43 protein-coding genes (2 of these 43 running past the window's edge) are annotated in these 57,186 nt (G+C 67.7%); 16 read left to right on the top strand and 27 right to left on the bottom strand.

Annotated features, from left to right (window positions below):
• A protein-coding gene (locus ACSQ8Y_RS28785) for an enolase C-terminal domain-like protein (protein WP_436270005.1) crosses the window boundary here: on the bottom strand, positions 1-1,275 show its 5' portion. 129 nt of this gene lie to the left of the window's left edge; 1,275 of the gene's 1,404 nt are visible here — the first part of the coding sequence; the start codon lies at positions 1,273-1,275; its stop codon lies off the left edge, out of view.
• Positions 1,276-1,462: 187 nt separating this feature from the next.
• On the opposite strand from ACSQ8Y_RS28785, the gene ACSQ8Y_RS28780 reads away from it, so the two are divergent.
• Positions 1,463-2,602: an SGNH/GDSL hydrolase family protein gene (locus ACSQ8Y_RS28780; RefSeq protein WP_436270004.1), complete on the top strand. Its 1,140-nt coding sequence runs from the start codon at positions 1,463-1,465 to the stop codon at positions 2,600-2,602.
• 48 nt (positions 2,603-2,650) lie between these two features.
• Positions 2,651-5,620, top strand: a complete 2,970-nt coding sequence (locus tag ACSQ8Y_RS28775) for a glycosyl hydrolase 115 family protein (RefSeq protein WP_436270114.1) — start codon at positions 2,651-2,653, stop codon at positions 5,618-5,620.
• Between the two features lie 289 nt (positions 5,621-5,909).
• Here the strand turns inward: ACSQ8Y_RS28775 and ACSQ8Y_RS28770 are convergent, their stop codons facing one another.
• Entirely contained in the window at positions 5,910-7,040 is a 1,131-nt protein-coding gene (locus ACSQ8Y_RS28770; protein ID WP_436270003.1) for an endo-1,4-beta-xylanase, read from the bottom strand.
• Positions 7,041-7,152: 112 nt separating this feature from the next.
• Here ACSQ8Y_RS28770 and ACSQ8Y_RS28765 point away from each other — a divergent pair, with 112 nt between their 5' ends.
• The gene (locus tag ACSQ8Y_RS28765) at positions 7,153-9,459 is read left to right on the top strand and encodes an alpha-glucuronidase family glycosyl hydrolase (RefSeq protein ID WP_436270002.1); all 2,307 of its coding nucleotides are present in this window, start codon (positions 7,153-7,155) and stop codon (positions 9,457-9,459) included.
• A 91-nt stretch (positions 9,460-9,550) separates the two neighbouring features.
• On the top strand, positions 9,551-10,651 hold the full coding sequence (locus ACSQ8Y_RS28760; RefSeq protein WP_436270001.1) for a LacI family DNA-binding transcriptional regulator: 1,101 nt from the start codon (positions 9,551-9,553) through the stop codon (positions 10,649-10,651).
• A 270-nt stretch (positions 10,652-10,921) separates the two neighbouring features.
• Here ACSQ8Y_RS28760 and ACSQ8Y_RS28755 read toward each other — a convergent pair whose 3' ends face one another.
• From ACSQ8Y_RS28755 to ACSQ8Y_RS28730, 6 genes are all read right to left on the bottom strand, one after another.
• On the bottom strand, positions 10,922-11,890 hold the full coding sequence (locus ACSQ8Y_RS28755) for a PfkB family carbohydrate kinase (protein WP_436270000.1): 969 nt from the start codon (positions 11,888-11,890) through the stop codon (positions 10,922-10,924).
• Positions 11,891-11,941: 51 nt separating this feature from the next.
• Positions 11,942-13,174 carry an ROK family transcriptional regulator gene (locus ACSQ8Y_RS28750; RefSeq protein WP_436269999.1) on the bottom strand — a complete coding sequence of 411 codons (1,233 nt, stop codon included), beginning with the start codon at positions 13,172-13,174 and terminating at the stop codon, positions 11,942-11,944.
• On the bottom strand, positions 13,171-13,626 hold the full coding sequence (locus tag ACSQ8Y_RS28745; protein WP_436269998.1) for an RbsD/FucU family protein: 456 nt from the start codon (positions 13,624-13,626) through the stop codon (positions 13,171-13,173). The genes ACSQ8Y_RS28750 and ACSQ8Y_RS28745 overlap by 4 nt, the downstream gene beginning before the upstream one ends.
• Positions 13,619-14,407, bottom strand: coding sequence for an ATP-binding cassette domain-containing protein (locus ACSQ8Y_RS28740; RefSeq protein ID WP_436269997.1), 789 nt, complete (start codon positions 14,405-14,407; stop codon positions 13,619-13,621). The genes ACSQ8Y_RS28745 and ACSQ8Y_RS28740 overlap by 8 nt, the downstream gene beginning before the upstream one ends.
• A 5-nt stretch (positions 14,408-14,412) precedes the next feature.
• On the bottom strand, positions 14,413-15,456 hold the full coding sequence (locus ACSQ8Y_RS28735) for an ABC transporter permease (protein WP_436269996.1): 1,044 nt from the start codon (positions 15,454-15,456) through the stop codon (positions 14,413-14,415).
• Positions 15,457-15,540: 84 nt separating this feature from the next.
• A complete protein-coding gene (locus ACSQ8Y_RS28730; RefSeq protein WP_436269995.1) occupies positions 15,541-16,533 on the bottom strand; it encodes a sugar ABC transporter substrate-binding protein in 993 nt (330 codons plus the stop codon).
• 288 nt (positions 16,534-16,821) lie between these two features.
• Here ACSQ8Y_RS28730 and ACSQ8Y_RS28725 point away from each other — a divergent pair, with 288 nt between their 5' ends.
• Entirely contained in the window at positions 16,822-18,066 is a 1,245-nt protein-coding gene (locus ACSQ8Y_RS28725) for an ROK family transcriptional regulator (protein ID WP_436269994.1), read from the top strand.
• A gap of 86 nt (positions 18,067-18,152) precedes the next feature.
• Here ACSQ8Y_RS28725 and ACSQ8Y_RS28720 read toward each other — a convergent pair whose 3' ends face one another.
• Complete coding sequence (locus tag ACSQ8Y_RS28720; protein WP_436269993.1) at positions 18,153-19,445, bottom strand: maltoporin; 1,293 nt, start codon at positions 19,443-19,445, stop codon at positions 18,153-18,155.
• Positions 19,446-19,601: 156 nt separating this feature from the next.
• Between ACSQ8Y_RS28720 and ACSQ8Y_RS28715 the strand changes: the two genes are divergently transcribed.
• The 4 genes from ACSQ8Y_RS28715 to ACSQ8Y_RS28700 all read left to right on the top strand — a co-directional run bounded on the left by ACSQ8Y_RS28715 (position 19,602) and on the right by ACSQ8Y_RS28700 (position 24,052).
• Positions 19,602-19,910 (top strand): alpha/beta fold hydrolase, encoded by a 309-nt coding sequence (locus ACSQ8Y_RS28715; protein ID WP_436269992.1) that lies wholly within the window; start codon positions 19,602-19,604, stop codon positions 19,908-19,910.
• Positions 19,911-19,984: 74 nt separating this feature from the next.
• Positions 19,985-20,425 (top strand): hypothetical protein, encoded by a 441-nt coding sequence (locus ACSQ8Y_RS28710; protein WP_436269991.1) that lies wholly within the window; start codon positions 19,985-19,987, stop codon positions 20,423-20,425.
• 218 nt (positions 20,426-20,643) lie between these two features.
• Positions 20,644-21,630, top strand: a complete 987-nt coding sequence (locus tag ACSQ8Y_RS28705; protein WP_436269990.1) for a hypothetical protein — start codon at positions 20,644-20,646, stop codon at positions 21,628-21,630.
• A gap of 118 nt (positions 21,631-21,748) precedes the next feature.
• The gene (locus ACSQ8Y_RS28700) at positions 21,749-24,052 is read left to right on the top strand and encodes a catalase (RefSeq protein WP_436269989.1); all 2,304 of its coding nucleotides are present in this window, start codon (positions 21,749-21,751) and stop codon (positions 24,050-24,052) included.
• Positions 24,053-24,252: 200 nt separating this feature from the next.
• Here the strand turns inward: ACSQ8Y_RS28700 and ACSQ8Y_RS28695 are convergent, their stop codons facing one another.
• From ACSQ8Y_RS28695 to ACSQ8Y_RS28675, 5 genes are all read right to left on the bottom strand, one after another.
• Positions 24,253-24,717: an AraC family transcriptional regulator gene (locus ACSQ8Y_RS28695; RefSeq protein WP_436269988.1), complete on the bottom strand. Its 465-nt coding sequence runs from the start codon at positions 24,715-24,717 to the stop codon at positions 24,253-24,255.
• Positions 24,718-24,727: 10 nt separating this feature from the next.
• Entirely contained in the window at positions 24,728-27,853 is a 3,126-nt protein-coding gene (locus ACSQ8Y_RS28690; RefSeq protein ID WP_436269987.1) for an efflux RND transporter permease subunit, read from the bottom strand.
• Positions 27,854-27,862: 9 nt separating this feature from the next.
• A complete protein-coding gene (locus tag ACSQ8Y_RS28685) occupies positions 27,863-29,041 on the bottom strand; it encodes an efflux RND transporter periplasmic adaptor subunit (protein ID WP_436269986.1) in 1,179 nt (392 codons plus the stop codon).
• A gap of 13 nt (positions 29,042-29,054) precedes the next feature.
• The gene (locus ACSQ8Y_RS28680) at positions 29,055-30,680 is read right to left on the bottom strand and encodes a TolC family protein (protein WP_436270113.1); all 1,626 of its coding nucleotides are present in this window, start codon (positions 30,678-30,680) and stop codon (positions 29,055-29,057) included.
• A gap of 116 nt (positions 30,681-30,796) precedes the next feature.
• A complete protein-coding gene (locus ACSQ8Y_RS28675) occupies positions 30,797-31,480 on the bottom strand; it encodes a CerR family C-terminal domain-containing protein (protein WP_436269985.1) in 684 nt (227 codons plus the stop codon).
• A 198-nt stretch (positions 31,481-31,678) separates the two neighbouring features.
• Here ACSQ8Y_RS28675 and ACSQ8Y_RS28670 point away from each other — a divergent pair, with 198 nt between their 5' ends.
• Both ACSQ8Y_RS28670 and ACSQ8Y_RS28665 read left to right on the top strand, forming a co-directional pair.
• Positions 31,679-33,049 carry a DUF1800 domain-containing protein gene (locus ACSQ8Y_RS28670; RefSeq protein WP_436269984.1) on the top strand — a complete coding sequence of 457 codons (1,371 nt, stop codon included), beginning with the start codon at positions 31,679-31,681 and terminating at the stop codon, positions 33,047-33,049.
• A 20-nt stretch (positions 33,050-33,069) separates the two neighbouring features.
• Positions 33,070-34,383, top strand: a complete 1,314-nt coding sequence (locus tag ACSQ8Y_RS28665) for a DUF1501 domain-containing protein (protein WP_436269983.1) — start codon at positions 33,070-33,072, stop codon at positions 34,381-34,383.
• A 109-nt stretch (positions 34,384-34,492) separates the two neighbouring features.
• On the opposite strand, the gene ACSQ8Y_RS28660 is transcribed toward ACSQ8Y_RS28665, so the two are convergent.
• The 8 genes from ACSQ8Y_RS28660 to ACSQ8Y_RS28625 all read right to left on the bottom strand — a co-directional run bounded on the left by ACSQ8Y_RS28660 (position 34,493) and on the right by ACSQ8Y_RS28625 (position 43,908).
• The gene (locus tag ACSQ8Y_RS28660; protein ID WP_436269982.1) at positions 34,493-36,538 is read right to left on the bottom strand and encodes a patatin-like phospholipase family protein; all 2,046 of its coding nucleotides are present in this window, start codon (positions 36,536-36,538) and stop codon (positions 34,493-34,495) included.
• Between the two features lie 240 nt (positions 36,539-36,778).
• Entirely contained in the window at positions 36,779-37,759 is a 981-nt protein-coding gene (locus tag ACSQ8Y_RS28655; protein WP_436269981.1) for a response regulator, read from the bottom strand.
• A gap of 27 nt (positions 37,760-37,786) precedes the next feature.
• A complete protein-coding gene (locus ACSQ8Y_RS28650) occupies positions 37,787-39,139 on the bottom strand; it encodes a hybrid sensor histidine kinase/response regulator (RefSeq protein WP_436269980.1) in 1,353 nt (450 codons plus the stop codon).
• Positions 39,140-39,265: 126 nt separating this feature from the next.
• Complete coding sequence (locus ACSQ8Y_RS28645) at positions 39,266-40,006, bottom strand: 2OG-Fe dioxygenase family protein (RefSeq protein ID WP_436269979.1); 741 nt, start codon at positions 40,004-40,006, stop codon at positions 39,266-39,268.
• A gap of 118 nt (positions 40,007-40,124) precedes the next feature.
• Complete coding sequence (locus ACSQ8Y_RS28640; protein WP_436269978.1) at positions 40,125-40,352, bottom strand: hypothetical protein; 228 nt, start codon at positions 40,350-40,352, stop codon at positions 40,125-40,127.
• Positions 40,353-40,427: 75 nt separating this feature from the next.
• Complete coding sequence (locus ACSQ8Y_RS28635; RefSeq protein ID WP_436269977.1) at positions 40,428-40,931, bottom strand: DUF6702 family protein; 504 nt, start codon at positions 40,929-40,931, stop codon at positions 40,428-40,430.
• Positions 40,928-43,312 carry a M1 family metallopeptidase gene (locus tag ACSQ8Y_RS28630; RefSeq protein ID WP_436269976.1) on the bottom strand — a complete coding sequence of 795 codons (2,385 nt, stop codon included), beginning with the start codon at positions 43,310-43,312 and terminating at the stop codon, positions 40,928-40,930. Before ACSQ8Y_RS28630 ends, ACSQ8Y_RS28635 begins: the two co-directional genes overlap by 4 nt.
• A gap of 119 nt (positions 43,313-43,431) precedes the next feature.
• Positions 43,432-43,908: a MarR family winged helix-turn-helix transcriptional regulator gene (locus ACSQ8Y_RS28625; protein WP_436269975.1), complete on the bottom strand. Its 477-nt coding sequence runs from the start codon at positions 43,906-43,908 to the stop codon at positions 43,432-43,434.
• A 136-nt stretch (positions 43,909-44,044) separates the two neighbouring features.
• Between ACSQ8Y_RS28625 and ACSQ8Y_RS28620 the strand changes: the two genes are divergently transcribed.
• From ACSQ8Y_RS28620 to ACSQ8Y_RS28610, 3 genes are all read left to right on the top strand, one after another.
• Positions 44,045-44,326 carry a hypothetical protein gene (locus ACSQ8Y_RS28620; protein WP_436269974.1) on the top strand — a complete coding sequence of 94 codons (282 nt, stop codon included), beginning with the start codon at positions 44,045-44,047 and terminating at the stop codon, positions 44,324-44,326.
• A 72-nt stretch (positions 44,327-44,398) separates the two neighbouring features.
• Positions 44,399-45,496: an HD-GYP domain-containing protein gene (locus ACSQ8Y_RS28615; protein WP_436269973.1), complete on the top strand. Its 1,098-nt coding sequence runs from the start codon at positions 44,399-44,401 to the stop codon at positions 45,494-45,496.
• Positions 45,497-45,590: 94 nt separating this feature from the next.
• Positions 45,591-47,615, top strand: coding sequence for a CHASE domain-containing protein (locus ACSQ8Y_RS28610; RefSeq protein ID WP_436269972.1), 2,025 nt, complete (start codon positions 45,591-45,593; stop codon positions 47,613-47,615).
• A gap of 104 nt (positions 47,616-47,719) precedes the next feature.
• On the opposite strand, the gene ACSQ8Y_RS28605 is transcribed toward ACSQ8Y_RS28610, so the two are convergent.
• Together ACSQ8Y_RS28605 and ACSQ8Y_RS28600 are read right to left on the bottom strand one after the other, a co-directional pair.
• Positions 47,720-48,535, bottom strand: coding sequence for a sugar phosphate isomerase/epimerase (locus tag ACSQ8Y_RS28605; protein ID WP_436269971.1), 816 nt, complete (start codon positions 48,533-48,535; stop codon positions 47,720-47,722).
• 1 nt (position 48,536) lies between these two features.
• Positions 48,537-49,376 carry a phytanoyl-CoA dioxygenase family protein gene (locus tag ACSQ8Y_RS28600; RefSeq protein WP_436269970.1) on the bottom strand — a complete coding sequence of 280 codons (840 nt, stop codon included), beginning with the start codon at positions 49,374-49,376 and terminating at the stop codon, positions 48,537-48,539.
• Between the two features lie 107 nt (positions 49,377-49,483).
• On the opposite strand from ACSQ8Y_RS28600, the gene ACSQ8Y_RS28595 reads away from it, so the two are divergent.
• Positions 49,484-50,389, top strand: a complete 906-nt coding sequence (locus ACSQ8Y_RS28595; RefSeq protein ID WP_436269969.1) for a LysR substrate-binding domain-containing protein — start codon at positions 49,484-49,486, stop codon at positions 50,387-50,389.
• Between the two features lie 232 nt (positions 50,390-50,621).
• On the opposite strand, the gene ACSQ8Y_RS28590 is transcribed toward ACSQ8Y_RS28595, so the two are convergent.
• Together ACSQ8Y_RS28590 and ACSQ8Y_RS28585 are read right to left on the bottom strand one after the other, a co-directional pair.
• The gene (locus ACSQ8Y_RS28590; RefSeq protein WP_436269968.1) at positions 50,622-54,221 is read right to left on the bottom strand and encodes an ATP-binding protein; all 3,600 of its coding nucleotides are present in this window, start codon (positions 54,219-54,221) and stop codon (positions 50,622-50,624) included.
• Positions 54,222-54,261: 40 nt separating this feature from the next.
• A complete protein-coding gene (locus ACSQ8Y_RS28585; RefSeq protein WP_436269967.1) occupies positions 54,262-55,290 on the bottom strand; it encodes a hypothetical protein in 1,029 nt (342 codons plus the stop codon).
• 151 nt (positions 55,291-55,441) lie between these two features.
• Here ACSQ8Y_RS28585 and ACSQ8Y_RS28580 point away from each other — a divergent pair, with 151 nt between their 5' ends.
• A complete protein-coding gene (locus tag ACSQ8Y_RS28580) occupies positions 55,442-55,897 on the top strand; it encodes a hypothetical protein (RefSeq protein ID WP_436269966.1) in 456 nt (151 codons plus the stop codon).
• A 21-nt stretch (positions 55,898-55,918) separates the two neighbouring features.
• Here ACSQ8Y_RS28580 and ACSQ8Y_RS28575 read toward each other — a convergent pair whose 3' ends face one another.
• A protein-coding gene (locus ACSQ8Y_RS28575) for a choice-of-anchor X domain-containing protein (protein WP_436269965.1) crosses the window boundary here: on the bottom strand, positions 55,919-57,186 show its 3' portion. 235 nt of this gene lie beyond the right edge of the window; only the last 1,268 of its 1,503 coding nucleotides appear in the window; the start codon falls outside the window, past its right edge; the stop codon is at positions 55,919-55,921.

Genomic DNA, 57,186 nt, shown 5'->3' with positions numbered 1-57,186 from the left:
GCGGTCCATGTCCGGTTCGATGCCGAGGCCGGGCGCTTGTGGCACCTGTACCTCGCCGCCGATGATCTGCAGCGGATTGCGCGTCAGGCGCTCCTGGCCTTCCTGCCAGATCCAGTGCGTATCGATGGCCGTGATGCGGCCCGGCGCGGCGGCGGCGGCATGGGTGAACATGGCCAGCGACACGTCGAAGTGGTTGTTCGAGTGCGAACCCCAGGTCAGGCCCCAGTCGTGGCACAGCTGCGCCAGACGCACGGAGCCCTGCATGGTCCAGAAGTGCGGGTCGGCCAGCGGAATGTCGACCGCGCCGAGCAGGTGCGAATGGGCCATCTGGCGCCAGTCGGTGGCCACCATATTGGTGGCGGTCGGGATGCCGGTGGCGCGGCGGAATTCGGCCATGATTTCGCGGCCGGAGTAGCCGTTCTCCGGGCCGCACGGGTCTTCCGCGTAGGCCAGGACGTGGCCCTGGCCCTTGCACAGGGCGATGGCTTCGTCCAGCGACCAGGCGCCGTTCGGGTCCAGTGTCACGCGCGCGTCGGGGAAGCGCGCCTTGACCGCGGCGATCGCTTCCATTTCCTCGGCGCCGTGCATCACGCCGCCTTTCAGCTTGAAATCGCGGAATCCATAGCGCTCCACGGTGGCCGCCGCCTGGTCGGCGATGGCCTGCGGCGTCAGCGCCTCCTGGTGGCGCATGTGGTACCAGCTGTCCTTGCCCCCGCTGCCGGAGTTCGCCAGATAGGGCAGGTCGGTGCGGCTGCGGTCGCCGATGTAGAACAGGTAGGCCAGCATGGGCACGCTGTCGCGCTGCTGGCCGGAACCGAGCAGTTCGCACACCGGCACGCCCAGGTGCTGGCCCATCAGGTCCAGCAGCGCCGCCTCAATCGCCGTCACCACATTTTCGAGGCGCAGGTTGATTTCGTGCGGTTGCTTCAGCACTGCCGCTTCGGCGGCGGACGTCACCTGGTGCTGGTGGCCGCCGCTTTTGCCGGCAATGGACTCCCGCACCGCGTTCAGCGTACGGTTGTAGCGGCCGATTTCGGTGCCGACCACGCGTGGGATGGCGTTTTCCAGCGCCTGCAGGATGCCCGCGCCGCCCGGCACTTCACCCATGCCCGTGTGGCCGGCGCTATCCTTGAGCAGCACCAGCGTGCGGGTGAAGTAGGGCGCGTGCGCGCCGCACAGGTTGAGCAGCATGCTGTCGTAGCCGGCGACCGGAATCACCTGCATTTCGACGACCTTGGGACTGCCCGGAATACCTTGATTTGTTGCGTGTACCATCAGTTTGTCCTAAAATGAATAGCGCTAACATAACCAGTGTGAGGGATTTATGCGGTCAAGTCAACACAAGATGTGTGCCTGGATTTCAGGCATGGTGTTCGCAGCGGGAGCATTCGCTGCGGCTGCCGAAGTGGCAGCGAAGGACAAGACCGCGGAAGGGCATTGGGTGGCATCCTGGGGCACGGCCATGATGGTTCCGGAACCTCACAACGAGCTGGCCGCCGAATTGTGGCGCGAAGCTAGCCTGCGGCAGATCGTCCACCTGTCGCTGGGTGGCGCCAGGCTGCGGGTACGCGTCAGCAACGCCTTCGGCACCACGCCGCTGTTCCTGGAAGGGGCCAGCGTGGCGCTGGCGAAGGCGCCCGGCAGGCCCGATATCGATGGCGGCAGCGCCCGGGCGCTGACCTTCGGCGGCCGTGCCGGCGTTATGATCCCGGCCGGCGCCGAGTATTACAGCGATCCGGTCGCGCTGGAACACAAGGCGGGCGCCGACCTGGCCGTGTCCATGTACTTCAAGGGCGAACCCGCCCGCCAGACCGGGCACCCCGGCTCGCGCGCCAACAGTTTTGTCACCAGGGGCAACCGTTTGATGGACGCGGCCTGGCCGGAAGCGGCCAAGGTGGAGCACTGGTACATGCTGGCGGACGTGGAAGTGCAGGCGCCGCCCAGCGTGGGCGCAGTGGTCGCGATAGGCGACTCCATCACCGACGGCAACGGCTCCACCACCGACGGCAACGACCGCTGGCCAGATCTGCTGGCCGCGCGATTCGGGCGCGAAGGGCAGGCCATGGGCGTGCTCAACGCAGGCATAGGAGGCGGACGCATGCTGCGAGACGGGCTGGGCCCCAATCTGGCGTCCCGCTTCGACCGTGACGTGATCGCGCGCAGCGGCGTCACCCATGCCATCGTGATGATAGGCGTGAACGATCTGGGCGGGCAGCACCGCAACGGCGACGACACGCGGGACAACCGCAAGAAAATCCTGGACGACCTGATGATGGCGCACCGCCAACTGGTCGAGCGCGCGCACGCGCAAGGCATCTGCGTCATCGGCGGCACGATATCCCCGTATATGGGCTCCGACTATTACCGGCCCAACGTGGACAACGAGGCGGACCGCCAGGCCGTCAACGACTGGATACGCAATTCGGGCGTGTTCGACGGCGTGGCCGACTTCGACGCCGCCCTGCGCGACCCGGCGCAGCCGCAGCGGCTGCTGAAAGAGCGCGACAAGGGCGACGGCCTGCATCCGTCGCCGGCGGGTTTCCGCGCCATGGCGGACGCCGTGCCGCTGGCCGCGCTGCGCCAGTGCAGCGCGGCGCGATAAGGCCACCATAAGGGCAAAGCCCACACCTGCGGAGACGTTACAGTGAAAATGATGACCAGGATGGCCTGCGCGGCCATCATGCTGACGTGCGCGTTGCCGGCGCTTGCGCTCGGCCAGAAGCCGTTCGTGACCTTCGAGCGGCCCGGCGGAGCCGCTGGCGCCTACGTTGCCGGCGCCTACTCTGCCAGAGCAGCCGGTACCGTCGCTTCCGGCGCCGCCGCTGGGGCCAGCGCCGATACCGATGCTGATGCCGACGCCGATGCCAGTGCCGTGGCGCTGGTGCAGGCGGGACAAGCCGCCAAGTTGTATGTGGACGCCGCCGACCATGCCGGTGTGCTGCGTGCGGCAGGCGACCTCCAGGCCGATATCCAGCGCGTGGCTGCGGTCCGCCCGGTCTTGCTGAAGGACGGGGCGGTGGCCGGGGCCGACGTCGTCATCATCGGCACGGTCGGCAAGAGCGCCCTGATAGACAAGCTGGTGCAATCGGGTGCGCTCGACGTCTCCGGCATCAAAGGAAAGTGGGAAGCGTGGCAGGTGCAAACGCTCAAGAACCCCTTGCCGGGCGTGGAGCGCGCGCTGGTGATTGCAGGCAGCGACAAACGCGGCACCATTTACGGCATCTACGAGTTGTCCGAGCAGATCGGCGTCTCGCCGTGGTACTGGTGGGCGGACGTGACGCCGCGCCAGCGCAATAGCATCTATGTCAGCGCTGCCGCGAGCATCAGCGACGCGCCCGTGGTGCAGTATCGCGGCATCTTCCTCAACGATGAGGCGCCCGCGCTGACCGGCTGGGTCAAGCAGCGCTACGGCGGCTACAACCACGAGTTTTATGAAAAGGTGTTCGAGCTGATACTGCGCCTGCGCGGCAACTACCTTTGGCCCGCCATGTGGGACGCCGCCTTCTTCGACGACGACAAGCTCAATGGCCGGCGCGCCGAGGAATACGGCGTGGTGATGGGTACGTCGCACCACGAGCCGATGTCGCGCGCGCACAAGGAATGGAGCCGCTACGGCAAGGGTGCCTGGGATTACGGCAAGAACGCCGGCGTACTGAAGGAATTCTGGCGCGGCGGCGTGAGCGCGTCCAAGGGCACGGAGCAGATCATCACGCTGGGGATGCGCGGCGACGGCGACGAGCCCATGTCCGAGGATTCCAACGTCGCGCTGCTCGAGCGCATCGTGAAGGACCAGCGCGAGATCATCGCGCAGCAGATCAATCCGGACGTGAGCAAAGTGCCGCAGGTGTGGGCGCTGTACAAGGAAGTGCAGGAATACTACGAGAAAGGCATGCGCGTGCCGGACGACGTGCTGCTGTTATGGTGCGACGACAACTGGGGCAATATCCGCCGTCTGCCGACGCCTGCGGAGCGCAAACGGTCCGGCGGCGCTGGCGTGTACTACCATTTCGACTACGTCGGCGGTCCGCGTTCCTACAAGTGGCTGAACGTGACGCCGATTCCGAAGATCTGGGAGCAGATGCGGCTGGCCTGGCAGTACGAAGCGCACCGCATGTGGATCGTCAACGTCGGCGATTTGAAGCCGATGGAAGTGCCGATCGAATTCTTCCTGAGTTACGCCTGGAACCCCGCTGCGTGGCCGGCGGAGCGGCTGCCGGAATACCTGAAGTTATGGGCCGCGCGCGAATTCGGGGTGCAGCATGCGGACGGGATTGCGGACATCGTGGCCAGGTACACCAAGTACAACGGACGCCGCAAGCCCGAACAGCTGGAGCCGGGCACCTACAGCCAGGTTAACTACGACGAGTCTGCGCATATCGTGGCCGAATACAAGGACATCGCGGCGCGCGCCGAGAAAATTGGAGCTGCGCTGCCGGCAAACCAGCGCGACGCCTTCTTCCAGCTGGTGCTGTATCCGGTGAAGGCCGGTGCAGTGGTCAACGAGCTGTATGCCGTGGCTGCGCGCAACCAGCTTTACGGCAAGCAGGGAAGGGCGTCGGCCAACGACCTGGCGGCGCGGGCGCGCGAGCTGTTCGCGCAGGATGCGGAACTGGCGCGGCAGTACCAGGAGGATATCAGCGGCGGAAAATGGAAGCACATGATGTCGCAGACGCACCTGGGCTACACCTACTGGAACCAGCCGCCGCGCAACGTGATGCCGCCGGTGGCGGAAGTCCAGGTTTCGGAGGCGGGCGAGATGGGCGTGGCGGTGGAAGGCAGCGAGTTCGCGTGGCCTGGGCAGAACGGCGACAATCTCGCGGTGCCGGCGCTTGACGCGTCCAGCAGGCAGGCGCGCTTTGTGGACATATTCAATCGCGGCCGGCAGCCTTTCGAGTACAGCATCAAGGCCAGCGAGCCGTGGGTGGTACTGAGCAGGACTGGGGGCATGGTCGAGCGCGAGCAGCGCGTGAAGGTCGATGCGCGCTGGTCCGATGTTCCGGCGGAAGCGACCGGCGCCACGCTGACTGTGGAAGGTCCCGGCGGCAAAGCCACGATACGCGTTCCGTTTCGCGCATCCGTGCGGGCGTCGCCGGGCAGCTACATCGAAACGCAGGGCGTGATCTCGTTGGAGGCCGAGCACTATGCGAATGCGGTTGGCAAAGAGGGCTGGCAATGGCTGCGGATACCGGACCACGGCCGCACGCTGTCCGCCATGACGACCCTGCCTGCAAGTGCCGCACTGGCTGTAGCAGGTGGTGCCGAGGGTATGCGGCTCGAATACAAGGTTCATCTGCTGAAGGCGGGAGAGGTCACCTTGCACACCACTTTGGCGCCGACGCAGAAATTCCAGCCCGGTGCGGGCTTCCGCTACGCCGTTTCGTTCGATGATGACGCGCCGCAGACCGTCAACGTGCACGCCGACGGCTCGCATGCGTTCTGGGAGCGCGCGGTATCCGACGGTGTGGTGGTCTTCAAGACCAGGCACAAATTGGCTGCCGGCGAGCACACGCTGAAGTTTTGGGCCGTCGACCCTGCGCTGGTGCTGCAAAAGCTGGTGATCGACGCCGGCGGCCTGAAGCCCAGCTACCTCGGCCCCCCCGAAAGCCCCGAAGCTCCCTAATCTTGAACCCCTGGGGTCAGGCCTGCAATCGTGCATTTTCCCTCTGGGGTCAGGCCTGCATTCGTGCGTTTTTCAGTTGAGTTTTTCCTCGATGCTTATAGTGCGGCGACGAGAAATTGATATCTGCTTCGTCGAATTTTCGTCTGAAATACTCCGGCGTGATAATCTCTTATTCGCATCCATTGTGCCGGACGAAGGGATAAACTGGCTGCGATGCCGGGGCGTGGCCGCTTGAATTATGCACGAATGCAGGCCTGACCCCAGGGCTGACCCCAGGGATTACTAGGGGCTAGGCGCGTGGGGGCATGGTCTGGAGGGCGGCGGCGATGGCTTGGCGCAGGGGCTTGGCTTGCAGCGTGGCGCTGTACGGCGTGGGGCGCATGGGGAGGTTGTCCAGGCGCGGCGCTTCGTCCCAGCTTTGCAACCAGCTCACGTGGTCGGCCATGCCCCATAGCAGGAAGTCGCGCAGGCGCGGGTAGCTGAGCGTAACATCGAGATAGTCGCGCGCGAGCGCGGCGACTCCGGCGTCGCGCGCGGGCAGGGCGGCCGGCAGCTTGCGGTCGTTCACGTCGAACTCCGTGATCAGCAGGTCGAGATCCATCGCCGTCACTTCGTCGAGGAAGCGGCGCCATTCGAGCATGGCCTCGCCATTGCTTGTGTTGGATTCGTCCCAGGAGCCGATGTGGCTTTGCAGGCCGAGCGCGTGCACCGGCGTGCCGCGCGCCTTCAAGGCGCGCAGCAGTTCCAGTACGCCCTTGCGGTGCTTGGCGCTGCCGGCGTCCCAGCGCATGTAGTCGTTGTAGACCAGCTGCGCATGCGGCGCCTGCTCGCGCGCGATGCGGAAGGCGAGGTCGATCTGCTCGACTGCGCCCAGCCGTTCAGTGAACACATTGCGCCGCAGGCCGCCAGATTCCGGTTCCACGGCTTCGTTCACCACGTCGTAACTGTAGATGTCTTTGCCGAAGTGGCCGCATACCTTGGTGATGTGCCCGCGCAGCAGGCGTTCGGCTTCGCGCACCGGCTGGCTGCCGAAGTCGTGCTCATTGACCCATTGCGGCAGCCATTTGGCGGGCTGCCAGACCAGCGTGTGGCCGCGTATCTGCATTCCTTCGGATTTGGCCCAGGCGAATACCTTGTCGGCGGCCGCGAAATTGAACTGTCCGGGCCGCGCCTGGATGGCTTGCCACTTGGTCTCGTTCTCGGCGACGATGACGCCGCATTCGCGCGCCATCAGCGCGCGGTATGCTGTGTCTTCGAACGGCCGGCCTCCGATGGCATTGCCGAAGCGCAGACCTTTGCGGCGTGCGATCGCGTTCAGTGTCTCCGGCACCGGGTCGCTGTGGGCCATGTGCAGCGGGAGCAAGCTGGCGCCCGTCGCTGCGGCAAGCAGGGCGAGCGCACTGCGGCGTGTCATGGTCATGGCGTCTCCGGTCTTTTGTTTTGTATCCGAGGTGGATTTAGCTTAAAGGTTACGCTAACATCGGCATTGTTGTAAATGGTTGCGGTATCATAATTAGATATACGGAGACAAAATGAGACGAATCTGGATGGCCTTGGCCTCCCTGCTGGCGCTGTGCGCGCTGGCCAGCCCCGCGTGGGGCGCCGAGGAGGATGGCTATGACCTGTGGCTGCGCTACCGCCCATTGGACGGGGCCGCGCGCGCGCAGCTGCAGACTATGGCCAGAACCGTTGTCCTGCTTGGCCGTGGCCCGGCCTCAGGTGCCGGGACCGCCAGCACCGGCACCGCGAGTACCGGCGCCGTCAGCACCGGCGGCGCCAGCATCGCCGTGGCGGCACAGGCGGCACAGGCGGCGCAGCCGTCGCCATCGCAAGTCGCCGTGGCCGAGCTGCGGCGCGGGCTGGGCGGTTTGCTGGGCACTGCGCCGGCACTGGCTGCGTCCGTGCAGGATGGCGCCATCGTGCTGGCGACGCCCGTTACCATGCCGTCGCTATCGGACATGGGCCTCAAGCTGGATGCGCTGGGCCCGGAGGGCTATCTGCTGCGCAGCATGCGCCTGCAGGGCCGCAAGGTGACGCTGATCGCGGCCAACTCCGAGATCGGCCTGCTGTACGGCGCCTTCGGCCTGCTGCGCAAAATAGGCCAGGGCGAGGAGGGCCGCAAGGCCTTGCCGGCGCTGGACGAGCGCTCGGTGCCCAAGCTGCAGCTGCGCGTGCTGAACCACTGGGACAACCTGGACCGCACCGTGGAGCGCGGCTACGCGGGCGAGTCGATCTGGAACTGGTGGGCACTGCCCGAGATCCGCGACCGCCGCTACGTCGACTACGCGCGCGCCAATGCGTCGCTGGGCATCAACGGCACGGTGCTGAACAACGTGAATTCGAAGCCGGACATCCTGACCGCGCCGTGGATCGCCAAGGCGGCGGCGGTGGCCGACACGCTGCGCCCTTACGGCATCAAGGTCTATCTGTCGGCGCGCTTCTCGACGCCGCTGGAACTGGGCGCGACCAAAACCGCCGATCCGCTCGATCCCGCCGTTGCCGCGTGGTGGCGTGCGAAGGCCGACGAGATCTACAAGACGATCCCGGACTTCGGCGGCTTCCTGGTGAAGGCCAATTCGGAAGGCCAGCCCGGCCCGCAGGACTATAAACGCAGCCACGCCGACGGCGCCAATATGCTGGCCCGGGCCCTTGCGCCGCACAAGGGTGTGGTGATGTGGCGCGCCTTCGTCTACGCTCACGAGAAGCCGGACGACCGCGCCAAGCAGGCGTATGACGAATTCAAGCCGCTGGACGGCGCCTTCGCGTCCAACGTGCTGGTGCAGGTGAAGAACGGTGCGATCGACTTCCAGCCGCGCGAGCCGGCCCATCCGCTGTTCGGGGCAATGCCGAAAACGCCGCTGATGATGGAGTTCCAGATCACCAAGGAGTACCTGGGCTACGCGACGCACCTGGCTTACCTGGGCACGATGTACCAGGAGACGCTGCGCACCGACATGCATACTGGCAGCGGCGGCGCCACCGTGGCGCGCATCTTGGAAGCGGGCGCGGAACAAGCCGCGCCGGGCAGTGCTTCGGCGCCGCGCCTGACCGGCATGGCCGGCGTGGCCAACATCGGCAGCGACCGCACCTGGAGCGGTTCGCATTTCGACCAGGCCAACTGGTACGCCTACGGCCGACTGGCCTGGAACCCGGAGGCCGACGCGCGCACGCTGGCGCGCGAATGGGCTGCGCAGACTTTCTCGGCCGACCCGGACGCCGTCGCGCAGATCGCGGATTTGATGATGATGTCGCGCGAAGCGGTGGTCAATTACATGACGCCGCTCGGCCTGCACCACGTGATGGGCACCGGCCACCACCACGGCCCCGCGCCATGGGTGGCGGACCTGGAACGCCCGGACTGGAACCCGGTCTACTACCACCGCGCGGACAGGGGCGGCATAGGCTTCGACCGTACCGCCAGCGGCAGCAACGCGGTGGCGCAGTACGCGCCGGAACTGGCGCGCCGGTTCTCCGATCCGCGCACCACGCCGGAGCCGCTGCTGCTGTGGTTCCACCACCTGCCGTGGGATTACAAGATGGCTTCCGGCCGTCCGCTGTGGGATGAGCTGTTGGCCAGGTACGACAGCGGCGTGGCGCAGGCCCGCGAGATGGGCGAGCGCTGGAAACGCTTGCAACCGCTGGTCGACGCGCGGCGCCACGAGGACGTCGCGGCCCTGCTGGACAAGCAGCTGCAAGAGGCCGTCTGGTGGCGCGACGCCTCGGTGGCCTACTTCCAGTCGGTGTCCGGATTGCCGCTGCCGGCCGGCGTGAAAGCGCCCGCGCTGCCGCTGGAGTACTACAAGTCGCTGCGCTTCCCTTACGCGCCGGGACGCGGATAAATGATTGCGTTACCATTGATTGTCCCGGCCGACCCTCCCGGCCGTCTATCCTTGTGGTAAAGTTCCTTTTTTATCAAGGTGTTCTGAGCAGATGGCAAGATTAAAGGTGAAAGCGGACGCGGGGCCGGAAGCGCGGTCCGGCGTGCCGACCATGTCCGACGTGGCGAAGCTGGCCGGTGTTTCGCCGATGACGGTGTCGCGCGTGATGAATGGCGACACCAAGGTGCGCCAGAATACGCGGCGCAAGGTCGACGAAGCCGTTGCCGCGCTCAATTACGTGCCCAACCAGGCTGCGCGCCGCCTTGCCGGTTCGCGGCCTATCCGCATTGGCTTCCTGTATTCCAACCCGAGCGCGGGCTACCTGAGCGAGTTCCTGGTCGGCCTGTTGAACCAGGCCAGCTTGAACAATGTGCAACTGGTGGTGGAGAAGTGCGAGGCCGGCGAGCACTGGAAGGAGCAGACCCAGCGCCTGATCGACAACGGTGTCGACGGCATCATCCTGCCGCCGCCGCTGTGCGACCTGCCGGGCTTGATCGACCTGATTGCGCAATCGGGGCTGCCGGCCGTCACGGTCGCCTGCGGCCAGCCGGACCAGCGCGTGTGCGCCGTCAGCATCGACGATTACCAGGCCGCCTACGCCATGACGGCGCACCTGATCGCGCTGGGCCACCAGCGCATCGGTTTCGTCATCGGCCATCCGAACCAGACCGCCAGCGCGCGCCGCCTGGCCGGCTTCAAGGCCGCCATCGCGGACAAGGGCGCGCAGAGCGCGGACGAGTTGATCGTGCAGGGCATGTTCACCTATCGCTCCGGCCTCGACGCGGCCGAGATTTTGCTGAGCCTGGAGCAGCGCCCGACCGCCGTGTTCGCCAGTAACGACGACATGGCTGCCGCCACCGTCGCCATCGCGCACCGCCTGGGCCTGGACGTGCCGGGCGACCTGACCGTGGCCGGTTTCGATGACACCGCGCTGGCCACCACCATCTGGCCCGAACTGACCACGGTGCGCCAGCCGATCACCGACATGGCGGAGGCGGCCGTGCAGTTCCTGGTGCGCCAGATCCGAGCCCAGCGCGACGGTGAACCCGAGGCGCCGGAGCACGTGCTGATGGACTTTTCGCTGATCCGCCGCCAGTCCGACGCGGCGCCGCGCATGCGGCCGCCGACGGCAGCGGCCATCCGCAGGGGCTGACCTTGGGCTGCTGCTTCAAGGGGCCTTGAAATACCTGTCTTTCCGCATCGGCGGGCCGCCGCGCAAGCTTGCGCCGCGTGCTCGGAGGCGTGGCATGGATTCCCGCTTGCGCGGGAATGACAGAAGGTGCGCGGGAATGACAGAAGGTGCGCGGGAATGACAGAAGGTGCGCGGAAATGACAGAAGATGCGCGGAAATAGCAGAAGGTGCGCGGGAATGACAGTAGGTACGCGGAAATGACAGAATGCGCGCGGGACTGACAAATGGCGCTTATTCGAGGCAGTCTTTATTCTCTGCCCGCTCCGCGAGGAAGGCTGCCACTTCGGCGGCGGTGGCCGGATTGCAGCCTTCGCGCATCGCATTGATGCTGGCGCTGGCCACGGCGTAGCGCACCGCCTGTTCCAGGGTGGCGTCGTCCGCCTCCGCCAGCGCCCCCTTCGACAGCCTGCCGGCCGACGCCAGGCTGGCCACCAGGCCGGCCAGGAAACTGTCGCCGCAGCCTACGGTGTCCGCCACGCGGATGCCTTCGGGCGCGCCGAGCGCGACGCAGGCCCGGCGCGACAGCAGCACCGCACCCTGCGCGCCCAGCGTCAGCGCGATCAATTTCACGTCCAGCGTCTTTTGCAGCTTGCGCGCGGCGTCCAGCGGCGTCATGCCGGTGTAGCCCAGGTGCAGCAAGTCTTCCTCGCTGACTTTGATCAGGTCGGCCAGCGCGAGCGCGCGCTGCACGCCGTCGGCGTAGGCGGCGAGGTCGCCGCACACCAGTGGGCGCACGTTGGCGTCGACCGAGATCAGCGCGCCTGCGGCGGCCGCCGCCCGGATGATGTCCAGCGTCGCGTCGATATCGTCCGGCACCAGCGCCAGGCCGCCGGTGTGGAACAGGCGCATGCCGGCCGGCAGCGCGGCGCGCGCCTGTTCGGGCCGGATGTCGCGGTCGGCTACGCCTTGACGGTGGAATACATAGCTGGGCGTGCCGTCCGCGTCCAGCGTCACGATGGCCAGCGAGGTCGGCCTGTCGCTGCGCGCCGGGCTGCCCAGGCGTACGCCGTCGCGCTCCAGCATGCGCGCGAAGCCGTCGCCGAAGCTGTCCGTCGACAGGGGATTCAAATACGTCGCGTCCATGCGCTGGCGCGCGGCGGCGATCGTGAAATTGCATACCGCCCCTCCAAGCGCGGCGGCAAAGCGGCCGTCCGGCATTTCTATCATGTCCACCAGTGCTTCGCCGAATGTCACTACCATGTTGTTCTCCTGTTGCGGTGATGTGGTTCCAGTTGCTTCATACGTGTGCCGTCAGGCGGCGTTCAATATCTTCAAAAACAGTTCGCGGTCGGGCGCGAAATTGGCGTGCAGCGGCAGCAGCGCGGCGCCCACCGCGCGCGCGTCGGCGCCGATGACGCCGCCCAGCAGCGCCGGGCGCCGCACGCCTTCCCAGCTGTATTGCGCCAGCGCGAGCGCGGTCCTTTCCAGCAGGCGCTCGAGCAGGGCGGGGTGGCCCGAGCTGTCGAGCACCGCCTGGTCCAGGTCGAGCAGGCAGTTGGCATTGCACAGCGCCAGCGCGATGGCGCGCGCGGCGCCGTCCAGCCAGGCTTGCGTGTGCGCCAGCCACGGTTCCTGCAGCGCGCGTTCGTCGTAGGCGGCGCCGTCGTCCAGGCCGGCGCCGGCGTACAGCCGCTCCAGCGTGAACAGCGAGGCGGCGCTCAGCAACTGGCCGGGCACGGCATCGCTGCCGTCGCCGCCGCGCGCCAGGGCCAGGGGCAGCGAGCCGAGCGCGCCGGCGTTGCCTTTCAGGCCGGCGTGCACGCAGCTGTTGAGCACCAGCGCGCCGCCGATGAAGGTGCCGACAAAGATGTACAGGAAGCTGCGCACGCTGCGTCCGTGCCCGGCCACCAGTTCGGCCACGCAGGCGGCCATGGTGTCCTTGGCGAAGACCACCGGCACCTCGCTGAGGGCCTGGACCTCGGCGCGGATGTCGATGTGGTCCCAGCGGCCGGCCTGCGGCGCTGCGCCGCCCAGCACCGCTTGCCAGCCGCCCAGACCCAGCGGCGCGGCGATGCCGATGCCGCTCAGGCGCGCCGCTTGCCGGGGCCGCAGCCGGTCGCGCAGCGATTGCAACTGCGCGCCGATCTGCCCGAACAGCAAGTCCGGGTCCGGATAGCGGTAGGCGACCGAGCGGCGTTCGCGCACCGCGCCGCAAAAATCGACCAGCAGCAGGTCGACGCTGCGGCGCCCGATCTTGATGCCGATGAAACAGGCGCCGTCCGGATTGAGCGTGATCGGCACCGAGGGCTGTCCGACCTTGCCGCGTTGCGGCGTGCATTTCAGCACCAGCCCCTCGTCGAGCAGGCGCTCGATGATCAGCGCGACGGTCTGCGTGCTGAGCCGGGTCAGGCGCGCCAGGTCGGCTTTGGGCATGCTGCCGTGCAGGCGGATCGCCTGCAGCAGCACGCGTTCGTTGTACTGGCTCATGCCGGCATGGTTCGAACCGCGCGGGCGCAGCCAGGACAGGTCGGCCAGCGCCGTCATCCGTTCTCCAGCGCGCCGGCGAGCACGCCTTTGCGGAACAGGAAATTGGCGTAGGGCTGCAATTCCCCGGTCTGTACGATGGCGTACGCCTGTTCGACCTGCTCATAGAAGGCAAAGCGCTCGACCGCCACGCACTGGGCCGGCGCTGCCGAGCCGGCCGACGCGCACAGGGCCACCAGCTCGCGCTGCAGTGCCGAGCGGTGGCCTGCCGGCTGTTCGGACACGGCCATGAAGGAGACCGGCTGGCCAGGCAGGTCGAGCGGGAACACGGACAGGACGGCGGCGCAGGCGCGCGGCAAGCTGGCGCCGGGCAGGCGCACGACCGGCTTGCCGCGCCCCAGCGAGGCGGCGGTGAAATTGGCATCGACCACGGCGACGGCATCCCCATGGCCCATTTCGGCCAGCGTTTTGAGCAGCTCGGGCGTGAGCAGGGGATCGATTCCTTTAAGCATGGGCCAGTTCCGGCAAGTCGCGCGGGTCCTTGGCGCCGGTCATCACGGCGACGGTGTCGGACATGCTGATGTGCTTGGGGTCGACCACGGCGACGCGTTTTCCCAGGCGCTGGATGTGGATGCGGTCGGCGATCTCGAACACGTGCGGCATGTTGTGGCTGATCAGCACCACCGGCAGGCCCTTGTCGCGCACGCGCCGTATCAGCTCGAGCACCATATTGCCTTCCTTGACGCCGAGCGCGGCGGTCGGCTCGTCGAGGATCACGACATGCTTGGCGAAGGCGGTGCTGCGCGCCACCGCCACGCCCTGGCGCTGGCCGCCGGACAGGGTGCCGACCGCCTGCTGCATGGAGCGGATGCCGATCTTCAGGTCCTGCATGTGGCCGACCGCCTCGGCCAGCATGCGTTTCTTGTCGATCAGGCGCAGCCACTTGCCGAGCACGCCGGGGCGCAGGATTTCGCGGCCCAGGAAGAGGTTTTCGGCGATGGTCATGGCCGGCGCGACGGCCAGGTCCTGGTACACCGTTTCGATGCCGTGCCGGCGCGCGTCGATCGGCGACTTGAAGTGCACCAGTTCGCCGTCCAGGCGCAGCTGCCCTTCGTCCGGCACGATGGCGCCGGACAGCGCCTTGATCAGCGAGGACTTGCCGGCGCCGTTGTCGCCGATGACGGCCAGGATTTCGCCGGCGCGCAAATCGAAGTCGGCGCCGTCGAGGGCGGTCACGCCGCCGTAGCGTTTGACCAGGCCGCGCGCCTGGAATACGTCTTGGGTGGAGCTCATGATGGTCAGCCTTTCTTGTGCGTCAGTTGGTCGGTGGCGACTGCCAGGATCACCAGCACGCCGGTGACCAGGATCTGGTAGACGGAGGGCACGCCCATCAGCGTCAGGCCGTTGCGGAACACGCCGACGATCAGCACGCCGACCAGGGTGCCGACGATGGTGCCGCGCCCGCCGAACAGGCTGGTGCCGCCCAGCACCACGGCGGTGATGCTGTCGAGGTTGTCGGTCTGGCCGCCCTGCGGATCGCCGACGCCCATGCGCGCCACCGACAGCAGCGCGGCGATGCCGTAGAACAGGCCGGCGATCATGTACACGCCGAGCAGCACGCGTCCGGTGGCGATGCCGGTCAGGCGGGCCGCCTCCGGGTTGTTGCCGACCGCGTACAGATGGCGGCCCGGCGCGGTTTCGCGCAGCACCAGCCAGGTCAGCAGATACAGCCCCAGCATCAGCGCCGTGCCGTAGGTGACGCTGGCCTGGCCGAGATGGAAGGTGTTGCCGAAGAAGGTCATCGCCTCCGGCAAGCCGGTCACGGTCTGCGCCTGCGAATAGATCTGCGTGACGGCGAAGGCGATGTTCATCGTGCCGAGCGTGACGATGAAGGGCGGCAGCTTGATCGACGTGACCAGCGCGCCGTTGATGTAGCCGATCAGCACGCAGGCGCCCATGCCGCACAGCACGGCGGCATACGGGTGCATGCCGTAGTCGACGGCGAACTTGGTCATGACGACCGAGCCGAGCGCCATCGCCATGCCGCACGAGAGATCGATGCCGGCGGTCAGGATGATCAGGGTCTGGCCGAGGGCGATCACGCCGACCACCATCACCTGCTGCAGGATCAGCGAAAAGTTCTGTCCGCTCAGGAAGCGCTCGGACTGGGTGGCGAAGAAGATGACGGAGGCCAGCAGCGCGATCAGCGGGCCGAGCACGGTGACCGGGGGCAGCCAGTCCTTCAGGCGGGCCAGGCCCTGGCTGCCGGCCGGGTTGGCGGGAATGGCCTGGGTAGCGGATGCCGCGGCGGGCGCCGGGGCTGGTTTCAATTGGGCGTTCATGGGATTCCTTTACTTAGAATGGGCGGGGCAGCGTGCCGTCAGGCAGGCGCGGCGGCCGGGCTCGACGGCACGGGACGGCGGCGCTTACTTTCCCCAGCAGGCGCCCAGGCCGAATTCGGTGTCGCGGCTGTCCACGCCGGCCATTTTCTTGTCGGTCACCAGCGCCACGCCAGTGTCGACATAGCCGTTCGCCTTCACGCCGGTCTTGGCATAGGCGACGCCCGCGTCGAGCGCCAGGCCGGCCATCTTCAGCGGGTACTGCTGGGCGGTGGCGGCGATCACGCCGGACTTGACGTCGCGCACGCCGGCGCAGCCGCCGTCGACCGACACGATCAGCACATTCTTTTCCTTGCCGGCCGCCTTCAAGGCCTTGTAGGCGCCTGCCGCCGCCGGCTCGTTGATGGTGTAGACCACGTTGATGTCCGGGTTTTTCTGCAGGCAGTTTTCCATCGCGGTCTGGCCCTTGCCCTGGTCGCCGTAGCTGTCCGCCATGCAGACCACTTCGGCGCTCTTGGCCAGGCCTATGGTCCTGGCGTCGATGCCGGCCACGCCATAGCCGGCCAGGAAACCGTTGTGCCGCGCGATGCCGACCGGATGGCCCGGGAACAGGTCGAGCGTGGCGATCTTGGCCGGTTTGCCAGCCAGGGACGCCCTGGCGTACTGGCCGATCAGCTGGCCGGCCTTGAAGTTGTCGGTGGCGAACAGCGCGTCGGTGGCGTTGACCGGGTCGGCCGGGCTGTCGAGCGCAATCACCAGCACGCCCTGTTCGCGCGCCTTCCTGATCGCCGGCACGATGGCCTTGGCGTCGCTGGGCGTGATCAGGATGGCCCTGGCGCCGGCCGACACCATGTTTTCAATCGCCGTCACCTGGCCGGCGTTGTCGCCGTCCGATTTGCCGGACGCCGTCAGCAGCTTGGCGCCCTGCAGCTTGGCGGAGCGCTGCGCGCCTTCCTTCATCTTGACAAAAAAGGGATTGGTTTCCGTCTTGGTGATCAGGCCGATGATGGCTTCGTCGGCGGCGGCGTAGCCGGTGACGGATGCGATCAAGCCCATTGCGATGCAATGCTTTGCGTTCATGCGGGTCTCCTAGTGTTTTTTGGTCGCGCTGCCGGGAGCGAGCCGGGCAGGGTGGCGCGGGAAGCGCTGATTGAAATATATGCCTGCACAATTAATAAATCAAGTTCTTTTATTTAATCGGCATGACCTTGCGCAAACTGACGCTTCGTTGCAACAACGCTAAGCTCGGCGCCCTCAGCCCTGGCGGCGCGCCCGTGCCGCGGCATTGCCAAGCAGGGCGCGATGGTGCAGACTCGCGTCTTTGCCAGACCAACCCAGACCAGGCGCGCGCGCCCAGGAGCCTCACCCATGCAGCAACACCACAGCCCGGCCGCATCCGCTCCAGAAGAGGGGGGCGCCGACAATCTGCGTCCCCGTGGATCGAACCAGACCGGCATGCGCCAGTTCAACGAACGCGTGGTGCTGCAGGCGATCCGCCTGCACGGCAGCCTGCCCAAGGCCGACCTGGCGCGGCTGACCACGCTCAGCACGCAGACCGTCGCGCTGATCATCGCGCGCCTGTCCGACGACGGCCTGGTGATGAAGCTCGAACCCCTGCGCGGAAAAATAGGCCAGCCTTCGGTGCCGATCGCGCTGAAGCCGGACGGCGCGTTCTCGATCGGCGTCAAGATCGGGCGCCGCAACCTCGATGTGCTGCTGCTCGATTTCGCCAACACCGTGCGCATGCGCCACTCGCAGGCCTACCGCTTCCCCGACCCGCAGCACGTGTTCCAGGTGATTGCCGAACAGGTGCGCGCGATGCAGGCGGCGCTGGCGCCCGAGCTGCGCGGCCGCATCCTCGGCATCGGCGTGGCGGCCCCGCTGTCGCTGGGCAGCTGGCAGGAACTGATGGGCGTGGCGGGCCAGGACGGGCGCTGGAACCGGCTCGACATCGCGCGCCAGATCGAGGCCGACACCGGCCTGCCCGTGATGTTCGCCAAAGACACGGCGGCCGCCTGCGTGGCCGAACTGGTGGCGGGCCGGGGACGCAGCGTCAAGAGCTTCCTGTATTTGTTTGTCGACACCTTCATCGGCGGCGGCCTGGTCATCGACAGCAATCTGTACGCCGGCCTGCACGGCAATGCCGGCGCGATCGGCTCGCTGCCGGTCGGCGTGGCCGAGCCGGGCGGCAAGGCGCCGGCGCAACTGCTGTCGACCGCTTCGCTGCTGGGACTGGAGCGCCTGTACGAGGAGGCAGGCCTTGAGCCGGCCGCCGCCTACGACGAGCGCGCCAGCCAGGCGCCCTGGGCCGGGCACAGCGCGCGCTGGGTGGAGCAGGCCGCCGCTGCGATCGCCATGGTGGTCAGCAGCGCCAGCTGCATGCTCGATCCGGAAGGCGTGATCGTCGACGGTTCGTGCAGCCGCGCGCTGCTCGATCAATTGATGGCGGCCATCGGCGACGCGCTGGACCGCTACAACTGGGAAGGCGTGCAGCGGCCCCCGGTGCACGCCGGCACCATCGGTTCCGATGCACGGGCGCTGGGCGGCGCGCTGCTGCCGCTGTACGCCAATTTCGCGCCCGACCGCGAACTGTTCCTCAAGCTGGAAGCCTGAGGGACCGAGGCCGCTGCGCTTGCTGCAGTTGCCGCAATTGCTGCGCCGGCTGAAGCGCATGCGTGCCGGCGCGCGCCATCAACGGCTTACCACCAGGCCTCGACCTGCAGGCCGGCCGACATGCCGCTGGTCGCATTGCCGTACACCGGGCCGCCGTTGTTGCTGGCGTTGACCAGCGGCGTGGCCGCGCCGTTCCACTTGCCGTAGCTGACGAACAGGCGCAACTCGGGGCGCGACCAGTAGCTTTCGCCCAGTGAAATGGCCGGCGCCAAGGTCAGCTTGGTCAGGCGCGCGGTCTGTCCGGTGCTGTCCTGCTTGAGCGCCGAGACGCCCAGTTCGCCCTGCAGCTTCAGGTTCGGCAGCACCGCATACACGGGGCGCACGCCCAGCGTGGTCCAGGTGTTGCGCAGCGCGGCATCGTCCGCCTTGTCCTTCTGGTACACGGCGGCGAATTCCATGCTGAACTGGCGGGTCGGCTGGATCACCAGGTCCTCGAGCACGCGCACGCGGGTCACGTCCGAGCCTAGCGCGGTGCTGCCGGCTGGTCCCATGCGCGCGCAGCACACGCCGATGCCGGTGCCCGGGCCGCTGCCGTACTGGAAGCCGAGCAAATTCGTCCCGCCGAGCACTTGCTGCCGGTGGAACAGGCCGACCGCCCAGCCGTTGTGGCCGGCGTCGCCCTGCCCCTGGGCCGCGCGGTTGCGCCCGCCGGCCGTGACGATGGTCAGCGCCGCGTCGACGGTGCCGCCTGCGTTGACGGGCAAGTCCTGGTACAGCAGGTTCTGGCGCAGCGCCGACGGCGTATTGGCGATGGCGCCGCCGGCGCCGGTCGTGTTGGTGTCGTTATCCTTGAACACCGCGTAGCTGAACTTGCCCGCGCCGAGCGGAATCTTGTCCAGGCCGCCGCCCGTGCCGTTCATATTGATGTACTGCATGTCGAGCATGTGGATGTCGGGACGGTAGTAATAGCGCTTGCCGACCCAGGCGGTGCCGCCGTTCAGGAAGGGCAGGCCCTTCGCTTCGATATAGCCCTTCAGCAGCTGCAGCTTGGCGTCGCGGAAATCCGAACCCGGCGCATAGGCGTTGACCCACAGGGTGCCGACGAAGCTGACGCCGTTGTCGGCCTTGGCCAGTTCCTTGGTGTAGCCGAATTCCGCGTTGGAGTCGCACTCGTTGCCCAGCCGGTAGTAGGCGGTCGGTCCGCCCAGCGCGTAGCAGCTGAGCGGACCGTGCTTGGAACTGCTGCCGGCGCTGGCGCGCATATAACCGTGGAAACCTTCCGTGTCGTTGGGGTAGGCGTCGGCGCGGGCCATGCCGGATGCGAGCGAGAAGGCGAATGCGAGCGCCAAAGGAAGGGCCTTGCGGGTGTAACCGTTCATATTGTCTCCGTGATTTTCTTATGGGTTCAGTCGGTGCTACGAAGGCTAGTGTGCGTTCAACGACTAATTAAATCAATAAGTTTTATTTAGTATGGCGGGATTACAACACGGGATTTTTGCGACCTGCACGCGGCCGCTTACGCCCAGCCGGGCGGCGTGCGTGGCGGATTCCAGTACTTCAAGACCTTCCCGCAGGGCGCGGTGGAATTCGCTGAACGGGGCAAGACCAAGCTGACGATACCGGTGCTGGTGCTTGCTGGCGAGAAATCCGGTGCCGACTTCCTGATCAACCAGGGCAAGCTGGTGGCCGACAACGTCGACGGCCAGATCATCAAGGGTTCCGGGCACTGGATCATGGAAGAGGCACCCGGGCAGACCGTCCCCGCGCTGCTGAAGTTTATCCAGCAGGCGCTCGTCCATTCCCCGGTGTTGGTTAGGTGCCGCACGGTGCGTGCTGTGCGATAAGCCTATCGTTACTCAGGCAATGCAGCCTGTAGTTCGAACGATTTTTAACCGACACACGACACCGAGGAACGATCATGGACAACACTACGGACAAATCGAGCAATATCGCCAGCAGCGGCAGCAACGCCAACATCGGCCGCGACAGCGTCACCCAGTTCGGCCGCGACACGCGCTCGGACCTGCACAGCGCGATCGACCGCAGCGCTGAAAAAGTGCAGCCGGCCACCGACCGGCTGGCCGCGTCGGCCCACTCCACGGTCGACAAGCTGGCGGAAAGGGCCGTCCCCGCTGCGGACCGTCTGGCCGGCGCCGCGCACGGCGCTGTCGACAAGGTCGCCGACACCGCCACCTCGGTCCGTGAGCAGGCGGCCACCCGCGCCAAACAGCTGAGCGCAGCCTACGGCCGTTTCGCCGAAACGGGCCGCAGCTATGTGCGCACCAGCCCCGCCACGTCGGTGCTGATCGCCATGGCGGCCGGTTATGCGGTGTCCAAACTGCTGGGCGGCCGCAAATAGCAGCCGCAATTAGCAACTGCAAATAGCAGCCGCAATTAGCAGCCGCAATTAGTAACTGCAAATAGCAGCCGCTAATAGCAGCCGCAAGTAGCAGCACAGGTACCGCGCAAGGACAGCGCAAGTGCAGGTCAAGTAACAGCTCTAGTGACGCAGCTGCGGCAGGGCGCGGGCAAGGCCCGCGCCGCCGCGCGCGTAAGCCACAACCAGGAGTTCCCCGCATGCAAACATCCGTTCCAATTACAGGAGGGCGGCCCCAGTCCGCCAATTCCGCCACGGCGGCCATGCAACCGGAGGCCGACAATGCGGCAGTGTCGTGGAGCGCGGTGATCGCTGGCGCGCTGGCCGCCGCCGCGCTGTCGCTCATCCTGTTGATACTCGGCGTCGGCTTGGGCCTGTCCGCCGTCTCGCCTTGGTCGTACAACGACGCGCCCATCGGCGCCGGCACCATCCTCTGGCTGGCCTTCATGCAGCTTGCCTCGGCAGGCCTGGGCGGCTACCTGGCCGGGCGCCTGCGCGTCAGATGGGCCACCGTCCACGGCGATGAAGTCTACTTCCGCGACACCGCGCACGGCCTGCTGGCCTGGGCCCTGGCCACCATACTGACGGCCGCCCTGATGGCAGGCACCGTGCGCGCGGTGCTGAGCGGCGCGATCGACGCCGGCGCCGGCGTGGCCGGCGTGGCCGGCGCCAGCGGCGCGGCAGGCGCCGGGGCGGTAGCGACGGCCGCCGCGCTGCCCGGTGCCGCCGGCACCGCGAACGAGGCGCCGTCCGGCAGCGCCTTGCCCGGCACAGCCGCACCGGGCGCCGCCGGCGCGGGCAACGGCGCCTACTACGCCGACATGCTGCTGCGCGCGGAGACGCCCGTGCCGGAAACCGACAACGGCGCGCTGCGTGCCGAAGTCGGCCGCATCCTGCTGCATCAGGGCACAGGTCCGTCGCTGGCCGTGGACGACCGCCAGTACCTGGCGCGCCTGATCGCCAGGCGCACCGGCATCGAGCAGTCGGACGCCGAGCGCCGCGTGGACGAGGTCCATGGCCGCCTGGTGAAAGCCCGCGCCGACGCCGAAAACGCCGCCAGGGCGGCAGCCGACAAGGCCCGCAAGGCCGGCGCGCATTCCGCGCTGTGGATGTTCGTCGCGCTGCTGCTGGGCGCCTTCATCGCCAGCCTGGCCGCCACCATAGGCGGCAAGCAGCGCGACCGTTAGTGACCGTTAACCAGCCCCCCAAGGAGACCGCCATGCGCTCGATCTTATTGTGGATGCTGGGCATACCGCTGCCCATCATCATCCTGCTCGCCCTGTTCCGCTAATTCTTGAGGATCCCATGCCCAACACCAAGCAAGGAAAACCCGCCAGCGCCATCGACCTGGCAGCCAGCATTGCCTACAACGCCAACAAGGCCGCCGAACACGGCGAAGCGGCGCGCACGCCGCCCGTGGGCCAGCGCGTGGATGCTGCATCGCCGGCCGCCACCGCCGGCACCGCGTCCGAACCGAACGCCTCGCCCAAGCTGGGCGACGGCGTGCCGCCGCTGGGCATCAATCCCAACGACGGCTCCCTGCAGCGCGTGCGCAGCGACGCGTCCGGCCAGCGCCTGACCACCAACCAGGGCGTGCCGGTCGGCGACAACCAGAATTCGCTCAAGTCCCATCTGCGCGGGCCGACCCTGATGGAAGACTTCATCCTGCGCGAGAAGATCACGCACTTCGACCATGAGCGCATCCCCGAGCGCGTCGTGCACGCGCGCGGCTCGGCGGCGCACGGCTACTTCGAGTCTTACCAGGACCTGAGCGACATCACGCGCGCCGCGCCGTTCGCCCAGGCGGGCAAACGCACGCCGGTGTTCGTGCGCTTCTCCACCGTGGCCGGCGAACGCGGCTCGTCCGACACCGCGCGCGACGTGCGCGGCTTCGCCGTCAAGTTCTACACCGACGAAGGCAACTGGGACCTGGTCGGCAACAACATCCCCGTGTTCTTCATCCAGGACGCGATGAAGTTCCCGGACCTGGTGCACGCGGTGAAGCCGGAGCCGCACAACGGCATCCCGCAGGCGGCCAGCGCGCACGACACCTTCTGGGACTTCACTTCGCTGATGCCGGAGTCCATGCACATGCTGATGTGGGCCATGTCCGACCGCGCCATCCCGCGCAGCTACCGCATGATGCAGGGCTTCGGCGTGCACACCTTCCGCATGGTGAATGCTGCCGGCGACAGCGTGTTCGTCAAGTTCCACTGGACGCCGCTGGCCGGCACCCACTCGCTGGTGTGGGAGGAGTCGAACAAGGTGATGGGCGCCGATCCCGATTTCCACCGGCGCGACCTGTGGGAAGCCATCGAGTCCGGCAACTACCCGCAGTGGGAACTGGGCCTGCAGGTCTTCACCGAGGAGCAGGCCGAGAGCTTCCCTTTCGACGTGCTGGACGCGACCAAGATCGTGCCCGAGGAACTGGTGCCGGTGCGCCAGGTCGGCCGCATGACCCTGAACCGCAATCCGGACAACTTCTTCGCCGAGACCGAGCAGGTGGCCTTCTGCACCGCGCACATCGTGCCCGGCATCGACTTCAGCAACGACCCGCTGCTGCAAGGGCGCATCCATTCCTATGTGGACACCCAGATCAGCCGCCTGGGCGGCGCCAACTTCCACGAGATCCCGATCAATGCGCCGGTGTGCCCGGCGCACAACAACCAGCGCGACGGCATGCACCGCCAGGCCGTCAACCGCGGCCGCGTTGCGTACGAGCCGAACTCGCTGGGCGGCGGCTGCCCCTTCCAGGCCGGCATGGCGGGCTACACCAGCATCCGCCAGCAGGCCGTCACGGAGGACAAGGTGCGCGGCAAGCCCGAGCTGTTCGCCGACCACTACTCGCAGGCGCGCCTGTTCTGGATCAGCCAGAGTCCGGCCGAGCAGGCCCATATCGTCGGCGGATTCCGCTTTGAGCTGAGCAAGGTGCAAATCCCTGCCATCCGCGAGCGCATGCTGTCGATGCTGGCCAACGTGGACGCCACGCTGGCGCACGGGGTCGCGTCCGGCCTGGGGATTCCGGTGCCGCCGCCGCAGCCGATGGCGACGGCGCTGCCGCTGCCGCAGTACGAGCCGTCGCCCGCCTTGTCGCTGCTGTCGCGGCCGGGCGAGCAGGGCATAGCGACGCGCCAGGTCGCCATCCTGATCGCACCCGGCGTCGACGGCGCCGGCGTGCAAGCGGTCAAGGCCGCGCTGCTGGCCGAGGGCGCGGTGCCGCACCTGATCGCCGGCACGCTGAGCGCGGTCTACAGCGCCAGCGGCGAGACGCTGCCGGTCGAGAAGACCTTCGAGAACGCGCCGCCGGTGCTGTTCGACGCAGTGGTGGTGCCGGACGGCGCGGTGGCCGCCGAGCAGCTCAGCCGCGACGCGCTGGCGCAGGACTTCGTACGCCAGCAATACCGGCACTGCAAGCCCATCCTCGTGGTGGGTGCCGGCACGGCGCTGCTGGCCAAGGCAGGCATCCCGCCCAAGCTGCCGGACGGCTCGCCCGACCCGGCATTGATCGGTGCCGAAGCGTCCGACCTGAAGGACGCCTTCGCGGCCTTCAAGGCCGCCCTGTCCGGCCATCGCGCCTTCCAGCGCGAAACCGATCCGCCGCAGGTGTAAGCGCCGCCTTCCTCGAAAAGGGGCCAGGGTCAAATCGTAAAAAGGGTCAGGGTTATTTATTCAGCGGCCCTGGCCTCTCGGTTTGGCGATTTTGTTCGGAGTTGTTCGAATGTAATTTTCGGTGGGAAAGTTCAAGGGGCAAGAAACACGAATTAATTATCCCTGGCCCCTTTTACGATTTGACCCTGGCCCCTTTTTGCCTAGCGGATGGGGGCGCAGAGGTCGCATTCGAAGGTGCCGGTGACGGGGTCGGCGGCGTAGTCGGCGGCGTAGCGCTCGAAGCAGGGGCCGGCGGCCACCTGCAGGCCGCTGGCGGGCAGCGCCTGGCTGTAGAACGCGCCCCAGGCGGCGCCGATGTCGCTGCCGTTGCCACGGTAGCGCGTGGCGGCGTAGCGGCCGCCGGGCAGGACGTCCGTCGCTGCGGGCGCTTCGGCCACGTAGCCTTCGTCAACTTCGACGCAGGCGTCGTAGCGGCAACGCTCGGGCGGCGTGGTGCCCGGGTCGTCCTGGGCCACGCCGTAGGTGGTGCGTCCATCCAGCCCGTGCGCTTGCTGCCACGGGTTGAACACGTCTCGCCAGAAGTCGCCGATGGCCGGGCCGAATGGTCCGGTGTAGCGCAAATAGGCTACCTTGGTCGGCGGGATGTCGATCACGTTCACTTCCATGTATGTCTCCTTATTTCGATGGCGCCGCCGCTTCGCTTGCCACGGCGGGCGCTGGGGTGTGCTTGTGGCGGCGCAGCCTGGCGCCCAGGCGCTTGAACAGGCCTTCCAGATCGTCAATGTAGGTAAACACGGCCGGTACTACAAGCAGGCTGAGTAGGGTGGACGTGATCAGCCCGCCGATCACGGCGATCGCCATCGGCGAGCGGAAGCTGGGGTCGGCGCCCCAGCCCAGGGCCAGCGGCATCATGCCGGCGCCCATCGCGATCGTGGTCATCAGGATCGGACGGCTGCGCTTGTGGCAGGCGTCGACCAGCGCGTCGTAGCGGTTCATGCCGGCCTGGCGCGCCAGGATGGCGTAGTCGACCAGCAGGATGGAGTTCTTGGTCACGATCCCCATCAGCATGATCAGGCCTATCATCGACGGCATCGACAAGGCGCTGCGCGTGATCAGCAGCGCGACGAAGGCGCCGCCTATCGACAGCGGCAGCGCCGCGAGGATCGTCACCGGCTGCATGAAGTCCTTGAACAGCAGCACCAGCACGCAGTAGATGCAGAGCACGCCGATCAGCATGGCCAGGCCGAAGCTGGCGAACAGGTTGGCCATCTCCTGCGCGTCGCCCAGCTCGGCGATCTTCACGGACGCCGGCAAATTCTTCATCGACGGCAGCGCGCGCGCTTCCTCGTTCAACTCGCCGAGCGTGCGGCGGCCCAGCTCCACGTCCAGCGTGACGTTGCGGCTGCGGTTCAGGCGGTCGATCTGCGCCGGGCCGCTTTCCATCGTGATGTCGGCCACGGTCGACAGCAGCACGGGGCCGTTCTTGCCCGGCACGGTCAGGCGGCCGATGGCGTCCAGATCGGCGCGCACGGCGTCCGGCAACTTGACGCGGATCGGCACTTGGCGCTCGGGCAGGTTCATCTTGGTCAGCTCGAAGTCATAGTCGCCGGCCGTGGCCACGCGAACCGTTTCGCCGATGGCGTTGGCGGTCACGCCCTGGTCCGCGGCGCGCGCGAAGTCGGGCCGCACGATGATCTCGGGCCGCACCAGCGAGGCGCTGGAGTTGACGTTGCCGATGCCTTTGAGGGTGCGCAGTTCGCGTTCCACTTTTTGCGCCGCTTCGGTCAGCGCGACCGGGTCTTCGCTGCGCAACACCAGCTGCATCTTGACGCCGGTGTCAGGCGGGCCGACGTTGAAGCGCGCGCCGGGGATGTTGTCGAGGCGGGCGCGGATCTGCGTTTCCAGGTCGGGCAGCGATTCCTTGCGGTCGTTGCGGTGCACCGTGGTCAGGGTCAGCACGGCCTTGCGCGCCTCTGCCGCCGCGCCGGGCACGAAGGCGTCGCCGCTGGAGCCGCCGCCGATGGAGCTGAACACGCCGGTGATGCCCTTGATGTTCATCACCGAGCTGCGCGCCTGTTCGGCCACGGCGCGCGTTTCGGCCAGCGTGGAGCCGGGCGGCAGTTCGATGTTGATCATGGTCTGCGCGCGGTCGGCCGAGGGCACGAAGCCGGTCGGCAGCAGCGGCACGAGCATGATGGAGCCGATGAAGAAGACGCCCGAGGCGATGGCGGTGATGTGGCGGTGCGTCAGGCACCAGCGCATCAACCGGATGTAGCGGCGCATGATCCAGCCGTCTTCCTCTTCCTTGTGGGCCACCGGTTTCATGATGTAGGCCGCCATCATCGGTGTCAGCAGCCGCGCCACCACCAGCGAGGCCAGCACCGCCAGCACGGCGGTCCAGCCGAACTGCTTGAAGAACAGGCCGGGCACGCCGCCCATGAAGGCGGTCGGCAGGAACACGGCCACCAGCGCGAACGTGGTGGCGATCACCGCCATGCCGATTTCGTCGGCCGCTTCCATCGCCGCCTCCATCGGGCTTTTACCCATGCGCAGGTGGCGCGAGATGTTCTCGATTTCGACGATGGCGTCGTCCACCAGCACGCCGACCACCAGGGCCAGCGACAGCAGCGTCACGGTGTTGAGCGTGTAGCCGAACCAGTACATGCCGAGAAAGGCCGGCATCACCGACAGCGGCAGCGCGGCGGCGGCCACCAGCGTGGCGCGCCAGTCGCGCAGGAACCACCACACCACCAGCACCGCCAGCAGCGCGCCCTCGTACAGCAGCTCCATCGATCCGGTGAAGTTCTCCTGCACCGGGAAGGCGTTGTCGATCGACTTTTTCAGTTCGATGTTGGGGTGGGTCTTGCGCAGTTCGGCCACCGCCAGGTTGGCGTCGGTGGCGACCTGGGTTTCGCTGGCGCCCTTGGTGCGCAGGATCTCGAAGCCGACCACGCGCTTGCCGTCCTGTTCGGCCACCGAGCGAGGCTCGGCCACCGTGTCGCTGACGGTGGCCACCTGGTCGAGGCGCACGTGGCGCCCGTCGGGCAGCGGGATGTCCATCGCGCCCAGCGCGGCGGCGGTCTGCACCGTGCCGATGGTGCGCACCGACTGCTCGGCGCCGGACACGTCGCCGCGTCCGCCGGGCGCCTCCTTCTGCACCATGCGCAGCTGGCGCGACACGTCCAGCGCGGACACCTTGAGCGCGGCCATGCGGCTGTCGTCGAGCTCGACGCGGATCTCGCGCGAGACGCCGCCGACGCGCTTGACCGCGCCCACGCCGGGCACGCTGAGCAGGCGCTTGGCGACGTCGTTGTCGACGAACCAGCTCAGCTCCTGGTCGTCCAGAGGGCGGCCGGTGTTGGGCTTGGAGGCGGCGGTGAAGGTGAGGATGGGGCGGCCGGCGGTGGTGATCTTGCTGACCACCGGGTCGCGCAGTTCGCCCGGCATGTCGGCGCGCACTTGCGCCACCGCGTCGCGCACCTCGTTGACGGCGTCGGCGATGTTCTTCTCGAGGATGAACTCCACCGTCACGGTGGCGCTGCCGTCCAGCACCGAGGTGTAGATGTTCTTGACGCCTTGCAGCGTGGCGACCGAGTCCTCGATCTTGCGCGCCACTTCGGTTTCCAGCTGGGCCGGCGCGGCGCCCGGCAGCGAGGCGCTGACGGTGACGATGGGCAGCTGGATGTCGGGGAAGTCCTGCACCGGGTTGGCGCGGTAGGCCAGCAGGCCGGCCAGCGTCAGCAGGGCGAACAGCATGATCGCCGGGATCGGATTCTTGATCGATAGGGAGGAGAAATTCACTGCGGCCCCTTACTTGGCTTTGGCGGTTTTGGCGCTGGCCTGCGCGGGCGCGGGGGCGGGCAAAATCGCGGCGGCGGTGACGTTGTTCACCAGGTCGCCGTCGTTGAGGAAGCCGGCGCCGCTGACCACCACCGGCGTGGCGTTGTCGATGCCGCCCAGGATTTCGATGCGGTCGCTCAGGCGGCGTCCGGCCTGCACCTTGACTTTGCTGACGCGCTTGTCCGCGTTCAGGCGGAACACGTAGCTGAAACCGTCGCGCACGACCACGGCCTGCTGCGGCACGGTCATCGCATCCGAGGTGCCTAGTTCGAAACGGCCGCTGGCGAACATGCCGGCCTTGAATGCGCTCGCTTCGGCACCCCTGGGCGCGGGCAGGTCGACGTACACCAGCGCGTAGCGGCTCTGCGGGTCGACGGTCGGCGCCACCGTGCGCACCTTGCCCGCCAGCTCGCTGCCGTTGGCGGCCTTGACGATGGCGCTGGCGCCGGTCCTGATCTTCGGCAGGTCGGCCGCCGTCACCTCGGCGCGCCATTCCAGGCGGCCCTGGCGGATCATGCGGAACAGTTCCGTGCCGGTGCCCACCACCGAGCCCACGCTGGCGGTGGCGCTGCGGGCGGAGATGACGCCGCTGTCCGGCGCCACCACCTGGGTGTATTTCAGGCGCAGTTCCTGCGCGGCCAGTTGCGCCCGGGCCGAGGCGATGCGGGCCTTGGCGGTCTGCTCTGCTGTCATGTACTGGCTGATCTGCTGGGCGCTCAGCGCGCCAGTGCTCTCCAGCGTGCGCGCGCGCGCGGCGTTGGCGGCCGCCTCGGCGGCATTGGCTTCGGCCTCCATGACGGCGGCGCGCGCCTGCGCCACGTCGGCGTTGACGATGTCGGCCGAGAAGGTGGCCAGCACTTCGCCCTTGCGCACCACGTCGCCGACGTTGACCTTGATGTCGGTCAGGCGCAGCCCGTTCGATTCGCTGCCGATGCTCGCCTCCTGCCAGGCGGTGACGTTGCCGTTGGCGGTCAGCGTGATGGGCAGGCGGGCGGCCGAGGGCTTGGTGGTGGTGACGGTCAGGGCGGCCTTGGGCGCGTCCTTTTTGGCATTGTCGTCGGCGGCGCCCGCCAGCGGCGCGTTGAGCGCGAAGGCGGCCAGCAGGAAGGGCATCAGCATCGCCAGGGGTTTGAGCATGGTGTTGTTCATGGTGGTCGCTTCGTTATTGATTGTTGTTGGCCAGCGTGGCTGGATGGGTCCAGCCGCCGCCGGCGGCGCGGTACAGCGCAACCCAGGCGCTGCTGCGTTCCTGCTGCAGGTTCACCACGGTGTTTTCGGCGGACAGACGGGTGCGGCGCGCGTCTTCCAGGTCCAGCAGGCTGGCCAAGCCGTTCTTGTAGCGGTCTTCGGTCGCGGTGAAGGCCACGCGGTAGCCTTGCAGCGCGGTTTCGGCGTCGGCGGCGCGTTCGCTGGTACTGTTCAGGGTGACCAGCGCCTGCTCCACTTCGCGCACCGCGTTGCGCACGCTGGCCTGGTACTGGGACACCGCCAGTTCATAGCGCGCCTGCGCGGCGTCCACGTTGGCGCGGCGGCGGCCCGCGTCGAAGAGCGGCACGCTGACCGACAGCGGGCCTATGGTCCAGGTGTCGAGCTGGGTGTTCTCGCCGCCGCTGTGGAAGTTGGCGGCGCCGACCGAGCCGGACAGCGCCAGGCGCGGATAACGCTGCGCCTGCGCGCCGCCCACTTCATAGCTGGCGGCCGCCACTTCCTGTTCCGCGCTGTAGACGTCCGGGCGCTGGCTCAGCGTCTGTGCCGGCAGGGTGGCGATGGCGATGGCGGGCGGGCGCGCCGGCGCGGCGGCCGTGGGCGTCCCCGCTGGTGCTCCGGTTGTCGGTCCCGTGGCCAGTCCTGCGGCCGGTTCCGGAGCCAATCCCGTGGCCAATCCCGTGGTCGGGCCTGTGGCCGGTCCCGTGGTCGGTCCTGTGGCTAATCCTGCGGCCGGTCCCGCTCCTCCTGCGACCGGTCCCGGTCCCGCTCCGGTTGGCGATGCCGTTGCCGGGCCGGCGGCAGCTGCCGTGCCGGCCGCATCCCCGGCTGGCGTGGCCGCCGCAGCCAGCTTGGCGCGCAGTTCGGGTTCGGGCATGGCCGTCAGCGCCACCAGAGCCTTGACGCCGATGTCGCAGGCGGCGCGCTGCGCGGTGGCGCGGCTGCGGCCGTCGGCGGCGCTGGCGCGCGCCAGCGCGGAGTCGGACGGCGACAAAAAGCCGGCCTTGCTGCTCAATTCGGACAGGCGCGCGGTGTAGGCGCGCGAGCCGGCGTCCTGCACCGCCACCAGCAGCAACTGCTGGCAGGCGCGCAGGGCGTAGTACTGGTTGGCCGTCTCGGCGGCCACCGAGACGCGCGCCTCGTGCCAACCGGCGCTGGCGCTGTCGTAGCGCGCCTGGGCGGCGTTGCGCGCGGCGCGGCCAGCGCCGAACACGTCGATCTCCCACGACGCCTGCAGCGCGATCTGGCTGGTGGTGCCGGTGGGGATGGCGGACTGCTGGTTCTGGCGCGCCACACTGCCCGCCAGGTCCAGCGTGGGCGCCAGCGCGGCGCCGGCCGCCACCCGTTCGGCGCGCGACTGGACGATGCGTGCACGGGCCGAGGCCAGCGAGGGGCTGGCCGATTGCGCGGCGGCGATCAGCTGCACCAGCAGCGGGTCGCCCTGGTTCTGCCACCAGGAATTGAGGTCGGTCAGGCTGCCGTTGTGCGGCAACGGCGCCTGCCATTGCTGGGGCGCGGCGGCCGCCACCCTGGCCGGCGGCGCGTTGAGCGCGCAGCCGCCCAGGGCCAGGGCGGCCGCCATGGCAAGCACCCGTGGCAGCGCGCGCGGCAGGGCAGGCTGCGCGGCCTGCTGCGGGGGCTGTGGCAAGCGCTGTTGCCGGGGCGCTTGCAGGGACTGGATGCGGCGGAGGTTTTTCTTCATGCTGTGTTTTCCTGGGTGCTTGCCTGGATGCGGATTTTTTCTGCGGCGACCATGGCCATGGCGTAGTCGCACATGCGTTCGTTCCAGACGGCGATGGCGTCCGGCCCTGCCAGCAGCTGGGGCTTGATGGTGGCGACCACGTCGCCGGCCATCATCAGCAGCAGCGCCATGGAGGCGATGCTGAAGGCCAGGCGGTGGGTTTCGTCGTCCGGCGCCGGCTGGCCGAGGTGCTGCGCCAGCACGCGGCTGAGCGCTTCATGTTCGGGCCGGATGCCGTTGTCGATCTCGTTGGCCCAGATGCCGGTCGGCTCCAGCATTTCGCGGAACCACAGGCGCATGCACAGCTCGGCCTTTTCGCCTTCCTGCAGCGGCGCCAGCATCTGGCGGAAAAAGCCGTCGAGCGACTGGCGCAGCGTGAAGTGGGGCTGCTCGTACTGGGCGATATTGTCGGCCGGGGCGGGCGAGATGGCGGTGAAGGCGGCCTTATACAAGCTGGCCTTGTCGCCGAAGTAGTAGCTGATGGAGGCTACGTTGACACCGGCCGCCAGCGCGATTTCGCGGGTGGAGGCGCGTGCGTAGCCCTGGGCGGCGAACAGCCGCATGGCGGCCAGCAGCAGCCGCTCGCGCGACTGTTCGCCGTCGGAGCGGGATTTTTTCGTCTTGTTCTTTTCGTTCATCATGCGATTTAATCACATATTTTTAACAATTGGAATAACTTAATCGATCGTTTGATTAACTTATATTCTTGTAACAAATGCTTACAGTCGATACATGCGGGTGTGGCGGGCGGGGCCGGGCTGATGTATAAACTTATGGCTATAACGACATCAAAGAGGCTGAACATGAGCGTGGGATGCAGATTCGCAGCAATCGTTCTGGTGGCAGCCTGTGCCTGGGGCAACACGCCCGCCTTCGCCGGTGCGCAGGCGGACGCCGCGCATGTGCTGAACCGGCTGGCCTACGGGCCGGCGCCGGGCGACATCGAGCGCGTGGCGAAGATGGGTGTGGCGAACTATATCGACGCCCAGCTGCATCCGGAGTCCATCGAACTGCCGGCCGCGCTCAACGAACGCCTGTCCGCGCTGGACATGGTCCAGCGCAGCAGCGGCGAGGTGCTGGGTGACTTCCTGGCCGTGCGCGACGCGGTCAAGGACGAAGCCGAGGACGCCAAGGCCATGCGGCGCGCGGTGCAGGCGCGCATCACGACCCAGGCCGCCGAGGCGCGCATCGCGCGCGCCGTGGCCAGTCCGCGCCAGCTGGAAGAAGTGATGGTCGATTTCTGGTTCAACCATTTCAACGTCTTCTCCGGCAAGGGTCAGGTGCGCCCGCTGGTGGCCAGCTACGAGCGCGACGCGATCCGCCCCTATGTGTTCGGCTCCTTCCGCGACATGCTGGGCGCCACCGCCAAGCACCCGGCCATGCTGTTCTACCTCGATAACTACCTGTCCCGGGGCGGAAAACTGAACGAGAACTATGCGCGCGAGCTGATGGAGCTGCATACGCTGGGCGTGGACAAGGGCTATACGCAGAAAGACGTGACGGAGCTGGCGCGCATGCTGACCGGCTGGAGCTACGCGCCGCGCCAGCTGGTGGCGCGCAACGAGACTTTCCGCTTCGACCCCAAGCGGCACGACGGCGGCGACAAATTGTGGCTGGGCCGCGTGGTCAAGCCGCAAGGCCAGGCCGAGGGCGAGTATGCGCTGGACGTGCTGGCCGTGCATCCGGCCACGGCGCGCCACGTCAGCGCCAAGCTGGCGCAGTACTTCGTGCAGGACCAGCCGCCGCCGGCGCTGGTCGAGCGCATGGCGCAGACCTGGGTGGCCAGCAAGGGCGACATCCGCTCGGTGCTGGCGACCCTGTTCGCCAGCGCGGAGTTCATGGCGCCGGAAGCGCGCGGCGCCAAGTTCAAAACGCCCTACCAGTTCGTGATTTCGGCCGCCCGCGCGGGCGCCGCGCCGCTGGCCGAAGTGCGGCCGGTGATGGGCGCGCTCGATCGCCTTGGCATGCCGCTGTACGGCTGCCAGACGCCGGACGGCTACAAGAACACGCAGCAGGCCTGGCTCAATCCGGATGCGCTGAGCCGGCGCATAGGCTACGCGGCCACGCTGGCGCAAGGCGTCGATCCGGCCATGGTGCAGGCGGCGCTGGGCGAGACGGTGTCGGCGCGCACGCTCGGCATCGTGGCCGCCAGCCCGGAAAAGATACGCACTGCCATGCTGCTTGGCAGCCCCGATTTCATGCAGCGCTGAGCGCCGCGCAGGAGACCGCCATGCAACGCCGAGATTTCCTCAACGCCTTCATTGCCGGTGCCACCGCCGGTGCCGGCTTGTTGATCCCCGTGGGCCGCGGCGCATGGGCCGCCACGGGCGGCGGCACGCAGTCCTTCGCCACGGCCGCCGGCATGGACGGCGCGTCGCCGGCGGCGGGCGGCGCCACGGGCCGCAAGCTGATCGTCGTCATGCTGCGCGGCGCAGTCGACGGCCTGAACGTGGTGGCGCCGGTGGGCGCCCCGAACTATGCCAGGCTGCGTCCGACCATCGCGCTGCTTCCGCCGGGCCAGGGGCAGGGGCCGGGAGAGAACCAGGGCGCGCTCGACCTGGACGGCTACTTCGGCCTGCATCCGGCGCTGGCGCCGCTGCTGCCGCTGTGGAACCAGAAAAAGCTGGCCTTCGTGCACGCCAGCGGTTCGCCCGACGGCACCCGCTCCCACTTCGATGCGCAGGATTATATGGAGTCGGCCACGCCGGGCGTGAAAAGCACGCCGGACGGCTGGATGAACCGCCTGATCGCCGCCTTGCCCGGCACTTCGACCCCGACGCGCGCGGTCAGCATTGGTCCGACCATGCCGCGCATCCTGGGGGGCAATGCGGCGGCGGTGAACCTGGCCAGCGGCGCGGCGGCCGGCAAGCCCGGCGTGCTGGACCGGCCAGCGATGGGCGCCGCCTTCGATCAGCTGTATCTGGGCCACGAGCGTTTCGGCCGCGCCTACCAGGACGGGCGCGCGGCGCACAAGGAAGTGATGGCGGCCACGATGGCCGAGATGGCGGCTGCCGACGGCGGCGCACCGCTGCCCTTCGGTTTCCCGGACGACGCCGCGCGTCTGGCGGTGTTGATGCGCAACGATCCGAATGTGCAGATGGCCTTCTTCGCGCTGGGCGGCTGGGACACGCATGCCAGCCAAGGCGCGGGCACGGGGCAGCTGGCGAACCGTCTGGCGCCGCTGGCGCAGGGGCTGGCGCTGCTGGCCCAGCGTCTTGGGCCGCTGTTCGAGGACACCACCATCGTGGTGATGTCCGAGTTCGGCCGCACCGCGCGTGAGAACGGCAACGGCGGCACCGACCACGGGCACGGCAACGTGATGTGGGTGCTGGGCGGCGGCGTGGCGGGCGGCAAGGTGCTGGGCGAGTGGCGCGGCGTGGCCGACGACCAGCTCAACGAGGGGCGCGATTTGCCGGTGACGACCGATTTCCGCACTGTGCTGGCCCATATCGCCGAGCGCCATCTGCGTTTGAGCGACAGCCAGCTGGAGCGGGTATTCCCGTCGCTTCCGGGCGGCGCCAGCCCGCGCCTGCTGCGCGCTTAGCTTGTCAGCCTCGCGCAGGCGGGGAGCCATGCGGCGCGGGCTACGCCGCGTGTGCATGGATACCCGCGGGGGCGCCGAGCCCTGCGCGGAATGACAATGCTCCCCTGCGTCACAGCCTCGGCGTCAGCTTCATCACCGGCTGCGGTTTGTACATGCGGTCCGCCACGCTGGCGCTGGTGGCGCTGACGTGGGCGCCCATCGCTTCCAGGTCGGCCAGCAGTTCCCTGGCCAGCACTTTCTCCCCGATGTGCAGGCGGCTTCGCCCGACGGCCGCGCGCCAGCGCGCCGCCGCGCCGGGCGCGCTGGCCTGCCTGGCCAGGCGCTCCAGGTTGCCCAGTACCGACAGCACCTGCACCTGCTCGTGGTTTTCCCAGCCGTTGCCGCCGCCGGCCGGGTGGAAGCGCCGGTAGAGCATTTCGGCGGCGCACTCGCCGGCGTTGCCCAGGCGTTCGACCGCCGCCATCGGCATGTTCAGATTGAGCCCGCCTTCGCCCGCGCGCAAACTGATCTGGACGATGCGGTCGCGGTAGCCGGGGTAGGGGAACAGTACTTCGTCGCGCCAGTTTTGCATGGTGGCGAGGATGTTGCCGAGGAAGCCGAACAGCCCCGCCGGTGTGGCGTCGCTGGACGGCGCCCAGTAGCGCTGCATGCCCCGGCTGTTGTCGTCGGGCAGGAAGACGCGGCCGTCGAGTCCGCACTGGGCGGCATCCTCGATCGGGTATTGCGGGTGCGCTTCCTTCAGGTTGATGGCGAAGGTCGGATGTTCGGGCAGCAGGGAGTCGAAGAAGTGCAGCGGCATATTGCTGGAGATGCCGCCGTCGGAGAACCAGACGCGTTTGAGCTGGCCGTCGTCGGTGAAGTCGCGCGCGTACACCGGCACGGCCGACAGCAGGATGGGGAAGCTCAGGCTCATGCGCACAGCCACCACCACCGGCAGCCTGGCGTTGGTGGCCAGGCGCAGCAGCTGGGCGCCGTTCGGCGCGGTGACGGCGCCTTCCAGCGGCGGCGCCGGGGCGTGCCGGCGCAGCCAGTCCATCACCTGCGGCGGGAACAGGCGCTCCCATTCGGCGGGATCGAAATAGAAGGCGCCGGCGTTGTCGCGGAAGGGCAGGGTGTAGGGCATCTGCTGGCTGAGCGCCGTGGTCACCACTTCCAGGTTGATGGCGCGCTCGCCGTCCGCCGCGCGGCCGGGTTCGCCCCACAGGTCGCCGAAGGTCAGCGGCTGTTCGGGCGGCAGGCCGGCCAGCTGGTTCAGGTAGGCGGCCAGCCAGTCGGTCAGCCCGGTGACGGATTCGGCGCCGGTGCTGCGGCCGCTGCAAATGCCGTAGCCGTTGCGGTGCAGGCCGCGCAGCAGCGCGCGGGCGGAGCGCCACACGCCCCAGCACAGGCCGACCCCGAGGCAAGCCGGCACCAGCAGCAGGAAGGGGACCTGCAGGCCGATGTTGAGCGGCCCGGCGTGGCCCGGCATGCCGGCGATGGCGACCGCCAGCACCAGCGCGGCGGCGGCGGCGCACAGTGCCAGTTCGAGCCGCAGCGGCAGCGCGTGCAGCGGCGCGCCGGCGTCCGCACTGGCGCGTGCAGCGGACGATGCAGGGGAACCAGCGGAGGCGGGCAACGCTGCGCGGGCAGTGGATGCGGCACGGACGCGGGCCGGCAGCAGGCGGCAGGCGCGGTGCATCAGCCAGGCGGCGCCGGCGGCGCTGGCCAGCATGGCCAGCGTGGTGGCGGCCGAGCGCAGCGCGCTGAGGTGGGTGGCCAGCATCAGCAGCGGCGCGAGCAGCAAGAGGGCGGCGGCGATGGCGTTCGGCCAGTCCATCAGTTCGACGGCGGCCGACAGCAGCGCGCGGCCTTTGTGGGCGGCGGCGATGTAGCGCATGGCCAGTTCGAAATGGCGCCGCAGCTCGGGCATGGGCTGGAACAGCCGCGCCAGGCGCGAACGCCCGTGCTCCTGCTGCTGCAACTCCTTGGGCAAGCCGGCCAGCGCGGCGAAGGCTTCCGGCTGGCGCCCGCTTTGCCGCCCGCATTCGGCGGCGGCGCAGGCGGCTGCGGCGATGGCGCCGGCCGAGGTGCCGCCGATGTTCTGGAAGCGGTAGCCGCGCGCCAGGCGCGCGATCAGCCTGGGATAGACGATGCCGCTGGTGATGCCGCCTTTCATGACCAGGTCGCAAGGCGGCAGGGCTGAAGGCGCGGACGTGGCTGGCGGGACGGTTTCGGCTTGCCCGGCCGGTGGTTTAAGGGTGCTGATGTGCGGCTCCTTTCACGTCGTGCGGGCAAAAAAAAGCCCGCGTCGGGCGCGGGCTGAATCCAATGTTCGGAGAACGCTTGGAGGAGACAGTTCCACTATAGGCCCGTTTTTGTTGCGCTGCAATACCGTATAAATACGATGTCTGTTTATTCACTTTGGCAGTTGCGCCACAGCCCCGGTCATGCATTGTTCCACCGCTTCGGCCAGTTGCTGCGGCTCCAGCGGGTGCGACAGCAGCAGCATGCGCGGCCTGACAGCGCCGTGCAGCAGGCCTTCGACCGCTTCGTCGGCCGCCGGCCGTATCAGCACCAGCGGCAGGGCGGGCCAGCGCAGCAGCGCGCTGGCGGGGAAGCCGTCCGGGCGCGCGCGCCGTGGGTCGATGTCGCACAGCAGCAGATCGAAACGCTGCCCTGCGCAATCGGCCGCCTGCTCGGCGTTGACCACCACCGTCAGCACGTAGCCGTAGTGCGCCAGGATGCTGGCGACCAGGCCGCAGCCGTCGGACACGGCGTCCAGCAGCAGCACGCGCGTGCGTGGCGGCTCGGCCGCCGGCGGAACAACCTGGCCGGCCGGAGCGGCGGCACTGGCTCCGCCCGGAGCGGCGCAAGCGGCAGCGGCCGGGCCGGAACTGCCGTCGACGTCGGGTGGGCTTGCGGGTCCCGTGGCGCCGGCGGAACCCGGGACTTGGGCCGCGCCGGAGGGGCTGGAGGGATCGGAGGCGTCGCGGGAGGCGGCGGGGCCTGGATCGCTCAGCTCGCGCAGCGCGGGCGGCAGGAACACTTCCATCGAAGGGATCAGCGTGTCCGGCTCCAGCGATTTGGGCAGGTGGCCGTCGAAGCCGGCTGCGCGCAGCGCCTCGCCGCCGTCGCCCACCGGCAGCGCGCTGGCAGCCAGCACCGGGATGGCGGCGGTGGCCGGGGCGGCCTTGAGCTGGCGCACCACGCCGTAGCCGTCCAGCTTGGGCAGGTGCAGGTCGCACAGGATCAGGTCGGGCAGCTCGGCGCGGGCCATCGCCACGCCCTGCTCGCCGTCGTAGGCGCACAGCGGGGTGTGGCCGAACGCGGCCAGCAGATAGGACATCAAGTCCATATTGGCCTGGTTGTCTTCGATAATGAGTACGCGCGCCGCCATACCGCTCCTTGCCGCCCGCCGGGCCGCCTAGTTCCGGCTTTTCAGCGCCAGGGTGAAGGTACTGCCGTGGCCGAAGTCGCTGCTGAAAAACAGCGCACCGCCCAGCAGGTTGGCCAGGTTCTGGCACAGGTACAGCCCCAGCCCGGCGCCCTCGGCGTGGCGGGTGGAGGTCGAGTCGAGCTGCGAGAAGGCCTGGAACAGCTTGGCCTGGTCTTCCTCGCGGATGCCGGCGCCGCTGTCGGCCACGGCAAACTCGGTGACCACGCCGCCGGCTTCGGCGCGCTGGCTCAGGCTGAGGCGCACCGTGCCCTTCTCGGTGAACTTGATGGCGTTGTTGGCCAGGTTGATCAGGATCTGGGTCAGCGCGCGGCGGTCGGTGTCGAGCGTGACCGGCTGCGGCGCCAGCTCCACTTCCAGCGCCAGGCCTTTTTGCTGCGCCAGCGGGCGCAGCGTGTCGGCCACTTCGGCCACCAGGCTTTGGCACTGGATCGGTTCCACCGTCAGGGTCACCTTGCCGGCCTCGATCTTGGCCACGTCCAGGATGTCGTTGATCAGCGAGAGCAAGTGGCGCGCGCTGTTGCGGATGGTGTTGAGCTGCTTGTCCTGTTCGCCCGTCAGCGGGCCCGGGAGCTTCATCAGCAGCGCGCCGGTGAAGCCGATGATGGCGTTCAGCGGCGTGCGCAGTTCGTGCGACATATTGGCGATGAAGGCCGACTTCATGCGGCTGGCCTCGGCCAGTTCCAGGTTCTTCAGCGCGATTTCGCGGTTGATGGTTTCCAGCTCGCCCGCGTGGTGCGCCAGGCGCATGTTCAACTCGATCACCTGCCGCTCGCGCGCCTGCAGTTCGCTATTGACCTGGACCGCCTGCTCGTAGGTCGAGATCAAGAGGTCGAGGATCTGCTGGCGTTCGGCGTTGATGAAGTGCTTCTGGTCGCCCAGGTAGAGGGCGATGCCGACCTCCATGTTCTGGTTGCGGCGCAGCTTCTGGTTCACCAGCATGTGGCCGATGCGGTTGAGCAGGTAGTCTTCGGCGTAGGGCTTGCGGATGAAATTGTCCGCGCCGCATTCGATGCCCTTGATGATGTCCTTAGGGTCGGTGAGCGAGGTGACCAGGATGACGGGGATGTCGCGCAGCGCCTCGTCGCTCTTGATGGCGCGGCACAGCTCATAGCCGTCCATCTCGGGCATGACGATGTCCGACAGCACCAGGTGCGGTTTGCGCTCGCGGATCGCGTCCAGCGCCAGCTGGCCGTTGCCGGCCACGCGCGCCTTGTAGCGCACCGACTGGATCAGGCGGCGCAGGCGTTCGGCCTGGGTCGGGCTGTCCTCGACGATGAGGATCTCGATTTCATCCGGTTCGATCTCGTAGCTGGCGTCCACGGACTGCCTCCAAGAATGGGTTTTCACGCTATGCCGATAGTGGGGGAACTATAAAGGATTTAGCTATGGAACTGGGAATTTTCATCTAGAGTGCGTTCATGGCGGCGCTTGCCTGCCCAAGGCCGTTCACGGTTGCTCGCCCTGGAACCGGCCGGCGCGGTAGGTCAGCACCAGGGTATCGCGGTGGCCGTGCCCTGCCAGCGGCTGGATCGGGGTCGATTCGTGGATCACCGTGGCGTCGTCCAGCAGCAGCATGGTCCACGGCTCGGTCATGGTGAAGCGCTTGCCGTTCGGGCCGTCGGCCTCGAAAATGCGGGTTTCGCCGCCCTTGATGCCGTCCCGGGCGATCAGCAGCACGGCCACGAAGTCGACGCCGTCCCGGTGCGCGCCTTCGGGCGTGGGACGGCCGATGCCGTCGGTGGTGTCGATGCGGAACTGGTGCGCCTCGATGTGCCAGGCGACGGCGCCGCCGCGCACGGCCGAACAGGCGTCGCCGACCGCGGCCAGCAGCGCGCGCCAGGCCGGCTGCGCCACGGTGTCCGCCGCCATCGGCTCGAACAGTCGGTGCATGCCGCCGTGCAGCGCGTTGTATTCGAGCGGCTGCCAGTGCGGGCGGTGCGCGGCCTGGACCAGGGCGCCGTCGTGCTGGATGAAGCAGGAATGGCGCCGGCGCCGGTAGCGGCCGCCGTCCTTCAGGTAGTTGTCCAGCTCAAGGTGTTCCCAGCTTGGCACCAGGGCGTTCAGCGCGGCCAGCGTGGTGCCGGCCAGTGCGGCCACGTGTTGGGGGGAGAGCAGGGCGTAGCCTTCGCTGCGCAGCGCTGCGGTGACGCGCTCGGGCGCGGTGTAGATCGGGGCGTAGGTCGTCATCGGTGCAAGAGTGCGTGTCGGTCGTCTATTCTACGACGCCTTGCAGCTCTGCGTGGGCATCCTCCGGCAAGAGCGCACTTTGATTGGGAATTGGATGCCGCCGACCGGCCCTGACAAGCTAGGCGCGCTGCGCCGCGCGCAGGCGCCTGCGGCCTTTTTCCGACACCGATACCAGGCCGGCGCAGCCGCGTTCGCAGGCAATGAGGCCGTCGGCGCAGGCGTCTTCCCAGATCGCCAGACGGGGGCAGGAACTGCGCCAGACGTCGAGCACTTCGGCATAGCTGTGCGGCTGGCTCTGTATCCATTCCAGCATTTGCAGGGTCAGTGTTTCATGCGCTGTGGCCATGGCACCCTCCGTTCGCTCGTTCAACAGAATTCTGGCCCTGCACGGCTCTTGGGTACAATAAATTTTTTCTATCGCCTAAGGCAGCGCGCGTTCCGGCGTGGCGGCGGAGAACTCGAGCGATTGCGCGGCGGGGCCGGACGGGGTGGCGCCGAGGTTGACGGTGTTCCGTTGCGAAGGGATGAAATCGGCCAGCACTGCGTGGTGCAGCACCGCGCCCGATGGCAGCGCCATCCCTGGAAGCTCCTGGTAGACGGTGACCTGGGCGGCGTCGGCCTTCAGGCCGACCCATTGCAGCGGCAGGCGGCGCCCGCCGGCGGTGATGTAAAACTGCTTGTCGAGGTAGCGCCGGAAAACCGCCTGGTCTTCCGGCTGCCCCAGGTCGAACCGGCGGTGGTGCAGACTGCCCAGCAAGGCTTCGACATCGTGCGCGGTATAGGTGTGGATCACTTCCGTGGCGCCGGTGTTGGCGTTGTAGCTGATGTCGGTGATGCCCATGTGGTAGTTGTGGGCGTGCGCCGCCGCGTTGCCGAACAGCAGCGCGGCGGCCAGGAGCAAGCTTAGTCCGCTGCGCGCCATCATTTCCCGGCCTCGTCCTTGATGTCGCCCGCCTCGGTCTTCGCGTCCTTGGCTTTCAGCGGCGTGTTGAAGTCCTTCATCATGTCGTCGCGCTGCTCGGACTTGAACAGCTCCACGCGCGACGGCGTCACCTTGCGCGGCCAGGAATTGTTGCCGGTGTCGATGTCGGCGGTTTCCCAGTACGGGTCCTGCGTCAGGCCCACCATGGGCTCGTCGGTGACGATGAGCTTGGTGATCTTCTTCGGCGAATAACGCCACACTTCGGCCGGCACGCGCTCGATGTATTTCTTGCCGCCCTTTAGTTCTATCTCCAGCACCAGCGGCATCACCAGCCCGCCGACGTTGGAGAGGTCCACCAGGTACAGGTGCTTGCCCTGTTCCAGCAGCTGCTTCTCCCACGGCTCGAGCTTCCCGACCGCCTCCGCGTAGCTGTTGCGGTCCTTGTTGGTGACGGTGTAGTCGTCATGCTCGTTGTAGAAGTCCTTCAGCTCGGGGTGCGCCTCGGTGCGGCGCGCCATGCCCTTGTTCATCCGGTCCGTCACCGACTCCGGCTCGCCCGCCTTCTGCGCCTTCTTCCAGGCCTTCTCGGTCTCCGGATTCTTGCTGCTCACGCCGATCTCGCTGATGCCGTCCACGCTGATGTCGACCGCGTCGGTGGTGTAGAACCAGCCGCGCCAGAACCAGTCCAGGTCCGTGCCCGAGGCATCTTCCATGGTGCGGAAGAAGTCGGCCGGGGTGGGGCGCTTGAATTTCCAGCGCCGCCCGTATTCGCGGAAGGCGTGGTCGAACAGCTCGCGCCCCAGGATGGTTTCGCGCAGGATGTTGAGCGCGGTGGCCGGCTTGGCGTAGGCGTTGTTACCGAACTGCAGCAGCGACTCCGAGTTCGTCATGATGGGCACCTGGTTGCGGCTGCGCATGTAGTCGACGATGGCGCGCGGTTCGCCGCGCGACTGCGGATAGTGCTCCTCCCACGCCTGCTCGGCCAGGTACTGCACGAAGGTGTTCAGGCCCTCGTCCATCCAGGTCCACTGGCGCTCGTCGGAATTGACGATCATCGGGAAGTAGTTGTGGCCCACCTCGTGGATCACCACGCCGATCAGGCCGTACTTGGCGCGCTTGGAGTAGGTGAGCTCGCCGGTCTTCTTGTCCTTGGTCGGGCGCGGGCCGTTGAAGGAGATCATCGGGTATTCCATGCCGCCGACCGGGCCGTTGACCGAGATCGCGGTCGGATACGGATAGTCGAAACTGTACTTGTTGTACTGCTCGATGGTGTGCACGATGGCCTGCGTGGAGTACTTCTCCCACAGCGGATTGCCTTCCTTCGGATAGTAGGACATGGCCATCACATTGGTGCCGCCCTTTTTGTAGCCTTGCGCGTCCCAGATGAATTTGCGGCTCGACGCCCACGCGAAGTCGCGCACGTTGTTCGCCTTGAAGCGCCAGGTCTTGGTGGCGCCGCTGACCGACTTTTCGGCCGCCTCGGCTTCGGCCTGGGTCACGATGAGCACCGGCTTGTCGCTGCCGCGGGCGCGCGCCAGGCGCTCGCGCTGGGCAGCGCTGAGCACCTGCTCGGGATTGAGCAGCTCACCCGTGCTGGCCACCACGTGGTCGGCCGGCACGGTCAGGCTGACGTCGTAGTCGCCGAATTCGAGCGTGAATTCCCCCGAGCCGATGAACTGCTTGTGCTGCCAGCCCGCCACGTCGTAATAGGCCGCCATGCGCGGGAACCACTGCGCCACTTCGAACAGCGCGTTCTTGTCCTGTTCGAAGACCTCGTAGCCCGAGCGTCCGCCCAGCACCTTCTGCTCGTTGATGTTGTACTGCCAGTCGAGGGCGAAGCTGAACTTTTCGCCCGGCTTGAGCGGCGCCGGCAGGTCGATCCGCATCATGGTCTGGTTGATGGTGTAGGCCAGCGGCTGGCCGGCGGCCGTTTTCACCGCGCCGATCCGGAAGCCGCCGTCGAACTCGCGCCCGGCCAGGATGCCGCGCATGCCTTCGAACTTCATGCCCTCGTCCTGCCCCTTGGCCTTGGCCCAGGCCTCGCGCGAGGGCGCGGTGAGCATGCGGCGCGCGGCCGAGTCCGGCTTGTAGATGTTCTGGTCCAGCTGCAGCCACAGGTAGTGCAGGGTGTCTGGCGAATTGTTGTGGTAGGTGATCTGGCCGCTGGCGCTGATGGCGCGTTTGGCTTCGTCCAGGGTGGCGCGCAGCGTGTAGTCGGCGCGCTGCTGCCAGTAGGCGTGGCCGGGGGCGCCGGAGGCGGTGCGGTAGGGCGTCGCGGTCGGCAGCAGCTCGTCGAGCTGGCGGAACTTGTCGTCGAAGGCATCGGCTGCGTGGGCCGACAGGGAAATGCACAGGGCTGCAATGCTGATCGGCATACGCATCATGTTCCGCTTCCTCTTGTGGAAAAAGTTAAGCGGCAATTCTAAACCGGGCTATTTGGCAACAACTAATTTCATTTGTAAATTAGTTGATACATTGCAGGAAGGCATTCGGGCTTCCTTCGTCAGGCATTCTTCATCAGGCTGTCGCGCAGCTCGTTGAGCTGCTCCTTCATGCCCACCACTTGCTCGAGCGTGCAGTTGGTGGCGCCCAGGATTTCCGGCGGCAGCTTGGCCGCCTCGTGGCGCAGCGCGTCGCCGTGCGGGCTCAGCGCGATGATGACCTGGCGTTCGTCGCGCGGGCAGCGCGTGCGCGTGAGCAGCTCGGCCTGCTCCATGCGCTTGAGCAAGGGCGTCAGCGTGGCCGAGTCAAGGAACAGGCGCTCGCCCAGCTCGGAGACGGTCTGCTCGTTGCGCTCCCACAGCACCATCATCACCAGGTACTGCGAATAGGTCAGCCCCAGCTTGCGCAGCAGCTTGCGGTACAGCTTGTTCATCGCCAGCGAGGTCGAATACAGCGCGAAGCACAACTGGGCGTCCAGGCGCGGAACCTGGCGCAGCGGATCGCCGGCGGCGGCGGTGGGGGGAGTGGTAGTGTCCATGCCGACAGTATAGATAGTGCGCTATTCAATTGCAAGCGATAGCGCGATTTTGGTGCAAGTTTCGCTTGTCAGACGGGGCCGATATGGCTATCGTTAGAGATGCCCGCTCCCCAGAAAGCGGCAGGGGATATCTGCAATGAAACGGACACCGGACTTGCGGGGCAACGCCCCCTCTTTGCTGTTGGTGGAGCTCGATCCGCTGACGGTGGTCGACGGCGAACGCTGCGACGACACCTATCTTGCCAGCGACGTCGCCGCCGTCGGCAGCATGCGCGAATTCTGCCCGGCCTGCCGCCAGGGCCAGCTGCAGCTGGTGCCGCGCCAGGACAATGTGCGCATCGCCCACCTGTTCTGCTACCACTGCACGCGCTGTTTCGGCGCCCTGTTCGAGGACGGCACCCCGGCCCTGTGCGAATAGGCCGGCGCGCTTGCGCCGGGCGCCCTGCTGCCTGCTATGATGCTGTCTGGTAAGTAATCAGGGACGCAGTTCATGAGCGAAAACAACAAGGCCATCCTCCTGATCGCCGACGCGGTGCCGGGCAACCTGCTGTGGCTGAACGGCCTGCTGCAAGACCATTACGAGATCAAGCTGGCCGGCGACGGCCGCGCTGCGCTGCGCATCGCCCAGCAATTGCCGCGCCCCGACCTGATCCTGCTCGACGCCGCCCTGCCCGAACTGGACGGCTATGCCGTGTGCGCCCAGCTCAAACGCGACCCCGACACCGCCGGCCTGCCGCTGCTGCTGCTCGTGCCGCCGGGCGACCCGGAGCAGGAGCAGCGCGGCCACGGCGCCGGCGCGGCCGACGTCATCGCCCATCCGCTGGTCGCCGAAACCGTGCTGGCGCGCGTGGCCGTGCATCTCCAGCTGAAGCGTTCGGCCGAACTGCTGGCGCACCAGCGCCTGCACCTGGAGGACCTGGTCACCGAGACCACCTTCGAGCTGACCATGATGGTGGACGCGGTGATCTGGGCCCTGGCGACGCTGGCCGAGACGCGCGACCATGAAAGCGCCAACCACATCAACCGGGTGCAGCGCTACGTGGTGGCGCTGGCGCGCCAGTTGCAGCACCACCCGCGCTTCGAGCACGAGCTGAGCAACCGCAACGTCGATTTCCTCTACAAGGCCGCGCCGCTGCACGACATCGGCAAGGTCGGCATCCCGGACGCCATCCTGCTCAAGCCCGGCCGCCTCGACCCGGACGAGTTCGAACAGATGAAGCTGCACACGGTGTACGGCCGCGACGCCATTGCCGGGGTCGAGGAGCGGCTCGGCTTTTCCAACGATTTCCTGCGCTTTGCGCGCGAAATCGCTTATTCCCACCAGGAGAAGTACGACGGCTCCGGCTACCCGCAGGGGCTGGCCGGCGAGGCCATACCGGTCTCCGCGCGCCTGATGGCGGTGGCCGACGTGTACGACGCGCTGATTTCCAAACGGGTGTACAAGCCGGCCTTCACGCACGAGACCGCCATTGAGCTGATCCGCCAGGGCAGCGGCGAGCATTTCGATCCCGACGTGGTCGACGCCATGCTGATGGCCGAGCAGCGTTTCATGGAAATCGCTGCGGAATTCCAGGATCCGGTGCAATAACAGTTGCTTTCAAATACGTAGTTTCCTGCCTATGTTATAGTCGTTCCAGCCCCGCGGCCAAGCTGGACGGCCGCGCCACTCGTCGAGCACATCCATGCATTTGCGCATCCACGGTTACCTGGCGTTCGTAGTCGGTATCTGCATTACCGTCTGGATCTGCCTGTTCGTGGCGGATGCCCAGGAACAGAACCTGCGCGCCAACTTCCAGCGCGACACCGACAAGATCGCGCGCGACACCAGCGTGCGCCTGCAGACCTATTTCGACACCCTGCTCAGCATCAAGGGGGTGTACGCCGTCAACGAGGGCGTCAGCCGGGCAGAATTCTCCCGTTATGTGCGCGAACTGCGCCTGGCCGAGCGCTATCCCGGCTTCCAGGCCATCCAGTTCGTGCGCGCGGTGCAAGACCAGGCCTTGCCAGGCTACGTTGCCGCCGTGCGCGTCGACACCAGCCTGCTGCCCGAGGGCTACCCCCAGTTCGCGGTCCACCCGGTGGCGCTGCGCCAGCAGCACTTCATCATCGAATACAACGAGCCCATGGCCGGCAACGAGAACGCCTTCGGCCTCGACCTGGCCACGCTGGCGCCGCACCGGCGCGCGCTGGAGATGGGGCGCGACAGCGGCGCCATCGTCGCCACCGAGCGCATCACGCTGGTGCAGGACGCCAGCGGCCAGCCCGGCTTCGTGGCGCGCGCGCCGGTCTACCGCCACACCCGGCTCGAGACGGTCGAGCAGCGCCGCGCCGCGCTGATCGGCTTCGTCGCCATCGTATTCCGGGTCAACAACCTGATGCGCGAAGTGATCGACAGCCCGCTGCTGGCCCACATGACGATACAGATCCACGACGGCGGCTACCTGCGCGACGACAACGTGATGCCGCCCTCGGTGGACAACCTGATGTACGACAGCGCGGGCAAGCTGGGCAGCGGCGAGCGCAGCGCGCCGCTGCCCGGGCTGACCGCGCAGGCGACGCTCAGCGTGGGCGAGCGGCGCTGGCATATGCAGTTCGAGGGCCACGCCGGCACGCGCTACAACAGCGGCGCCACGCGGGTGGCGATGATCGCCGCCGCCGGCACCTTGATCAGTGCGCTGATCGCCATGCTGCTGGTGGCCTCGCAGCGCAACCGCGCGCTGGCCGAGCAGCTGCGGCGCGACATCACCGAGCGGCAGAAGGCCGAGGCGGCGCTGGTGCACACCAAGCAGGGCCTGGAGCGCAGCCTGGACGAGCTGGCCACGCAGAAAGCCAACGCCGAGCTGGCGCACCGCGACCTGACCCTGGTGCTGGCCACCCTGAAGCAGGCCCAGACCAATCTGATCACGTCCGAGAAAATGGCCTCGCTGGGGGCGCTGGTGGCCGGCATCGCGCACGAGCTGAACACGCCGATCGGCAACAGTCTGCTGACGGCCACTGCGCTGAGCGACATGGTCAACGAGTTCGAGCAGAAGCTGGGCGACGGCGGCATCAAGAAATCCGCGCTGGACGCGCACCTGCGCGACGCGCGCACGGCCTGCGCCATCATCGCCGGCTCGCTGGGGCGGGCGGCCGAGCTGATCACGTCGTTCAAGCAGGTGGCGGTGGACCAGACCAGCGGCCAGCGGCGCCATTTCCAGCTGGCCGGCGTTGTGCGCGACGTGCTGGCCACCTACGCTGCGCAGCTGCGGCGCGCCAGTTGCGAGGTCGTGCTGGCAGTACCGGAGGCGCTGGAGTTCGATTCCTACCCGGGCAGCGTGAGCCAGGTGCTGAGCAACCTGATCAACAACGCCATGCTGCACGCGTTCGAAGGGCGCAGTAGCGGCACCATCCGTATCCAGGCCGAGGCGCTGGACGGCGAGCGGGTGCAGTTCGAATTCCGGGACGACGGGGTCGGCATGTCGGCGCGCACCCTGCACCAGATCTTCGACCCCTTCTTCACCACCAAGATGGGGCAGGGCGGCTCGGGGCTGGGCATGAACATCGTCTACAACATCGTCACCGGCGTGCTGCGCGGGACCATCGCCATCCAGTCCGAGCCGGGGCAGGGCACCGTCGTGATCCTGGTGCTGCCGCTGGCGGCGCCGGGGCGCGAGGGCGAAGGCGAGGACGAGGCGGTGGCCGACCTGCCGCTGCTGCCGGGCGGCTAGCGCCCGGCCATTCTCGCGCAAGCGGGAATGCATGCCCCGCATGCATTTCCTCCATAGGCGGCATGCCGGCCGGCGCAGCATGGGTCCCCGCGCGCGGACGACAATTAACAGTACCGTGCGCGCAGCAGTTGCAGCATCGCCACGTTCATCTCCCACTGGTCCGTTACCGGTTGCCCCGTGTAGGGCAGGGTCTGCGTGTACGGCGCCGGGCCGAATTCGGGCGTCATGGTCAGCACCGCGGCGCCGGCCGCGCGGCGCAGTTCGACGATGCGGTCCCACCATTGCAGGTGCGCCTTCAGCGCGGCGGCCGCCTCCGGCGCGCGGAAGTCTGCCACCTGCGGTCCCTGTGCATGGCCCACGCGCGCATGGATGTGGCGCACGTGCGACAGGGTGGCCGCCAGCGTTTCCGGCTGGTCCTCCAGCAGCGATTCGCAGGCGCAGCACCAGTGCGACAGGTCCGCCGTCAGCGCCAGTTGCGGCAGCGCCGCCAGGTAGGGCAGCAGCAGCATGGGATGCCCGCTGAAGCGGCTGCGGTGGATTTCGTGCACGATGGCCACGCCGTGTTCACGCGAGACGGCGTCGGCCAGCGCGATCAGTTCCAGGTTTTGCGCCTGGCTGTAAAAATCCTTGCCGGTGTGTGTATTGACCAGCAGCGGGCGCGCCGCGCAGGCCTTGTGCAGCAGCTCGGCCAGCGCCTGCTTGTGCGCGTCGAACTGCGGATGGAACACGGTTTCCCACTGCTGCGCGATCAGGCCCAGGCCGGCGGCGGCGATGCGGCCGGTCCAGTCGCGGCGCGCGTCCGGATCCGCCGGCAGCGACATCTCGATGCCGTCGAAACCGGCCGCCACGACCTTGTCGATGAACACTTGCGGGGCCAGTTCGTTGCTGCCCCAGTGCGGCGCGAAAATCTTGATCTGCATGTCAGATGAACCCTCGCACCGGGAAGGCGGCATCGCGCTGTATCCAGTTCCGCGGCGAGTACGCGGTGCGCGCGTCGGTCGCGTGCAGGGTGTAGGCGTGGCGCGACACGGCGGAGCGGTTCGGTGCGCTGTAGTGCGGCAGCAGGCCGTGGAAGCACACCAGGCTGCCCGCCTTGCACTCCAGCGGCACGGCGGTCGAGTCGTCCGGCCAGGGCGTGGCGTCGAGCTTCTCGACGCGGATGTCGTCGCCGTTGCGCACGAAGCGCTCGCGCAGCGGCGTGCGGTGGCCGCCCGGCTCGGCCCACAGGCAGCCGTTGTCCAGGGTGGCGTCTTCCAGCGCGAACCAGAACGTCGTCACGCTGATCGGCGTGGTGTCGAAATAGGTCGCGTCCTGGTGCCAGCGCACTTCGCCGCCTATGCCCGGCTGCTTGAAGATATACATCGACTGCCACACCTGCGCGTCGGCCAGGCCCAGGTCGCGCGCCACGGCCGCCAGTTTCGGGTCGGCCGAAAAGGCGCGGAATACCGGGTCCAGGTCGTGCATTGCGTGGCCGATCTTGTTGATCGACAGTTCCTTGGCCTGCTTCAGCTGGCCGTCCGGGCCGAGGGCCTCCTCTTCGAAGAAGCAGCGGATGGTGTTGTCCGAGCGCAGGAAATAATCGTCCGCCTTCTTCTCCTGGTCCTTGGTGGTGAATATGCCCTGCGCCACGGTTGGATCGAATTCGTTGACAATCCTGGCGGCGCGTGCGCGCAGGGCGGCGATCTCGTCCAGGCTCTTGAAGCCGGGAACGACGATAAAGCCGTCGCGTTCATATTGTTGTTTTTGTGCTTCGGTCAGCATGGCGGGGCACTCCGTGGGATGGGGATGCGCCATTGTAAGGCTGGCCCGGCGTCACCACAATCGGCGTAACGGTTGACACATTGTCGCCAAATTAAAGACAATGGGGCATGGATCAGCTCAAAGCTATGGAAATATTCGTCGAAGTGGCGCGGCTGCGCAGTTTCAGCGCGGCCGGGCGCAAGCTGGGGCTGACGCGCGCCATGGTCAGCAAGCACATCCTGCAGCTGGAGGACAAATTGCAGGCGCGGCTGCTGCACCGCTCCACGCGCGAAGTGAGCCTGACCGACGTCGGCGAAGCGTATCTGGAGCCGTGCTCGGCCACGGTGGCGCAGGCGCGGGAAGCGGCACTGGTGGTCACTGGCGCCGGCGTCGAGCTGGCCGGACCGCTGCGCATCCAGGCCCCGTCCAGTTTCGGCAGCCTGTGGCTGGCCGACGCGGTCGCGCGTTTCAGCCTGCCGCATCCCCGGCTCACGCCCATGCTGCACGTGGACGACGCGCTGCTCGATCCCATCGAGCACGGCTTCGACCTGACGATACGGGTGGGCGGCATACCCGACAGCCGCGCCCTGTCGCTGCGGCCGCTGGCGCCGTGCAAGGGCGTGCTGTGCGCCAGCCCGGCCTACCTCGACATGGCCGGCACGCCGCGGACGCCCGCGGAGCTGCAGCAGCACCGCTGCCTGCATTTCAGCCACCTGACCGACGGCGCCACCTGGCACTTCAAGCGGGGCGGGCAAAGCACATCGGTGCGCATCAACGCCGCCTTCACGGCCAACAATGGCCTGGTGCTGCACCAGGCCGCGCTGCGCGGGCTCGGCATCGTCTACAGCACCACCTTCCTTGCCAGTGCAGCGCTGCGGGACGGCACCCTGGTCGCGGTGCTGGACGACTGGCAGCTGCCCTTGAATTACCTCAGCGCCCTCTATCCCGCCAGCCGCCGGCCGTCCCCCAAGGTGCGCGCCCTGATCGACTTCCTGGTCGCCGAATACCAGCCCATCCCCCCATGGGACGCCTGAATGTACTGAAAAAATGCACGAATGCAGGCCTGACCCCACCCCTGGGGTCAGGCCTGCATTCGTGCATTTCTATGCGAGGATCGCCGAAGAAAGCCCGTAGTTGCTGGGAATCTAGCCCTGGGGTCAGGCCTGCATTCATGCACACTTGTGCCGTCAGGAAAGTTCCTGGGCCGGGGAATGCACGAACGCAGGCCTGACCCCGGCAGTTCCCCGGCAGTTATAACCCCAGCCGTTAGAGCAGCTCCCAGAGCTGGCGGTGCTCGGCGCGGTCGAGCGTGTGGCGGATGCGGGCCGCCAGCGCCGGGTCGGCGATGGCGATGCGGGCGCTCAAGCGCTCGATGCATACCAGGTCGAGCTCGGCGATGGCTTGCTTGAGCTCGGTGCGCTGCGCCGCCGACAGCGGCGCCAGGTCGGCCGCGCTCACCGGCGCCGACGCGGCGGCGGGCGCGGCCAGCGGCTCGCGCAGGAAATGCAGGCCCAGCTGCAGCTCCAGCATGGCGAACAGCGCGTCCTGCTCCAGGGGCTTGCGCAGGAAGTCGTCGGCGCCGGACTGCAACGCTTCGCGCCGCTCTTCTTCGAAGGCGCTGGCGGTCAGGATCACGATGCGCGGCTGGCGCAGGCCGGCTTGCTGGCGAATCAGCCGCGTCAGCGCCAGGCCGTCCATGCGCGGCATGCGCCAGTCCATCAGCACCAGGTCCGGCTGCAGCTCGGCAATGCGTTCCTGCCCTTCGACGCCGTCGCGCGCTTCGTGCACGGCGAAGCCCAGCGGCGTGAGCAGGCTGCGTAGCAACTGGCGGCCGTCTGCGTTGTCGTCCACCACCAGGATGGTCTTGCCGCGCTCGCTTTCCGGCAGGCTGGCGACCCGCTCGCGCGCCAGCCCCGGCGACAGCACGGCGGCGAGCTGCGCCACCTCCAGCGTGAAGCTGAAGGTCGAGCCTTCACCGGGCGCCGACTGCAGTTGCAAATCGCCGCCCATCAGTTGCACGTATTCGCGGCTGATGGTCAGGCCCAAGCCGGTGCCGCTCTGGCCGCTGCCGTTGGCGGCCTGGACGAAGGGCTGGAAGATGCGGCGCTGGTCGTCCTCGGCGATGCCGGGGCCGGTGTCGGCAACGGCGAAGCGCAGCCGCACCGTGTCGCCGCGGCCGGCGCCGGCGTTGCCGCGCACCGACAGCGTGACCTTCCCCCGCCGCGTGAATTTGACCGCGTTGGACAGCAGATTGAGCAGCACCTGGCGCAGCTTGGCGCCGTCCGCCATGATCACTTGCGGCACGCCCGCGCAGTCCAGCCGCAGCGCGGTGCCGTGCTCGCTTGCGCGCTGGCGCACCATTTCCAGCACCGACTCGAACAAGGTGTCCAAATCGACCGGCGCCAGTTGCAGCTCGCTGCGGCCCGATTCGATCTTGGACAACTCGAGGATGTCGTTGATCAAGGTCAGCAGGTGGTGGCCGGAGCGGTTGATCATGGCCAGCTGTTCTTTTTGCGCGCTACCCGCCGCGGGGTCGTTCTGCAGCAACTGCGAATAGCCGATCACGGCGTTCAGCGGTGTGCGCAATTCGTGGCTCATATTGGACAGGAAGACGCTCTTGGCGCGGTTGGCGGACTCGGCGCGGCTGAGCGCTATCGACAGCTCGGCTGTGCGCTCGCGTACCAGTTCCTCGAGGTGGGCGCGGTGCCGCCGCAGTTCGTCCTCGGCGGCCTTGCGTTCGGTGATGTCCTCGACGCTGCCTTCGATGAAGGCCAGCTGCCCGGTCTCGGGATCGGCCACCGGCCGCGCCACCACGTTGATGTACATTTCCTTGCCGTCGCTGGGGCGGCGCACCAGTACGGCGGCGCGCCGCGAGATGCCGCCGTGCTGCTCGAGCTCGCGCTGCCAGTTGAGGCGCCCGCTGCGGTCAGCGTAGATGTCGAGCACGCTTTGCCGCCCCAGCTCGCTACGGTCCCGCAAGCCCAGCAGGCGCATGCCGGCGTCGTTGAGTTCATCGAGCATGCCGTCGCGCGTGGTGCGGAACAGCGGGATGGGCACGTCCTCGTACAGGTTGCGGTAGCGCCGCTCGCTCTGTTCGAGCTTGCGTTCGCGCTCGGCCAGCTGGCCTGTCATGTTTTGCAACTGCTCGAAGGAGCACTTCAGGTGCTCGGCCATGTGGTTGAAGGAGCGCGACAGTTCGTCCAGCTCGGCCAGCGGACTGCCGGGCACGCGCTGGTCCAGCTGGCCCGCGGCCATCGCCCCGGTGGCGCGCGCGATGCGCCGGATCGGCGCCGTCACCGCCGCCGACAGTATGCTGGCCGCCAACACCGACAGCAGCAGGGCCAGCGCCACCACCATGGCCGACTGGCTATTGCCGGCGCGCACGCCTTCCAGATACCAGGCTTGCGGCGTGGCTGTCAGCAGCAGCCAGTCCTGGCCGTCGGCGCGGTCGCGGTAGGGCGTGGCTTGCATCAGCCAGCGCTCGCGCGACAGCGGTTTGCTGGTGATAACGTCGAAACTCAGTTGCACGGGCGCGTGGACGCCGGCAAAGCTTTCGGCCCGCAGGCGCAAGGCATCCAGCGCGGCCGCCAGCACGGGGTCGGCCATAGGGTAGGCCGCGGCAGCGCCCGGCCCGGCTGCTAATGGGCGGTCGCCAGCGCCGCCGGTGGCCGGCCGGAGCGCTGGCGGAGCCGCAAGGCGGGCCGCTTCAGCGTCGCCGCCGGGCGGCGCGTCCCGGGCCGCAAGAGCGTCCCCTGCGCCCGGCAGCGAACTGGCCAGCAGCCTTCCATGGCGATCGATAATCATGGCGCGGCCGTGCCCGGCCACCGGCAGCGCGCGCAGCAGCGCGGCCAGTTCTTGCCATCGCGGCGCGGCGCCCGCCGCCTGGCGTGCGGCGAGATAGTCGTCCAGCCGCAAATTGATGTTGTCGGCGATTTCGTGGTGCAGGCTGGCGGCCAGCTTGGCCGCGCTATCCTCGGCGCTGCGCAGCGTGAGGAAGGCGGTGGCACCCACCATCACCAGCACCAGCACGATGAAGGGGGCGGCAAGGAAAGCCGGTATCGGCATGCCGGCGCCGGGCGCCGCGCCTTCTCCGGCGGCGCCGCTCCAGCGCCAGCCGCCGTGGCCGAAGCGGCGCTCCTGCACGTGGCGCGGCAGCTCGGCCCAGAACATGCGCGTCCGGCGCGCCAGCGGCAGCGCGGCCAGCATGGCGAACGGGGCGATGATCCAGGTGATGGCGGTGGTGAACACCAGCGCCGGCGTCACGCTGCGGTAGGCCAGCCCGGGCGTGAACTGCGGCGAGGTGATGTAACCCCACAGCAGCGGCTCGATGGCCATGAAGACGGGCACGAACAGCGCGTACCAGCCCCAGGTGCCGGCACGGCGGAAATCGGGGTCGCGCCCGATCAGCTGATGCGCCAGCCAGAAGCAGGCCGGATTGATGAAGTAGCCGAACAGCCAGTCGGCCAGGAAGGCCGGCGGCACGCCCTCGACCAGGTCGGACAGGCCGTAGGCGAACGGCGCCGCCAGCAGCGCCGGGTAGCCGAACAGCACGATGCACAGGAACACCGACAAGTCCTTCAGCGATTCGAAGGTCTGCGCGCCCGGCACCAGCACGATGGCCGAGCCGAGGTAGCCGGTGATGAAGATGATGGCGAAGGTGAAGATGGCCGCGATCATGGCGCGGCTGTTCCAGCTCTGGCGCGTGCGCCCCAGGCCCCAGTGTCCGCCGGGCCGGAAAGTGATGCCGCCGTAGGCGCACAGCATCAGCGCGAAACCGACCAGGTAGCCCAGCCGGCCCCATACCTCCAGCAGGCCGAGCGGGATTTGTTGGAACAGCGATTCGAGCAGGTCTATGACCGCGTGCATGCGTTCTTTCCAGTGGGGCGGTCAACGTTCGATGGCCAGGCTACACCTGCCACGCACCGTCTTTGTACACGGTTTCCTGGTCGAGGTAAACCGCCTCGGTGACGGCGAACACGTCCACGTGGTAGCGCGCGTCCTTGCGCTTGAACTGCGGCTTCTGGTACTGGCCGTGCTTGGCGCCCAGCGACAAATGGATGCCGCACATGCGCTCGAAGGTGCCGATGTCGTCGACCAGCCGGCTGCGCGAGAATGCGCGGTTCATGCCGAAGCCCAGTTCGCGCAGCCACACCTCGCCCTCGTGCGCGCGGATGATGGCCAGCATATCGTCGAATTCGGGCGTCGAATCGATGGCGCCGGTGACGCGGCCGCGCTCGACGATCATGGTGATCGGCTTGGGCGGGTGGTTGACGTGGAAGGACGTGTCGCCGAAAACGAACACGCGCACGCGGCCGTTCACGGCTTCCAGGTCCTGCGCTTCGGTGAACACTTCGCCGATGGGGAACTGGCCGCCGACGTTGCTCATGCCGCTGTAGTCGCCGATGTTGAGCTTGGCGGGCTCGAGCGGCGAGCCGAAGCGCAGCAGCGCGCCGTCGCCGCTGTCCACGGTGGCGCTGCGCGCGGCGTCGATGCGCGCCTTCAGCGCCCGGCCCACGCCGCGGTAATAGGCCGGGTCGTAGGCCAGCGCGGCAATGTAGTGCAGGCCCTGTTCGCCCGGCATGCGCGACAGGTGGACGTGCTCGATCACCTTCAAGCCGCGCTTGAACAGTTCGATGCGGATGCGGAAGGCCTCCAGGCGGAAGCTGGTGGTCTGGATCAGCACCACCAGGTCGTCCCGGCCCAGTTCGGCGAACGCGGCCAGCACCGCCTCCGGCGCCACGGTGTCGAAATCGATGAAGCTGCCGCCGGGCAGCGCGCTGCAGTAGGCGGCGGTGAGCGCCTCGTTCAGTTCGCTGCGCCGGTCGTACACCACCAGCGCCTTGTGCGGCGGCGCGTATTCGATGGCCATGGCCAGCAGGTCGCGCACGTTGCGCGCGGCCGTCCCGACGGCGTCGGGGGAGGATAATTGTGTCATTTTTCTATCAAAAAACGTGCTGATTGGAAGCTCGAGCATTATATGCCCTGCATATTTCTTGTACAGCGCAAGGGACGGGGGTAGAATCGTCGCAATATAGCCGGACGGCAACTTTACAGATCCGGCGTCACACCAAGGCCAGGAGGCAGCGATGAGCTCAGTTAAGGGTATGGATTTGCCGCTGCATCGGCCCGACGATGCGGATGCGCGGGCGGCGTTGTTCGTGCCCACGGTCGGCATCAAGGACGAGGTGCTGCAAACCGTGCGCAAGGGCGCGGCCATCGTCGGCTTCGGCAATCACGACCGCACGCTGACGATCTATTACGAGAGCAACCGATTCTCGGAACCGGCTTTGGCGAAGTGGGAGCAGAAGGCGCGCAAGTGCTATGAGCGCCTGGCGGAGAATCTACCGACCACCAACAAGATGATCAGCAAGCCGGAGAACTTCGAGCAGGTCGGCTACATCAACAGCAAGGGCATCACCATCCGGCGCATGGAAGTGCTGCACCGCTGGCTGGCATACTCGGATGCGATGGACAGCGCGCCGGGCGCCGAAGCGGTCGCTTTCGCACCGCCGCCGCCGCCCAAGAAGATCGTCGCCGAGTAGCCGTCGCTGGACATTGCGCGATCACACCACCGTGATCGTGGCCTGCGCCTTGAGCGGGCAGGGCAGCGTCGGATCGAAGGTGATCTCGATGGCGCTGGCGACGAAGAAGCCGCCGATGTGCTGCGCCGCGATTTCCGGCGGCGTGCCCGGTTTCGTCAAATTCACGTCCTGCGCGAACAGGAATATGCGCCACACCCCGTACACCGACTGGCCGAACTTGAGCAGCAGCCGATAGGCCAGCTCCAGGCTCAGGCTGCCCGCGTACACGCCGTCGTTGGCGCCGGGATCGAAGCCCAGGCCGTCGTCGGTCAGCGGCACCACGAAATTCAAGCCCTGCGGCGCCTGGAAGATGGCGAAGGAATACAGGTCGGTGCCGTGGAACAGGCTGCCGTCCTCGCGGTGGAATTTGCCGCGCACCCACAAGGGACTGAAGGCCTGGACCTGCGGCGGCGTCTCCACGTCCACCGCGCCGGCGGTGTGGATGTTGGTTTGCGTCTCGGTGACGTTGTAGCTGTACGTGGCGTCCGTGGTGAAGCGCTGGTAGGTCCAGCTGACGTCGGTGGCGTAGGGCACGCCGGCGTTGGGCGGCTCCAGCATGGTCCATTCGGCTACAACGCGCTCGCCCACGGTCAGTTCGCCGGCGGCCGGCGGCGTCGCTTCCTGGCCGCGCCAGAACGGATCGGCCGCGTCCGAGCAGGCCACGGCGATGGCTACCGAGGCGATCGCCGACGCGACGCCCGCCACCGTGTATTCCGGTTCGCCCGAGGCGGCGCCGTCCAGCGAGCAGCATGTCACGCTGGGGTCGGTTTCCTCGACGCTGCCGCCGACGCTGAAGTTGGCCGCCCCCGCCCCCAGCGCCGCCGCGATGATGGCCACCAGCGCCGCGATGATGGCGATGATGATGGCCAGTATCTTCCACCACGGGTCGGCGAAGGGCAGTTCGCCGTGCACGCCGGCGAAGGGCGGGTTGGGCGTCCAGACCATGGTCAGTCCGGTTGGCACGATGGGACCGCCGCCCGGAGGGCAAACGCATTCCTTGCCGTCCGGCCCGGTCTGGCCCCAGCGCTTGCCGGGCAGGTGGCCCTTCAGGCCGGACACCGTCAGCGTGCCTTCCTGCACGGTGCAGGTGTAGCTGTTGCTGACGGCGTCGAACCGCGTCTGGGACACGAAGATCTGCTGGATGGAGCGGCGCGAGGTGTGGCCGTCGGCGCGCGCCAGGATGCTCACCAGCGGCTTGCCGGGGTTGGCATGCTGGAAGTTGGCGTCCCACATCACCTGCATGGCGGCGC

This window comes from Pseudoduganella sp. LjRoot289 (genome assembly GCF_964252925.1).
Classification (GTDB): domain Bacteria; phylum Pseudomonadota; class Gammaproteobacteria; order Burkholderiales; family Burkholderiaceae_D; genus Rugamonas.
The sequence above is the reverse complement of the archived record's forward strand: the minus strand, read 5'-3'. Positions and strand labels throughout refer to the sequence as shown.

What these genes read in the sequence shown, in the direction of transcription:
- ACSQ8Y_RS28780 (WP_436270004.1), top strand. Translation starts at nt 1,463, where the DNA reads ATGATGGTTCCGGAACCTCACAACGAGCTGGCCGCCGAATTGTGGCGC.
- ACSQ8Y_RS28775 (WP_436270114.1), top strand. Translation starts at nt 2,651, where the DNA reads ATGATGACCAGGATGGCCTGCGCGGCCATCATGCTGACGTGCGCGTTG.
- ACSQ8Y_RS28770 (WP_436270003.1), bottom strand. Translation starts at nt 7,040, where the DNA reads ATGACCATGACACGCCGCAGTGCGCTCGCCCTGCTTGCCGCAGCGACG.
- ACSQ8Y_RS28765 (WP_436270002.1), top strand. Translation starts at nt 7,153, where the DNA reads ATGAGACGAATCTGGATGGCCTTGGCCTCCCTGCTGGCGCTGTGCGCG.
- ACSQ8Y_RS28760 (WP_436270001.1), top strand. Translation starts at nt 9,551, where the DNA reads ATGGCAAGATTAAAGGTGAAAGCGGACGCGGGGCCGGAAGCGCGGTCC.
- ACSQ8Y_RS28755 (WP_436270000.1), bottom strand. Translation starts at nt 11,890, where the DNA reads ATGGTAGTGACATTCGGCGAAGCACTGGTGGACATGATAGAAATGCCG.
- ACSQ8Y_RS28750 (WP_436269999.1), bottom strand. Translation starts at nt 13,174, where the DNA reads ATGACGGCGCTGGCCGACCTGTCCTGGCTGCGCCCGCGCGGTTCGAAC.
- ACSQ8Y_RS28745 (WP_436269998.1), bottom strand. Translation starts at nt 13,626, where the DNA reads ATGCTTAAAGGAATCGATCCCCTGCTCACGCCCGAGCTGCTCAAAACG.
- ACSQ8Y_RS28740 (WP_436269997.1), bottom strand. Translation starts at nt 14,407, where the DNA reads ATGAGCTCCACCCAAGACGTATTCCAGGCGCGCGGCCTGGTCAAACGC.
- ACSQ8Y_RS28735 (WP_436269996.1), bottom strand. Translation starts at nt 15,456, where the DNA reads ATGAACGCCCAATTGAAACCAGCCCCGGCGCCCGCCGCGGCATCCGCT.
- ACSQ8Y_RS28730 (WP_436269995.1), bottom strand. Translation starts at nt 16,533, where the DNA reads ATGAACGCAAAGCATTGCATCGCAATGGGCTTGATCGCATCCGTCACC.
- ACSQ8Y_RS28725 (WP_436269994.1), top strand. Translation starts at nt 16,822, where the DNA reads ATGCAGCAACACCACAGCCCGGCCGCATCCGCTCCAGAAGAGGGGGGC.
- ACSQ8Y_RS28720 (WP_436269993.1), bottom strand. Translation starts at nt 19,445, where the DNA reads ATGAACGGTTACACCCGCAAGGCCCTTCCTTTGGCGCTCGCATTCGCC.
- ACSQ8Y_RS28710 (WP_436269991.1), top strand. Translation starts at nt 19,985, where the DNA reads ATGGACAACACTACGGACAAATCGAGCAATATCGCCAGCAGCGGCAGC.
- ACSQ8Y_RS28705 (WP_436269990.1), top strand. Translation starts at nt 20,644, where the DNA reads ATGCAAACATCCGTTCCAATTACAGGAGGGCGGCCCCAGTCCGCCAAT.
- ACSQ8Y_RS28700 (WP_436269989.1), top strand. Translation starts at nt 21,749, where the DNA reads ATGCCCAACACCAAGCAAGGAAAACCCGCCAGCGCCATCGACCTGGCA.
- ACSQ8Y_RS28695 (WP_436269988.1), bottom strand. Translation starts at nt 24,717, where the DNA reads ATGGAAGTGAACGTGATCGACATCCCGCCGACCAAGGTAGCCTATTTG.
- ACSQ8Y_RS28685 (WP_436269986.1), bottom strand. Translation starts at nt 29,041, where the DNA reads ATGAACAACACCATGCTCAAACCCCTGGCGATGCTGATGCCCTTCCTG.
- ACSQ8Y_RS28680 (WP_436270113.1), bottom strand. Translation starts at nt 30,680, where the DNA reads ATGGCGGCCGCCCTGGCCCTGGGCGGCTGCGCGCTCAACGCGCCGCCG.
- ACSQ8Y_RS28675 (WP_436269985.1), bottom strand. Translation starts at nt 31,480, where the DNA reads ATGATGAACGAAAAGAACAAGACGAAAAAATCCCGCTCCGACGGCGAA.
- ACSQ8Y_RS28665 (WP_436269983.1), top strand. Translation starts at nt 33,070, where the DNA reads ATGCAACGCCGAGATTTCCTCAACGCCTTCATTGCCGGTGCCACCGCC.
- ACSQ8Y_RS28660 (WP_436269982.1), bottom strand. Translation starts at nt 36,538, where the DNA reads ATGAAAGGCGGCATCACCAGCGGCATCGTCTATCCCAGGCTGATCGCG.
- ACSQ8Y_RS28655 (WP_436269981.1), bottom strand. Translation starts at nt 37,759, where the DNA reads ATGGCGGCGCGCGTACTCATTATCGAAGACAACCAGGCCAATATGGAC.
- ACSQ8Y_RS28645 (WP_436269979.1), bottom strand. Translation starts at nt 40,006, where the DNA reads ATGACGACCTACGCCCCGATCTACACCGCGCCCGAGCGCGTCACCGCA.
- ACSQ8Y_RS28640 (WP_436269978.1), bottom strand. Translation starts at nt 40,352, where the DNA reads ATGGCCACAGCGCATGAAACACTGACCCTGCAAATGCTGGAATGGATA.
- ACSQ8Y_RS28635 (WP_436269977.1), bottom strand. Translation starts at nt 40,931, where the DNA reads ATGATGGCGCGCAGCGGACTAAGCTTGCTCCTGGCCGCCGCGCTGCTG.
- ACSQ8Y_RS28630 (WP_436269976.1), bottom strand. Translation starts at nt 43,312, where the DNA reads ATGATGCGTATGCCGATCAGCATTGCAGCCCTGTGCATTTCCCTGTCG.
- ACSQ8Y_RS28625 (WP_436269975.1), bottom strand. Translation starts at nt 43,908, where the DNA reads ATGGACACTACCACTCCCCCCACCGCCGCCGCCGGCGATCCGCTGCGC.
- ACSQ8Y_RS28620 (WP_436269974.1), top strand. Translation starts at nt 44,045, where the DNA reads ATGAAACGGACACCGGACTTGCGGGGCAACGCCCCCTCTTTGCTGTTG.
- ACSQ8Y_RS28615 (WP_436269973.1), top strand. Translation starts at nt 44,399, where the DNA reads ATGAGCGAAAACAACAAGGCCATCCTCCTGATCGCCGACGCGGTGCCG.
- ACSQ8Y_RS28610 (WP_436269972.1), top strand. Translation starts at nt 45,591, where the DNA reads ATGCATTTGCGCATCCACGGTTACCTGGCGTTCGTAGTCGGTATCTGC.
- ACSQ8Y_RS28605 (WP_436269971.1), bottom strand. Translation starts at nt 48,535, where the DNA reads ATGCAGATCAAGATTTTCGCGCCGCACTGGGGCAGCAACGAACTGGCC.
- ACSQ8Y_RS28600 (WP_436269970.1), bottom strand. Translation starts at nt 49,376, where the DNA reads ATGCTGACCGAAGCACAAAAACAACAATATGAACGCGACGGCTTTATC.
- ACSQ8Y_RS28595 (WP_436269969.1), top strand. Translation starts at nt 49,484, where the DNA reads ATGGATCAGCTCAAAGCTATGGAAATATTCGTCGAAGTGGCGCGGCTG.
- ACSQ8Y_RS28590 (WP_436269968.1), bottom strand. Translation starts at nt 54,221, where the DNA reads ATGCACGCGGTCATAGACCTGCTCGAATCGCTGTTCCAACAAATCCCG.
- ACSQ8Y_RS28585 (WP_436269967.1), bottom strand. Translation starts at nt 55,290, where the DNA reads ATGACACAATTATCCTCCCCCGACGCCGTCGGGACGGCCGCGCGCAAC.
- ACSQ8Y_RS28580 (WP_436269966.1), top strand. Translation starts at nt 55,442, where the DNA reads ATGAGCTCAGTTAAGGGTATGGATTTGCCGCTGCATCGGCCCGACGAT.